Origin of the sequence: Actinosynnema sp. NPDC023587, from assembly GCF_040640215.1 — a bacterium.
Lineage (GTDB): Bacteria > Actinomycetota > Actinomycetes > Mycobacteriales > Pseudonocardiaceae > Actinosynnema.
Map to the genome: position 1 here is coordinate 56,496 of NZ_JBFABG010000005.1, position 55,477 is coordinate 111,972.

General features: G+C 73.5%; 61 protein-coding genes and 1 pseudogene (2 of these 62 only partly in view). 30 read left to right on the forward strand and 32 right to left on the reverse strand.

Translation table 11 applies throughout. The features are described from left to right. Window positions 1-487, reverse strand: the 5' portion of a protein-coding gene (locus tag AB0G01_RS15920; RefSeq protein WP_360945484.1) for a pentapeptide repeat-containing protein. It extends 386 nt beyond the left edge of the window; the window shows 487 of its 873 coding nt (coding positions 1-487); it begins with the start codon at window positions 485-487; its stop codon lies beyond the left edge, outside the window. A 141-nt stretch (window positions 488-628) separates the two neighbouring features. Between AB0G01_RS15920 and AB0G01_RS15925 the strand changes: the two genes are divergently transcribed. Then, a complete protein-coding gene (locus tag AB0G01_RS15925) occupies window positions 629-2,005 on the forward strand; it encodes an amidase family protein (RefSeq protein WP_360945487.1) in 1,377 nt (458 codons plus the stop codon). A gap of 45 nt (window positions 2,006-2,050) precedes the next feature. Here the strand turns inward: AB0G01_RS15925 and AB0G01_RS15930 are convergent, their stop codons facing one another. The 8 genes from AB0G01_RS15930 to AB0G01_RS15965 all read right to left on the reverse strand — a co-directional run bounded on the left by AB0G01_RS15930 (window position 2,051) and on the right by AB0G01_RS15965 (window position 8,388). After that, window positions 2,051-2,938, reverse strand: coding sequence for a hypothetical protein (locus tag AB0G01_RS15930; protein WP_360945490.1), 888 nt, complete (start codon window positions 2,936-2,938; stop codon window positions 2,051-2,053). Between the two features lie 178 nt (window positions 2,939-3,116). Then, entirely contained in the window at window positions 3,117-4,382 is a 1,266-nt protein-coding gene (locus AB0G01_RS15935; protein ID WP_360945493.1) for an SPFH domain-containing protein, read from the reverse strand. 22 nt (window positions 4,383-4,404) lie between these two features. Then, window positions 4,405-4,830 carry an NfeD family protein gene (locus AB0G01_RS15940; protein WP_360945496.1) on the reverse strand — a complete coding sequence of 142 codons (426 nt, stop codon included), beginning with the start codon at window positions 4,828-4,830 and terminating at the stop codon, window positions 4,405-4,407. A 34-nt stretch (window positions 4,831-4,864) separates the two neighbouring features. Then, window positions 4,865-5,683, reverse strand: coding sequence for a DUF3097 domain-containing protein (locus AB0G01_RS15945; protein WP_360945499.1), 819 nt, complete (start codon window positions 5,681-5,683; stop codon window positions 4,865-4,867). A gap of 19 nt (window positions 5,684-5,702) precedes the next feature. After that, window positions 5,703-6,485, reverse strand: coding sequence for an aminoglycoside phosphotransferase family protein (locus AB0G01_RS15950; RefSeq protein WP_360945502.1), 783 nt, complete (start codon window positions 6,483-6,485; stop codon window positions 5,703-5,705). A 10-nt stretch (window positions 6,486-6,495) separates the two neighbouring features. Further along, the gene (locus tag AB0G01_RS15955) at window positions 6,496-6,972 is read right to left on the reverse strand and encodes a GNAT family N-acetyltransferase (RefSeq protein ID WP_360945505.1); all 477 of its coding nucleotides are present in this window, start codon (window positions 6,970-6,972) and stop codon (window positions 6,496-6,498) included. Between the two features lie 46 nt (window positions 6,973-7,018). Then, a complete protein-coding gene (locus tag AB0G01_RS15960; protein WP_360946487.1) occupies window positions 7,019-7,765 on the reverse strand; it encodes an SCO1664 family protein in 747 nt (248 codons plus the stop codon). A 56-nt stretch (window positions 7,766-7,821) separates the two neighbouring features. After that, window positions 7,822-8,388: a DUF3090 domain-containing protein gene (locus AB0G01_RS15965; RefSeq protein ID WP_360945508.1), complete on the reverse strand. Its 567-nt coding sequence runs from the start codon at window positions 8,386-8,388 to the stop codon at window positions 7,822-7,824. Window positions 8,389-8,518: 130 nt separating this feature from the next. On the opposite strand from AB0G01_RS15965, the gene AB0G01_RS15970 reads away from it, so the two are divergent. Next, on the forward strand, window positions 8,519-10,435 hold the full coding sequence (locus AB0G01_RS15970) for a prolyl oligopeptidase family serine peptidase (RefSeq protein WP_360945511.1): 1,917 nt from the start codon (window positions 8,519-8,521) through the stop codon (window positions 10,433-10,435). Then, window positions 10,432-11,289: an LD-carboxypeptidase gene (locus tag AB0G01_RS15975; protein ID WP_360945514.1), complete on the forward strand. Its 858-nt coding sequence runs from the start codon at window positions 10,432-10,434 to the stop codon at window positions 11,287-11,289. Before AB0G01_RS15970 ends, AB0G01_RS15975 begins: the two co-directional genes overlap by 4 nt. Before the next feature lie 49 nt (window positions 11,290-11,338). On the opposite strand, the gene AB0G01_RS15980 is transcribed toward AB0G01_RS15975, so the two are convergent. After that, complete coding sequence (locus AB0G01_RS15980; RefSeq protein WP_360945517.1) at window positions 11,339-11,842, reverse strand: hypothetical protein; 504 nt, start codon at window positions 11,840-11,842, stop codon at window positions 11,339-11,341. Window positions 11,843-11,846: 4 nt separating this feature from the next. Continuing rightward, window positions 11,847-12,932: a hypothetical protein gene (locus AB0G01_RS15985; RefSeq protein ID WP_360945520.1), complete on the reverse strand. Its 1,086-nt coding sequence runs from the start codon at window positions 12,930-12,932 to the stop codon at window positions 11,847-11,849. Between the two features lie 85 nt (window positions 12,933-13,017). Between AB0G01_RS15985 and AB0G01_RS15990 the strand changes: the two genes are divergently transcribed. After that, on the forward strand, window positions 13,018-13,539 hold the full coding sequence (locus tag AB0G01_RS15990) for a DUF6886 family protein (protein ID WP_360945523.1): 522 nt from the start codon (window positions 13,018-13,020) through the stop codon (window positions 13,537-13,539). Here AB0G01_RS15990 and AB0G01_RS15995 read toward each other — a convergent pair. Next, window positions 13,536-14,366, reverse strand: coding sequence for an NmrA family NAD(P)-binding protein (locus tag AB0G01_RS15995; RefSeq protein ID WP_360945526.1), 831 nt, complete (start codon window positions 14,364-14,366; stop codon window positions 13,536-13,538). The genes AB0G01_RS15990 and AB0G01_RS15995 overlap by 4 nt on opposite strands. Window positions 14,367-14,501: 135 nt before the next feature. Here AB0G01_RS15995 and AB0G01_RS16000 point away from each other — a divergent pair, with 135 nt between their 5' ends. The 4 genes from AB0G01_RS16000 to AB0G01_RS16015 are packed head-to-tail and all read left to right on the forward strand — an operon-like array spanning window position 14,502 to window position 17,894. After that, on the forward strand, window positions 14,502-15,149 hold the full coding sequence (locus tag AB0G01_RS16000; protein WP_360945529.1) for an HAD family phosphatase: 648 nt from the start codon (window positions 14,502-14,504) through the stop codon (window positions 15,147-15,149). Next, entirely contained in the window at window positions 15,146-16,150 is a 1,005-nt protein-coding gene (locus AB0G01_RS16005; RefSeq protein ID WP_360945532.1) for a phosphotransferase family protein, read from the forward strand. The genes AB0G01_RS16000 and AB0G01_RS16005 overlap by 4 nt, the downstream gene beginning before the upstream one ends. After that, the gene (locus AB0G01_RS16010) at window positions 16,151-17,362 is read left to right on the forward strand and encodes an acyl-CoA dehydrogenase family protein (protein WP_360945535.1); all 1,212 of its coding nucleotides are present in this window, start codon (window positions 16,151-16,153) and stop codon (window positions 17,360-17,362) included. Window positions 17,363-17,366: 4 nt separating this feature from the next. After that, window positions 17,367-17,894 carry a GNAT family N-acetyltransferase gene (locus AB0G01_RS16015; RefSeq protein WP_360945538.1) on the forward strand — a complete coding sequence of 176 codons (528 nt, stop codon included), beginning with the start codon at window positions 17,367-17,369 and terminating at the stop codon, window positions 17,892-17,894. A 485-nt stretch (window positions 17,895-18,379) separates the two neighbouring features. Here the strand turns inward: AB0G01_RS16015 and AB0G01_RS16020 are convergent, their stop codons facing one another. Next, window positions 18,380-18,937 (reverse strand): phosphoribosyltransferase family protein, encoded by a 558-nt coding sequence (locus tag AB0G01_RS16020; RefSeq protein ID WP_360945541.1) that lies wholly within the window; start codon window positions 18,935-18,937, stop codon window positions 18,380-18,382. Between the two features lie 83 nt (window positions 18,938-19,020). Here AB0G01_RS16020 and AB0G01_RS16025 point away from each other — a divergent pair. Together AB0G01_RS16025 and AB0G01_RS16030 are read left to right on the forward strand one after the other, a co-directional pair. Then, a pseudogene (locus AB0G01_RS16025) lies at window positions 19,021-19,185 on the forward strand (peptide ABC transporter substrate-binding protein); the annotation flags it as partial. A 5-nt stretch (window positions 19,186-19,190) separates the two neighbouring features. Next, on the forward strand, window positions 19,191-20,477 hold the full coding sequence (locus AB0G01_RS16030; protein WP_360945544.1) for a M20/M25/M40 family metallo-hydrolase: 1,287 nt from the start codon (window positions 19,191-19,193) through the stop codon (window positions 20,475-20,477). 31 nt (window positions 20,478-20,508) lie between these two features. Here AB0G01_RS16030 and AB0G01_RS16035 read toward each other — a convergent pair whose 3' ends face one another. Both AB0G01_RS16035 and AB0G01_RS16040 read right to left on the reverse strand, forming a co-directional pair. Then, window positions 20,509-20,940 (reverse strand): MarR family transcriptional regulator, encoded by a 432-nt coding sequence (locus AB0G01_RS16035; RefSeq protein WP_360945547.1) that lies wholly within the window; start codon window positions 20,938-20,940, stop codon window positions 20,509-20,511. Between the two features lie 210 nt (window positions 20,941-21,150). After that, window positions 21,151-21,993, reverse strand: coding sequence for a helix-turn-helix domain-containing protein (locus AB0G01_RS16040; protein ID WP_360945550.1), 843 nt, complete (start codon window positions 21,991-21,993; stop codon window positions 21,151-21,153). A 74-nt stretch (window positions 21,994-22,067) separates the two neighbouring features. On the opposite strand from AB0G01_RS16040, the gene AB0G01_RS16045 reads away from it, so the two are divergent. From AB0G01_RS16045 to AB0G01_RS16065, 5 genes are all read left to right on the forward strand, one after another. After that, window positions 22,068-23,402: a DegT/DnrJ/EryC1/StrS family aminotransferase gene (locus AB0G01_RS16045; protein WP_360945553.1), complete on the forward strand. Its 1,335-nt coding sequence runs from the start codon at window positions 22,068-22,070 to the stop codon at window positions 23,400-23,402. 203 nt (window positions 23,403-23,605) lie between these two features. Next, window positions 23,606-24,676 carry a winged helix DNA-binding domain-containing protein gene (locus AB0G01_RS16050; RefSeq protein WP_360945556.1) on the forward strand — a complete coding sequence of 357 codons (1,071 nt, stop codon included), beginning with the start codon at window positions 23,606-23,608 and terminating at the stop codon, window positions 24,674-24,676. A 54-nt stretch (window positions 24,677-24,730) separates the two neighbouring features. Then, window positions 24,731-25,252: a TetR family transcriptional regulator gene (locus AB0G01_RS16055; protein ID WP_360945559.1), complete on the forward strand. Its 522-nt coding sequence runs from the start codon at window positions 24,731-24,733 to the stop codon at window positions 25,250-25,252. Continuing rightward, window positions 25,249-26,406 (forward strand): FAD-dependent monooxygenase, encoded by a 1,158-nt coding sequence (locus tag AB0G01_RS16060; RefSeq protein ID WP_360945562.1) that lies wholly within the window; start codon window positions 25,249-25,251, stop codon window positions 26,404-26,406. The genes AB0G01_RS16055 and AB0G01_RS16060 overlap by 4 nt, the downstream gene beginning before the upstream one ends. A gap of 60 nt (window positions 26,407-26,466) precedes the next feature. Continuing rightward, complete coding sequence (locus AB0G01_RS16065; RefSeq protein WP_360945565.1) at window positions 26,467-27,054, forward strand: hypothetical protein; 588 nt, start codon at window positions 26,467-26,469, stop codon at window positions 27,052-27,054. On the opposite strand, the gene AB0G01_RS16070 is transcribed toward AB0G01_RS16065, so the two are convergent. Further along, window positions 27,051-28,244 carry a hypothetical protein gene (locus tag AB0G01_RS16070; protein WP_360945568.1) on the reverse strand — a complete coding sequence of 398 codons (1,194 nt, stop codon included), beginning with the start codon at window positions 28,242-28,244 and terminating at the stop codon, window positions 27,051-27,053. The genes AB0G01_RS16065 and AB0G01_RS16070 overlap by 4 nt on opposite strands. A gap of 145 nt (window positions 28,245-28,389) precedes the next feature. Continuing rightward, the gene (locus AB0G01_RS16075) at window positions 28,390-29,427 is read right to left on the reverse strand and encodes an amidohydrolase family protein (RefSeq protein ID WP_360945571.1); all 1,038 of its coding nucleotides are present in this window, start codon (window positions 29,425-29,427) and stop codon (window positions 28,390-28,392) included. A gap of 126 nt (window positions 29,428-29,553) precedes the next feature. Between AB0G01_RS16075 and AB0G01_RS16080 the strand changes: the two genes are divergently transcribed. From AB0G01_RS16080 to rox (AB0G01_RS16090), 3 genes are all read left to right on the forward strand, one after another. Next, a complete protein-coding gene (locus AB0G01_RS16080; RefSeq protein WP_360945574.1) occupies window positions 29,554-30,291 on the forward strand; it encodes a TetR/AcrR family transcriptional regulator in 738 nt (245 codons plus the stop codon). Between the two features lie 169 nt (window positions 30,292-30,460). Next, a complete protein-coding gene (locus AB0G01_RS16085) occupies window positions 30,461-31,342 on the forward strand; it encodes a hypothetical protein (RefSeq protein WP_360945577.1) in 882 nt (293 codons plus the stop codon). A gap of 234 nt (window positions 31,343-31,576) precedes the next feature. Continuing rightward, the gene (gene rox / locus AB0G01_RS16090) at window positions 31,577-33,118 is read left to right on the forward strand and encodes a rifampin monooxygenase (RefSeq protein WP_360945580.1); all 1,542 of its coding nucleotides are present in this window, start codon (window positions 31,577-31,579) and stop codon (window positions 33,116-33,118) included. A 49-nt stretch (window positions 33,119-33,167) separates the two neighbouring features. Here rox (AB0G01_RS16090) and AB0G01_RS16095 read toward each other — a convergent pair whose 3' ends face one another. Continuing rightward, window positions 33,168-34,187, reverse strand: coding sequence for an aldo/keto reductase (locus AB0G01_RS16095; protein ID WP_360945583.1), 1,020 nt, complete (start codon window positions 34,185-34,187; stop codon window positions 33,168-33,170). 155 nt (window positions 34,188-34,342) lie between these two features. Here AB0G01_RS16095 and AB0G01_RS16100 point away from each other — a divergent pair, with 155 nt between their 5' ends. Then, a complete protein-coding gene (locus AB0G01_RS16100; protein WP_360945586.1) occupies window positions 34,343-34,933 on the forward strand; it encodes a TetR/AcrR family transcriptional regulator in 591 nt (196 codons plus the stop codon). A 35-nt stretch (window positions 34,934-34,968) separates the two neighbouring features. Here AB0G01_RS16100 and AB0G01_RS16105 read toward each other — a convergent pair whose 3' ends face one another. The 6 genes from AB0G01_RS16105 to AB0G01_RS16130 all read right to left on the reverse strand — a co-directional run bounded on the left by AB0G01_RS16105 (window position 34,969) and on the right by AB0G01_RS16130 (window position 39,783). Further along, window positions 34,969-35,580 carry a hypothetical protein gene (locus tag AB0G01_RS16105; protein ID WP_360945589.1) on the reverse strand — a complete coding sequence of 204 codons (612 nt, stop codon included), beginning with the start codon at window positions 35,578-35,580 and terminating at the stop codon, window positions 34,969-34,971. After that, on the reverse strand, window positions 35,577-35,930 hold the full coding sequence (locus AB0G01_RS16110; RefSeq protein WP_360945592.1) for a PadR family transcriptional regulator: 354 nt from the start codon (window positions 35,928-35,930) through the stop codon (window positions 35,577-35,579). Before AB0G01_RS16110 ends, AB0G01_RS16105 begins: the two co-directional genes overlap by 4 nt. Before the next feature lie 279 nt (window positions 35,931-36,209). After that, a complete protein-coding gene (locus AB0G01_RS16115) occupies window positions 36,210-36,836 on the reverse strand; it encodes a hypothetical protein (protein ID WP_360945595.1) in 627 nt (208 codons plus the stop codon). After that, window positions 36,776-37,906 (reverse strand): DUF4157 domain-containing protein, encoded by a 1,131-nt coding sequence (locus AB0G01_RS16120; RefSeq protein WP_360945598.1) that lies wholly within the window; start codon window positions 37,904-37,906, stop codon window positions 36,776-36,778. The genes AB0G01_RS16115 and AB0G01_RS16120 overlap by 61 nt, the downstream gene beginning before the upstream one ends. Window positions 37,907-38,386: 480 nt before the next feature. Next, a complete protein-coding gene (locus AB0G01_RS16125) occupies window positions 38,387-39,304 on the reverse strand; it encodes an NAD(P)H-binding protein (protein WP_360945601.1) in 918 nt (305 codons plus the stop codon). Then, the gene (locus tag AB0G01_RS16130) at window positions 39,301-39,783 is read right to left on the reverse strand and encodes a hypothetical protein (protein WP_360945604.1); all 483 of its coding nucleotides are present in this window, start codon (window positions 39,781-39,783) and stop codon (window positions 39,301-39,303) included. The genes AB0G01_RS16125 and AB0G01_RS16130 overlap by 4 nt, the downstream gene beginning before the upstream one ends. A 107-nt stretch (window positions 39,784-39,890) precedes the next feature. Here AB0G01_RS16130 and AB0G01_RS16135 point away from each other — a divergent pair, with 107 nt between their 5' ends. Next, complete coding sequence (locus AB0G01_RS16135) at window positions 39,891-40,796, forward strand: LysR family transcriptional regulator (protein ID WP_360945606.1); 906 nt, start codon at window positions 39,891-39,893, stop codon at window positions 40,794-40,796. 12 nt (window positions 40,797-40,808) lie between these two features. On the opposite strand, the gene AB0G01_RS16140 is transcribed toward AB0G01_RS16135, so the two are convergent. Then, the gene (locus AB0G01_RS16140; protein WP_360945609.1) at window positions 40,809-41,408 is read right to left on the reverse strand and encodes a class I SAM-dependent methyltransferase; all 600 of its coding nucleotides are present in this window, start codon (window positions 41,406-41,408) and stop codon (window positions 40,809-40,811) included. Between the two features lie 215 nt (window positions 41,409-41,623). On the opposite strand from AB0G01_RS16140, the gene AB0G01_RS16145 reads away from it, so the two are divergent. Then, complete coding sequence (locus AB0G01_RS16145) at window positions 41,624-42,208, forward strand: YbhB/YbcL family Raf kinase inhibitor-like protein (protein WP_360945612.1); 585 nt, start codon at window positions 41,624-41,626, stop codon at window positions 42,206-42,208. A gap of 53 nt (window positions 42,209-42,261) precedes the next feature. On the opposite strand, the gene rox (AB0G01_RS16150) is transcribed toward AB0G01_RS16145, so the two are convergent. The 5 genes from rox (AB0G01_RS16150) to AB0G01_RS16170 form a co-directional block, all read right to left on the reverse strand. Further along, window positions 42,262-43,689 carry a rifampin monooxygenase gene (rox, locus tag AB0G01_RS16150; protein WP_360945615.1) on the reverse strand — a complete coding sequence of 476 codons (1,428 nt, stop codon included), beginning with the start codon at window positions 43,687-43,689 and terminating at the stop codon, window positions 42,262-42,264. A 302-nt stretch (window positions 43,690-43,991) separates the two neighbouring features. Further along, window positions 43,992-45,098 carry a S1 family peptidase gene (locus tag AB0G01_RS16155; protein ID WP_360945618.1) on the reverse strand — a complete coding sequence of 369 codons (1,107 nt, stop codon included), beginning with the start codon at window positions 45,096-45,098 and terminating at the stop codon, window positions 43,992-43,994. A 561-nt stretch (window positions 45,099-45,659) separates the two neighbouring features. Continuing rightward, complete coding sequence (locus AB0G01_RS16160) at window positions 45,660-46,112, reverse strand: VOC family protein (protein ID WP_360945621.1); 453 nt, start codon at window positions 46,110-46,112, stop codon at window positions 45,660-45,662. A gap of 84 nt (window positions 46,113-46,196) precedes the next feature. Beyond that, window positions 46,197-46,844 carry a cation transporter gene (locus AB0G01_RS16165; RefSeq protein WP_360945624.1) on the reverse strand — a complete coding sequence of 216 codons (648 nt, stop codon included), beginning with the start codon at window positions 46,842-46,844 and terminating at the stop codon, window positions 46,197-46,199. After that, window positions 46,841-47,194, reverse strand: a complete 354-nt coding sequence (locus tag AB0G01_RS16170) for a metalloregulator ArsR/SmtB family transcription factor (protein ID WP_360945627.1) — start codon at window positions 47,192-47,194, stop codon at window positions 46,841-46,843. Before AB0G01_RS16170 ends, AB0G01_RS16165 begins: the two co-directional genes overlap by 4 nt. A 71-nt stretch (window positions 47,195-47,265) precedes the next feature. On the opposite strand from AB0G01_RS16170, the gene AB0G01_RS16175 reads away from it, so the two are divergent. The 4 genes from AB0G01_RS16175 to AB0G01_RS16190 all read left to right on the forward strand — a co-directional run bounded on the left by AB0G01_RS16175 (window position 47,266) and on the right by AB0G01_RS16190 (window position 50,044). Further along, on the forward strand, window positions 47,266-47,889 hold the full coding sequence (locus tag AB0G01_RS16175) for an isoprenylcysteine carboxylmethyltransferase family protein (RefSeq protein ID WP_360945630.1): 624 nt from the start codon (window positions 47,266-47,268) through the stop codon (window positions 47,887-47,889). 230 nt (window positions 47,890-48,119) lie between these two features. Next, complete coding sequence (locus AB0G01_RS16180; RefSeq protein ID WP_360945633.1) at window positions 48,120-48,941, forward strand: nitroreductase/quinone reductase family protein; 822 nt, start codon at window positions 48,120-48,122, stop codon at window positions 48,939-48,941. Window positions 48,942-48,980: 39 nt separating this feature from the next. Then, window positions 48,981-49,601: a DUF4328 domain-containing protein gene (locus AB0G01_RS16185; protein WP_360945636.1), complete on the forward strand. Its 621-nt coding sequence runs from the start codon at window positions 48,981-48,983 to the stop codon at window positions 49,599-49,601. Further along, a complete protein-coding gene (locus AB0G01_RS16190; protein ID WP_360945639.1) occupies window positions 49,598-50,044 on the forward strand; it encodes a GNAT family N-acetyltransferase in 447 nt (148 codons plus the stop codon). Before AB0G01_RS16185 ends, AB0G01_RS16190 begins: the two co-directional genes overlap by 4 nt. Here AB0G01_RS16190 and AB0G01_RS16195 read toward each other — a convergent pair. Further along, entirely contained in the window at window positions 50,022-50,897 is an 876-nt protein-coding gene (locus AB0G01_RS16195) for an alpha/beta hydrolase (RefSeq protein WP_360945642.1), read from the reverse strand. The genes AB0G01_RS16190 and AB0G01_RS16195 overlap by 23 nt on opposite strands. A gap of 121 nt (window positions 50,898-51,018) precedes the next feature. On the opposite strand from AB0G01_RS16195, the gene AB0G01_RS16200 reads away from it, so the two are divergent. From AB0G01_RS16200 to AB0G01_RS16220, 5 genes are read left to right on the forward strand one after another with little or no spacing between them, the layout of a single operon-like run. After that, window positions 51,019-52,104, forward strand: coding sequence for a winged helix DNA-binding domain-containing protein (locus AB0G01_RS16200; RefSeq protein ID WP_360945645.1), 1,086 nt, complete (start codon window positions 51,019-51,021; stop codon window positions 52,102-52,104). Window positions 52,105-52,132: 28 nt separating this feature from the next. Beyond that, window positions 52,133-52,663, forward strand: a complete 531-nt coding sequence (locus tag AB0G01_RS16205; RefSeq protein WP_360945648.1) for a PadR family transcriptional regulator — start codon at window positions 52,133-52,135, stop codon at window positions 52,661-52,663. Next, a complete protein-coding gene (locus tag AB0G01_RS16210) occupies window positions 52,663-53,280 on the forward strand; it encodes a GyrI-like domain-containing protein (protein ID WP_360945651.1) in 618 nt (205 codons plus the stop codon). Before AB0G01_RS16205 ends, AB0G01_RS16210 begins: the two co-directional genes overlap by 1 nt. 25 nt (window positions 53,281-53,305) lie before the next feature. After that, window positions 53,306-53,746, forward strand: coding sequence for a MarR family winged helix-turn-helix transcriptional regulator (locus AB0G01_RS16215; RefSeq protein ID WP_360945654.1), 441 nt, complete (start codon window positions 53,306-53,308; stop codon window positions 53,744-53,746). Next, a complete protein-coding gene (locus tag AB0G01_RS16220) occupies window positions 53,743-54,786 on the forward strand; it encodes a zinc-binding dehydrogenase (RefSeq protein ID WP_360945657.1) in 1,044 nt (347 codons plus the stop codon). Before AB0G01_RS16215 ends, AB0G01_RS16220 begins: the two co-directional genes overlap by 4 nt. Before the next feature lie 161 nt (window positions 54,787-54,947). On the opposite strand, the gene AB0G01_RS16225 is transcribed toward AB0G01_RS16220, so the two are convergent. Next, on the reverse strand, window positions 54,948-55,477 hold the 3' portion of the coding sequence (locus AB0G01_RS16225) for a beta-eliminating lyase-related protein (protein WP_360945660.1). The gene runs 514 nt beyond the window's last position; 530 of the gene's 1,044 nt are visible here — the last part of the coding sequence; the start codon falls outside the window, past its right edge — the gene reads right to left on this strand; its stop codon occupies window positions 54,948-54,950.

The following is a 55,477-nucleotide window of genomic DNA, read 5'->3' on the forward strand; positions in this document are numbered from 1 at the left end:
CCGTCATCGCCGCGAACCGGGCGTCGCCGACGAACACCGCCCCGGTGAAGTCGATCCCGCCCACCCGGCAGCCCGACAGGTCGAAGTCCACCAGGATCGCGCCCGCCGCGTGCACGTCCATCCCGGGCCAGTAGTCCTCGCCCGGCCGCAGGTGCGCCACCAGCTCCCGCTGCACCGCCGTGCGCCACGGCGTGTCCAGGCCCCGGCTCACCCCGCCGCGCAACGCCGCCAGCCACGTGTCCACCACGTCCTGGCGGCGGCGCGGCAGCGTGCGGCCGATGTCGGCGAGCAGCAGCAGACCTTCGCGCTCGCCCGCCCGGAACCGGCGGTTGGCCTCCCGCCACACCGACACCGGCGTCGGCCCGCCCCCGGTGCGGCGGCGCGCGTGCTCGTCGAGCAGCGTGTCGGCCTGGGACCGCCGGTGGTGCCGCACCACGACGGCGGCGACCACCAGCGCGACCACCAGCCACATGACCCACGTCGGCATGACACCGATCATGCCCTGACCGGGCACGTCGGCGGAGGTGGTCCACCTCACCGCTTCGGAACCGGCACGGCGGGCCCGGCACCGCGACCGGCTCCGCGCGTCCCCGGCCCACCCGGCCCGTCGCTGCCCTAGGGTGCCGCCATGGACCTGACCGACGCGTGCTTCGCCGGAGCGGCCCGGCAAGCCGATCTGCTGCGCGCGGGCGAGCTGGCCTCCCACGACCTGGTCGCCGAGTGCCTGCGCCGCATCGACCGGTACGACCGGGACCTCAACGCCTTCCGCGTCGTGTTCGCCGAGCAGGCCCTCGACGCCGCGCGCCGCGCCGACGCCCGGCGCGCCGCCGGCGAGGACGCCCCGCTGCTCGGCGTGCCCGTCGCGGTCAAGGAAGACCTCGCCGTCGCCGGCCTGCCCACCACCACCGGCACCTGCGCGGTCGACCGGCCCGCCGACGCCGACTCCCCCGCCGTCGCCCGGCTGCGCGCCGCCGGGGCCGTGCTGGTCGGCCGCACCCGGATGCCCGAGCTCGGCCTGTGGCCGTTCACCGAGAGCAGTTGGGCCGGCGCGACCCGCAACCCGTGGTCGGCCGCGCACTCGCCGGGCGGGTCCAGCGGCGGGTCCGCCGCCGCCGTGGCCGCCGGGCTGGTCGGGGCCGCGCTCGGCACCGACGGCGCGGGCTCGGTGCGCATCCCGGCCGCGTGCACGGGGCTGTTCGGGCTCAAACCCCACCGCGACCACGTGCCGCTGGACCGGCCGGTGTGGACCGGGCTCGTCGCCGCCGGCCCCCTCACCCGCCACGTCCGCGACGCCGCGCTGCTGCTCGACGTCCTGGCCCCCGGCCACGGCCACAGCGCCGCCGTCGCCGAGGACCCGCGCCCGCTGCGAATCGCGGTCTCGCTGCGCCCCTGGGGACCCGGCATCCCGATCACCGGCGAGGTCCGCGCCGCCGTCCTGGACACCGCCGGACTGCTGACCGACCTCGGCCACGAGGTCACCCGCCTGGACCCGCCGATGCACGACCTGGCCGGCTCCACCGGGTTCGCCGCCCGCTACCTGCACTGCGCCGCCACGACCGCCGCCGAACTCGACCACCCCGAACGGCTCGACCGGCGCACCCGGCAGGCCGCCGCCCTCGGCCGCGCCCTGCCCGCCCGCGCCGTGCGCGCCGCCCTGGACCAGGCCGCCGGGCTCACCGCCCACGCCAACCGGGTCTTCGCCGACCACGACCTGCTGCTCACCCCCGTGCTCACCCGGCCGCCGCTGCGCGTCGACGAGTGGCGGCGGCGCGGCACCGTGCCCGCGCTGCTCGCCGCCGCCCGGCTGACCACGTTCCTGCCGCTGTGGAACATCGCGGGCAACCCGGCCGCCGCCGTCCCCGCCGGGCACACCCGCGCCGGCCTGCCGCTGGCCGTGCAGCTCGTCGGCCCCGCCCACGGCGAGAACACCGTCCTGGCCGCCGCCGCCCAGCTCGAACGCGCCCGCCCCTGGACCGACCGCCGCCCCCCGGGCCACACCGGCTGACCCCGGCACACCCGGGGACCGGACACCGCGACGGACACCGCTCGGTCAGCCCTCGCGCGCCGCCACCCGCGCCAGCAGGTCCGCCACCACGTCCGGGTCACCCGCCGCGCGCACCTGCGCCAGCACGTCCTCGCGCACCGCCGGCCATCCGCCGATCCCGGCCGCCAGCGCCCGCAACCGCTCGTAGGTCTCCGGCGACGGCCACGCCAGGAACGCGCGACGCCGCCAGCCCAGGGCCCGCTCCCGCCACCCCAGCCGCAGGCACTCGTCCACCGCCAGGTCCACCAGCCGCGACGCCGCGCCGCGCCCGCCGGTCGCCCGCAGGCCCCGCCCGACCCACTCCAGCGCCTCCTCCACCCGGCCGGCGTCCCGCAGCACCGTCGCCACCTGGAGGTAGTGCCACCCCGAGGACAGGTCCCGCGCCAGCACCAGCACCTGGAGGTCCACGTCGCCGACGTGCTCGGCCAGCTCCTCCATCACCCGCAGCAGCGCCCACCGCTCCCGGTCGTAGCGCCCGGTCCGGCCGAACCCGATCACCGGCAGCTCCGAGAACCGCGCCACCGCCTCGTCCCGGTAGCGGGCCAGGCCCTGCGCGCCCAGCGCCGCCGCGTACGGGGCCAGCCGCACCTCGGGCGGCTCGGCGAAGCCGGTCTGCACGTGCAGCAGCCAGTCCGCCAGGGCCGTCGGCGAGGGCGGGTCCGACCCGCACGCCACCGCGTGCAGGTCCAGCACCCGGTCCACCAGCTCGGAGAGCGCCGCCCGGTGCGCCCGGTGCCGGCTCGCGCCCGCCACGAGCAGCTCCGCGACCTCCTCGACCACCCGCCGCGCACCCGGACCCGCGAGCACCACCCCCGACAGGTCCGCCACGGCCGCCGTCAGCCCGTCCCAGCGCTCGGCCCACGTCACGTTGGACCGGTCCAACCAGAAATTCACTCGATCGGGTAACGGGGGCACCGGCACATCCAACCGCACCGACCCCCGGGGCGGCGATGCTCCACCCCGGGGTCGGCCGTGACCGGTGCCCCGACGCGCGAAAGGGGCGATCGGCCGCGAACCGGCCGATCGCCCCCCACGCTCGGACAACGCGGAAAATCCGCGACGAACGCGAAAACTACTCCTGCGACGGGCGCGGCGACCCCGCCCCGCCCGACAGCGCGTCACCCGGTCGGACCTCGCCCGAGTGCGCACCGGCGATCCCCGCCACGCCCGGCCCGCCGGTCAACCCGGCCCGCTCGACACCCGGCTCCACCGGCGCGGGCCGGTGCCCGCCCAGCGGGCTGGGCACCTCCTGCCGCGCCACGGCCTCGGCCGCGCGCACCGCCTCGGCCACCGCCGGGTCCGGCGCGGTGTCGAACCAGTCCGCCACCGACGGGTCGTCCTCCTCCGGCGCGGAGCGCGGCGGCTCGTCGGCCGGCGGCTCGTAGCGGAAGACGCCGTCCTCGCCGGGCGCGCCCAGCATCCGCGCGAAACCCTCCAGCGCCTTGCCGTAGTCCGAGGGCACCAGCCACACCTTGTTCGCGTCGCCCTGCGCCATCTGCGGCAGCGTCTGGAGGTACTGGTAGGCCAGCACCTCCGGGGTCGGCTTGCCCGCCTTGATCGCCGCGAACACCTTCTCGATCGCCTTGGCCTGGCCCTGCGCCTGGAGGTAGCGGGCGGCCCGCTCACCCTGCGCCTTGAGGATGCGGGACTGCCGCTCGGCCTCGGCGGAGAGGATCGCCGCCTGCTTCGCGCCCTCCGCCGAGAGGATCGAGGCCTGCTTCTGGCCCTCGGCCGACTTGATCGCCGACTCCCGCTGGCCCTCGGCGGTCAGGATCATCGCGCGCTTCTCCCGGTCCGCGCGCATCTGCTTCTCCATCGAGTCCTGGATCGAGGGCGGCGGGTCGATCGCCTTGAGCTCCACCCGCGCCACCCGGATGCCCCAGCGCCCGGTCGCCTCGTCCAGCACCCCGCGCAACTGGTTGTTGATCTGGTCGCGGGAGGTCAGCGTCTCCTCCAGGCTCATCCCGCCGACCAGGTTGCGCAGCGTCGTGGTCGCCAACTGCTCCACGCCCACGATGTAGTTGGAGATCTCGTACACCGCCGCGCGCGGGTCGGTCACCTGGAAGTACACGACGGTGTCGATGGACACCGTCAGGTTGTCCTGGGTGATCACCGGCTGCGGCGGGAAGGACACCACCTGCTCGCGCAGGTCGATCCGGGCCCGCACCCGGTCGAAGAACGGGAACAGGATGTTCAGGCCGGGTGCGGCCGTCGTCCGGTAGCGGCCCAGCCGCTCGATCACCGCGGCCGTCGCCTGCGGGATCACCAGCACCGACTTGACGGTGACGACCAGCACGAACAACACCAGGACCGCGACGACGATCAACGTGGTGGTCAACTCAAATTCCGTCCCTTCCCACTCAGGACCCGGACATCACCACGGCGGTCGCGCCCGAGATCTCGACAACTGTGACTTCCGCGCCGGGTTCGAGGACCGTGTGGTCCAGCGACCGCGCCGACCACACCTCGCCACCGATGCGCACCCTACCGCCGTGCGCGTCCACAGTGGACACCACGATCGCGGTGCCGCCCACCAGCGCCTGCACGCCCGACTTGAGCTCGTGCCCGGCGGTGAGCCTGCGCTTCAGCGCCGGCCGCGCGCCCGCGATCAGGCCCAGCGCGGCCACGCCGAACGCCACCGCGGCGAGCACCTCGCCCGCGCCCAGCGCCGACACCCCCGCCGCGCCCAGCGCGGCGGCACCGAGCATGACCAGCACGAAATCGCCCGACAGGATCTCGGCGGCGATCAACAGCACCCCGAGCACCAACCAGATCAACGCGGCCACGCGACCATCCTCGCACTTCGGGAGCGCGGGCAGGTCACGAACGATCGAGGTCCGGCTCGGTGACGAAGTCGATCAGCCGCTCCACCGCGCCGATCAGCGGTGTCTCCAGGTCCCGGAAACCCGCCACGGCGGCCAGCACCCGCCGCCAGCCCTCCCAGGTCTCGCCCCAGCCCAGCGCCGCGCAGACACCCTCCTTCCACGGCGTGCCGCGCGGCACCACCGGCCACGCCGCGATCCCCACCGAGGCCGGTTTCACCGCCTGCCAGATGTCCACGTACGGGTGGCCGGTGACCAGCACGTGCGGGTCGCGGACCTCGGCGACCAGCCGCGACTCCTTCGACCCCGCCACCAGGTGGTCCACCAGCACGCCCAGCCGGCGGCGCGGCCCGGTGCCGAACTCCTCGACCCGCCCGGCCAGCACGTCCACACCGTCCAGCGGCTCCACCACCACGCCCTCGACCCGCAGGTCGTGGCCCCACACCCGCTCCACCAGCTCGGCGTCGTGCAGGCCCTCGACCCAGATCCGGCCGTCGCGGGCGGTCCGGGCGCGCAGCCCCTCGACCTTCACCGAACCCGACGCCGACACCGCGCGGCCCGGTGCGGGCGCGGCCACCGGCCGGACCAGCGTGACCGGCCGGCCGTCGAGCAGGAACCCGGCGGGCAGCAGCGGGAACAGCCGCTCGCGGCCGTGCCGGTCCTCCAGCACCACCCCGCCGTGCTCGAAGCGCACCACCTCGCCGCAGAACCCCGACGCGGGGTCCTCCACCACCACGCCCGGCTCGGCCGCGACCTCCGGCACCTTCCGCTTCTTCGGCCCCGCCAGCACGTCCCGCCCGTAGTCCTGTGATCGCACGAGCCGCGACGCTAGCCGCTCACCCGGTCGGATGACCCGCAGGCGCGCCGTCCGCGCCGAAGCCGGGCAGGAACACCTTGAGCACCTCGCACCACGCCGCCGCCCGCGCCACGTCGACCACGCCCTCCAGCGCCGCCAGCCCGGTGTCCCAGTCGGGGGCGGCGAACACGAAATCGGCCGCGTCGAACGCCGCGTCGCCCGCACACGGTCGAGGGTCGATCGCCACCAGACCCCGCTCGCCGGCGTCGAGCACGTTGCCGAAGTGCAGGTCGCCGTGCAGCAGCACGGCGGGCACCGGGTCGCGCGCCAACTCCGTCGCCGCCGCGTGCGCCGCGGAGTAGTCGCCCGGCTTGGTCCGCGCCGCCAGCGCGTACATGTAGTCCACCCGGCCGGCCAGCGGCAGGATCCCCCCGGGGGCGGGGATGTGCAGCGCGGTCAGCACCTCCAGGTACTCCGGCCCGTAGGCGGCGGGCGTGCCCGGCTCCAGGCCCTCCAGCAGCAACGCGCCGGCCGCCACGTCCTGCGCCAGCAGCGCCACCACCCGGGGCACGGCCTCCCACGCGTGCAGCGCGGCGGCCTCCTCGGCGGCGATCTCCGGGTCGGGGGTCAGCTTCAACACCACGGCGGCGCTGCCGCGCCGGCACAGCAGGGTGTGGGAGCTCCGGCCGCCGGACAGCTCCCGCTCCGGCTCCAGCCCCCACCGCGCGCACAGCGCGGCCACCAGGTCCGGCAGGTCCGCCAGCCACGGCCGCACCCCCGGCCCGAACCGCTTCACCAGGCGGGTCTCCACCGTCGAGGTCACCGCCGCGACCCTAGGCGTCGAGGCGGAGGATGAACTCCTCGACGTCCTCGCCGCGCCCCTCGGCGAATCCGACGTCCTCGCCCACGGCGAGGAACCCGCACTTGGCCAGCACCCGCAGCGACCCCAGGTTGTCCACCGCGGCCCGCGCGTAGAGCGGGCGCACCGGGTCCAGCGCCAGGTACCCGCTCAGCGCCGCCGTGGCCAGGCCCAGCCCCCAGTGGGCGCGGTCGACCCAGAACGACACCTCGGGCTCGCCGAAGCGGCTGGACCGCGCCACGTGGCCCACCACCCGGCCGTCGAACTCGATCGTGCGGGCCACCACCGCGTTGTCGGCCAGGATGCGCGCCCAGCGCGCCAGGAACGCCTGCCGGTCGGCGGGGTCGGCCGCGCCGAACGCCGCCATGCGGTTGGCCTCGGGATCGAGCTGGTGCTCGAAGAACACCGGCACGTCGGCCTCGGTCACCTCGCGGAGTCGCACGCTGCTCACCCGGTCGATTAGACCACCGCCGCGCCCCCGGCGGCGGCATCGGCGGTCAGAACGCCGGCCACGGTATCGACGGCCACTCCTGGGACGGTTCGGGGTACACGCCCGCCGCCAGCAGCTTGTCCACCCGCTCGGCCAGCGCGCGGACCTCCGCGCGGGTCAGGTGCTCGTGCAGGCTCTCGCCCACCGCGCCGGCCAGCCCCGACCGCAGCCGGCGCAGCGCCTCCACCGCGTCCCCCGGCAGCGCCTCGCCCAGCCACCCCCACAGCACCGTGCGCAGCTTGTCGTCGGAGTGCAGGCAGATGCCGTGGTCCACGCCGTAGACCGCGCCGTCGTCGGAGTGCAGGACGTGGCCGCCCTTGCGGTCGGCGTTGTTCACCACCGCGTCGAACGCCGCCATCAGCCGCACCCTCGGGTGGTCGGCGTGCACCAGCACCGCCGGGTCGCCGAACCGGTCGTGCGCGCGCAGCACCGGCAGCCACCCCGGGCGCACCTCGTCCACCGGGACGATGTCGACCAGGTCGTCGTTCTCCCGGGTCTCCACCCACAACTGCACCATGCCCGACCCGAACGGGCCGGCCCGCAGCACCGTGGGCGGCACCAGCCCGAACCCGGCCGCCTCCGACACCAGGTAGGCGGCCACCTCGCGGCCCGCCAGCGTGCCGTCGGGGAAGTCCCACAGCGGGCGCTCGCCGCGCACCGGCTTGTACACGCACCGGGCGCTCATCCCGTCCAGGCCGATCGTGCACAGCAGCGTCGCGTTGGAGGCGTCGACCAGCCTGCCCCGGACCTCCATCCGGCCCCGGCCGAGCAGGTCCAGGACGCCCTCGTCACCGGGCCGCACGCCGCGGCTCAGCTCTCGTCCGCGCGCCGGTAGCCGTTCTGCCTGGGGCAGACGTGGCCCTCGGGGTCCAGCGGCTCCGAGCACAGCGGGCACGGCTTGCGGCCCGCCCGCACCACCCGGTCGGCGCGGTCGGCGAACGCCCGCGCCTCCCCCGGCGAGAGGAACACCCGGACCGCGTCCGGGCCCTCCTCGGTGTCGTCGAGGACCACGGCCTCGTCGACCTCCTCCTCGGTGATCGCGAGCAGCTCGATGACCACCGCGCGGGACTCGGCGTCCCAGCCCAGCCCCATCGTGCCGACCTTGAACTCCTCCTCGACCGGCGGCGTGAGGGGTTCGGTGTCCCGGAGGTCGTCGGGGACCTCCTCGGGGACCTCCGCGCCGAACCGCCGGTGCACCTCCTCCAGCAGCGAGCCGATGCGCTCGGCGAGGACGGCGACCTGTTGCTTCTCCAGCGCCACGCTGACCAGCCGGGCCTCCTCGGAGGCCTGGAGGTAGAACGTGCGCTCGCCAGGTTGCCCGACGGTGCCGGCGACGAACCGGTCGGGCTGGCGGAATACGTGGATGACCCGTGCCATGACACCGACGACCCTAGGCCACGCCGACAAGATCGGCAGCCCTCCCCCCGGCATTCGGTCATCTGTGGAGAAACGCCCGGAGCCGATCGGTGCTGACCGGGGCGGCGGGGCGGGCGCTAGGGTCGCCTCCGTGGTGAAGATCGCACCGTACGGAACATGGACATCGCCCATCGGCGCGGCCGACGCCGCCGCCGCCGGTGGCGGCCTGCACTGGGTCGACCTGCACCGGGGTCGGGTCTGGTGGGCCGAGGGACGCCCCGCGCAGGGCGGCCGGGTCGCGCTGGTGCGCGACGGACAGGACCTGCTGCCCCCGCCGTGGAACGTGCGCAACCGGGTGCACGAGTACGGCGGGCGGCCGTGGGTGGTGTTGGACACCCCCGACGGCGAGCGCGTCGCGTTCACCGACTGGGAGGACCAGCGCGTCCACCTGTTCGACCCCGAGGACCCCGACCCGGTGCCGATCAGCCCCGAGCCCGAGCGCCGGCACGGCGTCCGCTACGCCGACCTGACCGCCGGGCCCGCCGGCGAGGTGTGGTGCGTGCGCGAGACCGTCACCGGCGAGGCCCGCACCGACGTGCGCCGCGAGCTGGTCGCGCTGCCCGTGGACGGGTCCGCGCCGCGCGTGCTCGCCGCCAGCCACCACTTCATGACCGGCCCCCGGCTGTCCCCGGACGGCACCCACTTCGCGTGGATCGGCTGGAACCACCCGGACATGCCGTGGGACGGCACCGAGCTGTGCGTGGCCGAGGTCGGCTCCGACACCCACCGGGTGCTCGCGGGCGGGCCGCGCGAAGCGGTCTGCCAGGTCGAGTGGGAAGGGCGCGACCTGCTCGCGCTGACCGACCCCGACGGCTGGTGGAACCTGTTCCGGATCTCCCCGGACGGCACGAAGAAGAACCTCGCCCCGTGCCAGGAGGAGCTCGGCGGCCCCATGTGGCGGCTGGGCAACCGCTGGTTCGCCGCCCTGGACCGGGGCCGCTACCTGGTGCTGCGCTCGGGCGCGCTGGCCGTGCTCGACGAGCGCAGCGGCACCGTGACCGACGTCGACGTGGAGCTGCCGGTGTGGCAGGCCCACCTGGCGGTGCACGACGGGGTCGTGGTCTCCGGCGCGGCCGGGCCGCGCGACGAGGCCGCCGCGGTCGCGCTGGACCTGTCCACCGGCGAGCTGACCCGGCTCGCCGGGCACGCCGCGTCGCTGCCGCCGGCGGACTACCTGCCGGTGCCCGCCGAACGCGTGTTCACCGGCCCGGACGGGCAGGACGTCCCGGCCTACGTCTACCCGCCGACCAACCCGGAGTTCGCCGGCCCCGACGACGAGCGCCCGCCCTACGTGGTGCACGTCCACGGCGGGCCCACCGGCCGGTCCGCGCCGGTGCTCGACGTGGACATCGCCTACTTCACCAGTCGCGGCATCGGTGTCGTGTCGGTGAACTACGGCGGCTCCACCGGCTACGGCCGGGCCTTCCGCGAGCGGCTGCGCGAGCAGTGGGGCGTGGTCGACGTCAACGACTGCGCCGCCGTCGCCCAGGCGCTGGCCGACGAGGGCACCGCCGACGGCGCGCGGCTGGGCATCCGGGGCGGCAGCGCCGGCGGGTGGACCTCGGCGGCGTCGATGACCAGCGTGAAGACCTACCGGTGCGGGATGGTGGCGTTCCCGATCCTGGACCTCAGGGGCTGGACCGGCGACGGCGGCGAGACCCACGACTTCGAGTCCCGCTACGTCGAGGGCCTGGTCGGGGCGTGGCCGGCGACCGCCGAGCGCTACGCCGAGCGGTCCCCGTCCAACCGGGTGGACCGGCTCAGCGGGCCGGTGCTGCTGTTGCAGGGGCTGGAGGACGAGATCTGCCCGCCCGAGCAGGCCGACCGGTTCGTCGCGGCGCTGGACGGCACCGGCATCCCGCACGCGTACCTGACCTTCGAGGGCGAGCAGCACGGCTTCCGCAAGGCCGAGACGATCGTGGCGGCGCTGGAGGCCGAGCTGTCCTTCTACGGGCAGGTGTTCGGGTTCGTGCCCGCCGGCGTGCCCGTGCTGGAGCTGCGCACGTGACACCGCGCCCGCTGCGGGCGGGCGACCGCGTGGTCGTGGTCAGCCCGGCCGGTCCCGTGCCGGCCGGGCTGCTGCACGCCGGGGTCGCGTGGCTGAGCACCTGGGGCCTGGACGTGCGGGTCGCGCCGCACGCGCTGGACGTCCACCCCGAGCTGCCCCACCTGGCCGGCACCGACGCCGACCGGGCCGCCGACCTGCGCGCCGCCTGGCACGACCCCGCCGTGGCCGCCGTGGTGTGCGCGCGCGGCGGGTACGGCAGCCGGCGCATCGCGGACCTGCTCGACTGGGACGCCGCCGGCCGCGCGCCGAAGGTGTTCGTCGGCTCCAGCGACACCACCGTCCTGCACGAGCGGCTGGGGCGGGCCGGGGTGCCGACGTGGTTCGGGCCGATGGTGGGCACCGCGGCGTTCGTGCACGACCCGACCGCGCGCGACCGGTTGCGCCGCGCGCTGTTCGGCGAGGTGCCCGCGTTCCGCGGCACGCCCGTGGTCGGCGGGAGGGCGCGGGGCATCGCGGTGGGCGGCACCCTGAGCCTGCTGGGCGCGCCGCCGCCGGACGGGGCGATCGCGTGGCTGGAGGACGTCGGCGAGGAGCCCTACCGGCTGGACCGGCTGCTCACCGACCTGCTGCACGGCGGCTGGTTCGACCGGGTCGCCGGGATCGTGCTCGGCTCGTGGACCGGGTGCGGCCGGGCCGAGGTCGTCGACGCGGTGCTGCGCGACCGGCTGGGCGGGCTGGGCGTGCCGGTGCTCGGATCGGTCCGGTTCGGGCACTGCGCCGGCGCGCACACCGTGCCGCTGGGCGTGACCATGGAGCTGGACGCCGACGCCGGCGTGGTGTCCGTGGTGGCGTGACCGCCGAACCGCCGGCCGATCAGCGCCGCCGGTTCAGGACCGGTTCGGTTCAGCGCCGGCGGGCCTGTTCCGCCGCCGCCGTGACCGCGCGGATCTCCTCGGCCAGCTCCGGGTCGGCGACCCGGTCCGCCGCGCCCGCCAGCGGGGCCAGCAGCGCCGCGGTGTCGTCGGCCGCCAGCGCCTCGCGCACCAGCACGTCCACCACCGCCACCCGGCCGCCCAGGTCCCGCAGCGACCCGGCGTGCTCCCGCGCCCACGCCGCCACCGCGCGCTCACCGGCCCGGCGGTCGCGCTCGGCCCGCACCCGGCCCTCGGCGGTGTCGCCCAGGTCCTGCCGCAGCCGCAGGTAGCGCCGCTCGGCCGCCTGCCGGCTCGCGACACCCAGCGCCGGGGCCAGCCGCGCCCAGCTCGTGCCCCGCGCGCGGGCCGCCTCGATCAGCCGGGGCTCCCACCCGGTCAGCTCCGCCCTGAGCCGCCGCAGCAGCTCCAGCGCCGCGAGCACGTCGCCCTCGCCGTCGACCGCCTCGCGCACGGTCTCGTAGTCCCCGGTCACCGGCCTACTGTGGCAGGTGCCGGCGGTGCACGTCGTCCACCGACCACATCCCCGCGCCCAACCCCGCCCCGACCACCCGCCGCACGTGGTCGGCCAGCGCGGTGTCGAAGTCCCACCGCCGCTCCACCAGCCGCGCGGCCCCCTCGACGATCTCCGGCAGGTCCGCCGCGATCCGGTCGTAGGACATGCTCGGCGACCTCGGCCCGTCGTCCTCGACCGGCCGCGGGTCCTCGGCGAACCGGCCGAACGCGGGGAACCGGGTCACATCCGGCAGCACGCTGTAGAACGGGGTGCCCGGGAAGTAGTACTCCGGCCACCGGTTGCCCGAGATCGCCAGCCACGGCGTGCCCACCGCTAACGCCGCCATGGCGAACCCGGAGTGCGGCGACACCAGCACGTCCGCCGAGGCCACCCGCGCGAGCTGGTACACCAGCGGCAAATCCACCGCGTCCACCGCGCGCACCGCGCCGGCCAGCGCGTCGTACTCGGCCCGGCCGAACGAGGTGCTGGTGCGGTCGTCCTCGCGCAGCTTGCCCACGAATACGAATTCCGCGCCGGGGAACCGGCGGGCCAGCGCGTCGAGGACCAGCCGCCACGACCGCACCGACGGGTACAGCCGGCGCGGACCGCTGCCACCCGGCAGCACCGCGATCCGCACCCCGTCGACCCGGGACCGGTAGGCGGGGACGGGCAGCCGGAACGCCTCGCCCGGCGAGTACGGGAACACCGCGCCCCGGGACCGGAAGTGCGACCGGGCCTGCCGGTGGTACGCGGCCAGGCCCGGGAACACCTCGCGCTGCTCCGGCTGGTCGGCCCGCCGGTCCTGCACCACGCCGTCCCAGTCGCGGGCGATCCCGGCGAGCTGCCCGGAGAAGTCCGCCGACGCGTCGACCACGTCCACGTCGATCGCGTGCACCTCGGCCACGAACGGGCAGAGCCCGGCCGGCTCGACCGGGGTCGCGGCGTTGAGCACCAGCCCGATCCGCAGGGCGGGATCGGCGCGGTGGTACCCGTGGCACAGGTGCAGGGCCTCGATCGCGTGGCCCACGGGATGGCAGTAGACGAAGTCGACCAGCAGTGATCCGGGCACGCGCCCGATCCCACCGCGCGGGGCGGGCCGCCCGCCACCGGATTTCGGTCGACCGCGCGCCACCGGGTCGGTGACACTGCCGACCATGCGTCCCGCGCCCGGCGAAGTGCTGCACTTCTCCGAAGACCCCGCGATCACCCGGTTCGAACCCCACGTCGCGGCCACCGCGCGACACCCCGGGGCCTACGTGTGGGCGGTCGACCACGACCTGGCCCCGGCCTACTGGTTCCCGCGCGACTGCCCGCGTGCCATGGCCTGGGCGGACCCCGACACCACGCCGGAGGACCGGCTGTGGCTGGGCGCGCAGCGGGTGCACGCCGTCGAGTACGGCTGGCTGGCCCGGATGCGCACCACCGCCCTCTACGCCTACCGGTTCGACGCCGCCGCGTTCCGGCCCTTCGGCGACAGCGCCGTGGTGGCCACCGGGCCGGTCCTCCCGCTGGGCCCGCCCGAGCGCGTCGGCGACCTGTTCGACCTGCACGAGCAGGCCGGCATCGAGCTGCGCGTGCGGACCGACCTGTGGTCGTTCTGGGACGAGGCGACCGGCCGCACCCTGCGGTTCAGCGGAATCCGGCTGCGCAACGCGCGCCCGCCCGGTGACCGTTAGGCGAACTCGGCGGCGTGGTCGAGGGCCCACTGCCGGAAGGTCAGCCCCGGCCGGCCCAGCACCGCCTCGACGTCCGGCGACACCCAGTCCATCCCACCTGCCCGCGCGCCGATCTCCAGGAACCACTCGGCGACCTCGGGCGGGTACAGGTCGCGCCACTGCTCCCGCGCCTGCTCCGGGGTGAGCTCCTCGAACCGCACCGGACGGCCCACCGCCTCGCCGATCAGCCGCACCGCGTCCCGCCGCACCACCGGCTCCGGCCCGGTCGGCTGGTAGGCGCGGCCCGCGTGCCCGTCCTCCAGCAGCGCCCGCACCGCCATCGCCGCGATGTCGTCCTCGTGCACCAGCGCGGTCGACCAACCGCCGAACGGGGCCCGCACGACGCTCTCCGCCCGCACCGACGCGGCCCATTCCCGGGTGTTGGCCATGAACTCGCCGGGGAACAGGTGCGTCCACGCCATCCCGGAGTCCTCGATCGCCTTGCGGAACACCCGGTGCCACGCCTCGAACGGGTCGTCGTCCGCCCGCGACGGGTCGTCGTGCCCCAGGTGCGTCAACCGCTCCACCCCCGCGCGCACCAGCACGTCCACGATCTCCGGGCCATCGCCGCCCATCGACACCAGGTGCACCCGCGTCACCCCGCGCAACGCCGGGAGCAGCGACGACGGCTCCGCGAACGTGCCGCCCACCACCTCGACCCCGACCGGCAGCCGGGCCCCGGCCGGGTCACGGGTCAACGCCCGCACCTCGACCCCCGCCGCCAGCAACTGCCGCACCACACTGCCGCCCACGGTGCCCGTCGCACCCGTGACAAGAATAGGACCCATGAATCCAACAAAACCATACCAGTCAAATGCGAACGCGGTGTTCACGTTTTCCGGAACGACCGCGCCATTCACCTTTCCGGCGTATTCCCGCGCTTTCCGGTTGCCCGCATACCGACCGGTCGGTACCCTCGTTGCGTGGCGGAACCCGGACGACGGATCGACGCGGTGGTGCTGGACTGGGGCGGCGTGCTCACGGTGCCCGTGCCCACCTTCATCGAAGACTGGCTGCACCGCGAGAACGTCGACCGCGAGCGCTACGGCGCGACCATCCGCGCCTGGATGGGCCACGACGCCGCGCCCGACAACCCGGTGCACCGGCTGGAGACCGGCGCACTCCCGGTCGCCGAGTTCGAACGCCTGCTGGCCGCCGAGCTGCGCACCCCGACCGGTGCCGCCATCCCCCCGGACGACCTGCTGCGCCGCATGTTCGGCGCGGCCGAGACCGACCCGGCGATGGTCGCGCTCGTCCGCGACCTGCGCGACCGGGGCCTGCGCACGGTGCTGCTGTCGAACAGCTGGGGCGAGGGCTACCCCGAGGAACTGCTGCTGGAGCTGTTCGACACCGTGGTCGTCAGCGGACGGGTCGGGCTGCGCAAACCCGACCCGCGCATCTTCGCCCACACCCTCGACGTCCTGGACCTGCCCGCGCACCGCTGCGCGTTCGTCGACGACGCACCCGTCAACGTCGAAGCAGCGCGCGCCGCCGGCCTGCACGCCCACCGGCACACCGACGCCGAGTCCACCCGTACCGTCCTCGCCGCACTGCTGGGAGCCGCCGCATGAGCGCACCGCCCGGCCTGGACCTCGACCGCCTGGCCGCCCACCTGGGCACGCCGCCGCTGACCGCCGAGCTCATCCCCGGCGGCCGGTCCAACCTGACCTACCGGCTCACCGACGGCACCGCCCGCTGGGTGCTGCGCCGCCCGCCGCTGGGCCACGTGCAGGCCACCGCGCACGACATGGCCCGCGAGCACCGCGTCATCACCGCCCTGGCCGGCACCGCCGTGCCCGTGCCGCGCACCGGGCACCTGTGCACCGACCCCGACGTGCTCGGCGCGCCGTTCTACCTGATGCAGGAGGTGCCCGGGGTCGCCCTGCGGCACCGCGACCAGGCCCCGTGGCTCACCCCCGCCAAGGCCGCCGCGCTGTCCGGACGGCTCGTGGACGTGCTGGCCGACCTGCACGCCGTGGACCCGGACGCGGTCGGCCTGGGCGACTTCGGCCGCCCGGACGGGTTCCTGCGCCGCCAGGTCGCCCGCTGGAGCACCCAGCTCGACTCCTCCCGCAGCCGCGAGCTGCCCGGCGTCGACGAACTGCGCGACCGGCTCGCCGCCACCGTGCCCGACTCCCGGCGCGCCACGATCGTGCACGGCGACTACCGGCTGGACAACGTCCTGGTCACCGACGACCCGCCGGCGATCCGCGCGGTACTGGACTGGGAGATGGCCACCCTCGGCGACCCGCTGGCCGACCTCGGCCTGCTCTGCCTCTACTGGACCGGACCCGGCCCGGCCGACGACCCGATCACCGGCACCGCGGCCGCGCTGCCCGGCTTCGCCACCACCGACGAGCTGGTCGAGCGCTACGCCCGGCGCAGCGGCGCGGACGTCTCCGGCCTGGGCTGGTACACCGCGTTCGCCTGCTTCAAGCTCGCCGTGATCGTCGAAGGCATCCACTTCCGCCACACCACCGGCAAGACGGTCGGCGCGGGCTTCGACCGGATCGGCCGGCTCACCGCGCCGCTGCTCCGGCGGGGACTCGCCGCCACCGAGGGGGAGAACTAGGTGGACTTCGCCCACGACGCCACCACCGGGCACCTGCGCGGCACGCTGCTGCGGTTCATGGACGAGTTCGTGCACCCCGCCGAACCCGTCGCCGCCGCCCAGCTCGCCGCCGCCGCCGACCCGTGGGCCCGGCCCGCCGTCCTGGCCGACCTCAAGGCCGAAGCCCGCCGCCAGGGCCTGTGGAACCTGTTCCTGCCCGACACCGAGCACGGCGGCGGCCTGACCAACCTCCAGTACGCGCCGCTGGCCGAGATCACCGGCCACAGCCCGCACCTGGCACCCGAGGCGCTCAACTGCGCCGCGCCGGACACCGGCAACATGGAGGTGCTGGCCATGTTCGGCACCGAGCGGCAGAAGCGGCGGTGGCTGCGGCCCCTGCTCGACGGCGAGATCCGCTCCGCGTTCTGCATGACCGAACCCGACACCGCCTCCTCCGACGCCACCAACATCGCCACCCGCGTCGAACGCGACGGCGACCACTACGTGATCAACGGCCGCAAGTGGTGGTCCTCCGGCGCGATGAACCCCGACTGCGGGGTCTTCATCGTCATGGGCCAGACCGACCCCGCCGCCGAGCGCCACCGCCGCCAGTCGATGGTGCTGGTGCCCCGCGACACCCCGGGCGTGCGCGTCGAACGCGCGTTGCACGTGTTCGGCTACACCGACGCCGCGCACGGCGGCCACGCCGAGATCGTGTTCGACGACGTCCGGGTGCCCGCCGACCACCTCATCGCCGGCGAGGGCGAGGGCTTCGCGATCGCCCAGGCCCGCCTCGGGCCCGGCCGCGTCCACCACTGCATGCGGCTGGTCGGCATCGCCGAGCGCGCCCTGGAACTGCTCTGCCGCCGAGTCGCCGGACGCGTCGCGTTCGGCAAGCCGCTGGCCCGCCAGGGCGTGGTCCGGGAGTGGATCGCCGAATCCCGCGTGCGCATCGAACAGGCCCGGCTGCTGGTGCTCAAGACCGCGTGGCTGATGGACACCGTGGGCAACAAGGGCGCGCACACCGAGATCCAGGCCATCAAGATCGGCACGCCGCTGATGGCCGAGTGGGTGCTGGACAAGGCGATCCAGGCGCACGGCGCGGCCGGTGTCGGCCAGGACTACCCGCTGGCCGCCCTGTGGGCGCAGGCCCGGACGCTGCGCCTGGCCGACGGCCCCGACGAGGTGCACCGGATGTCGCTGGCCAAGCGCGAGCTCAGGAAGTACACGTAGGGGCGTGCGAGCCGAACCCCTGGACAGCAGCCGCCTCCGGCTCGAACCGCTGCGCGTCGAGCACGCCGAGGAGATGGCGGTCGTGCTGGCCGCACCGGAGCTCTACGCCTTCACCGGCGGCGAGCCGCCCGACGTGGCCGAACTGCGCCGGCGCTACGCCCGCCAGGTGCTCGGGCGGTCGCGCGAGGGCGACCAGTGGTGGCTCAACTGGGTGGTGCGCCGCCACGACACCGGCCAGGCCGCCGGGTACGTCCAAGCCACCGTCGAGAACGGGCCGCCATGGGTCGGGAACCGGCCGCCGGCCGCCGAGATCGCCTGGGTCGTCGGCGTCGGGCACCAGGGCCGGGGCTTCGCGCAGGAGGCGGCGGGCCTCGTCGTCGGATGGCTGCGCGCCGCCGGGATCACCCGGTTCACCGCCCACGCGCACCCCGACCACGCCGCGTCCAACGCGGTCGCGCGGTGGATCGGCCTGGTCGCCACCGATGTCGTCGAGGACGGCGAACTGCTGTGGGAAACCCTGCCGACACCGTGACAGGCCCGGCCGGTGTCGACCGTCCGGTGTCGACCGTCCGGGGTGAACGGCTGAGGATCGCGGGCCTCCCCCACCCCAGCGCTCCTCAGGAACACCCCCGACCCCTCAGCGGTCTCTCAGCGTCTCAGTCCATTCACAGCTTGTGACCGGGATGCTCGGTGTCGATCACCCCCGACCCGAGGAGAAACCCGTGGAACTCCCACCCACCCGCCGCCACGTACACACCGCCGCGACCGCCCTGCTATCCGCCCCTGCCTCCGCGACCGCCCTGCCGCCCGGCGCGGTCGACCGCAACCCGCTGTGGGACCGGCAGTGGGCGGGCCCGCGCGGGTGGCGGCGCGCACTGGGGGTGCGCGTCGCCGGTCACGCCTGGCCGACCGACCTGCCAACCGTGCTGCCCCCGGTCACCAGCGGCCCCGGCCTGCTCGACGAACCGCCCCCCACGCCACCGCGTGGTCCGGTTCGTCCGGTGACCGCGATGGACGTCATCCGCCCCCGGCCGACCGCCGAGGTCGGACACCGGAGAGCTCGTCGTGGCCCACCAGGGCGTGCACACCGCCCAACGCCTCCCTGGACGCCGCGCTCGTCTGGTCCACGACGACGGCGCACCCGACCCACCGGCCACCCGCGTCCTCCACCAACCCCCGCACTCCCCGCGCCTGGCTGCCGGTCTCGACCCAGTCGTCCACGAACAGCACCCGGTCGGCCGGCCCCAGCGACGCCCGCTGGATTCTCAAGACGTGCCGGAACCCCCGGTAGTCCGGTTCCGTCTCCCGGACCAGCTTCTCGCCGGGGAACAACCCGGCGGCCTTGCGCACCGCGACAAAACCCACCCCGAGTTCCCACGCCGCCGCCCCGCCGAGGAGGAAACCCCGCGACTCGACCCCGCACACCGCCGTGACCCCCGCCTCGCGGAAGGGCTCCACCAGCGCCCGGACGACCGCCTTGAAGGCATCGGCGTCCCGGAACACCGGCCACATGTCCGAGTGGCCGTCGACCCATCGGAACCGCTCCAGCAGGAGGTCGCGCGCCACGATCGTCACGACAGTCGATCCTCCACCCGCCCGACGGCACGGCGCGACCGGTTTTCCGCCTCCCGGACGCCGATCGCGACGCCTGGGTCTGCGTGGCAGTCGAGTGCGACGCCACCCACCTCGCGGCAGCCGCAGCGGTGGTGCCTACGGTGGAGCTCGTCGGTCCGCGGCGGGTCGAGTTCGACGCCGCGTCCATGACCCCGGCGACGCGGGCGTGCGAGATCGTCACCGCGATCGCCGAGGCAGCGGTGGAGGGGGATGCATGGCCGAGGACGTCGTCGACCTGTGCGCGGCGCTGCTGCGGTTCGACACCACCAACTACGGCGGCGGCGAGTCCGCCGGCGAACGCGAGGCCGCCGAGTTCGTCGCCACCCACCTGAACGACCTGGGCGTGCCCGCGTGCGTCCTGGAACCCGCGCCGCGCCGCTCCAACGTGCTCGCCCGGGTCCCCGGCACCGAACCGGAACTGCCCGCGCTGCTGGTCCAGGCCCACCTCGACGTGGTGCCCGCCGATCCCGCCGAGTGGAGCGTGCCGCCGTTCGCGGGCGTGGAACGCGACGGCTACCTGTGGGGGCGCGGCGCGGTCGACATGAAGGACATGGTCGCGATGGTGCTCTCCGTGGTCGGCGACTGGTCCCGCCAGGGCCGGCGGCCCCGCCGCGACGTCGTGCTGGCCTTCGTCGCCGACGAGGAGGACCAGGGGGAGTACGGCGCGACCTGGCTCGTGGAGCACCAGCGCGATTACTTCGCCGGCGTCACGGCCGCGATCAGCGAATCCGGCGGTTTCTCCCACCGGGTCGGCGACCACCGCCTCTACCCCATCGGCACCGCCGAGCGCGGCAGCTCCCACCTGCGGCTCACCGCACGCGGCCGGGCCGGTCACGGTTCGCGCCGCAACACCGACAACGCCGTGGTGCACCTGATCGAGGCCCTCGCCCGGATCACCGCCCTGCACCACCCGGTGCGGCTGACCCCGACCGTGCGGGCGTTCCTGGAACGCACCGGGCACGCGCTGGGCGTCGAGGTCGACCTGTCCGACGTGGACGGCACGCTGGCCCGGTTCGGCACGGCGGCGGCGCTGGCCGAGTCGACCGTCCGCAACAGCACCACCCCCACCCTGCTCACCGCCGGGTACAAGGTCAACGTCATCCCCGGCACCGCGACCGCCGAGATCGACGTGCGGACCCTGCCGGGCACCGTGGACGAGCTGATGGCCTCCCTCGACGCCGTGCTCGGCCCGCACGTCACCCGCGAGCTCATCGAGGACCTGCCGCCGGTGCAGGCCCCGATCGACTCGCCGTGGTTCGAGGCCATGGCCGACGCGCTGCGCGCCGAGGACCCGGAGGCGGTCGTCGTGCCGTACTGCATGGGCGGGGGCACCGACGCCAAGGCGTTCAGCCGGCTGGGCATCGACTGCTACGGCTTCGCCCCGCTCTCGCTGCCCGAGGGCTACGACTACCGCGCCATGGCGCACGGCGTGGACGAGCGCGTCCCCGTCGACGGTCTGCGGTTCGGCACCCGCGTGCTGGACCGGTTCCTGTCGTCCTGACCGCGCGCCCGCCGCCGGCCGCGACCCCCGGCTACAGGTACGGGTCGGTGATCTCCCGCAGCCGGGCCAGCGCGTCGCGCAGCCCCGCCATCCGGCGCTGCCCCAGGTGGGCGGTCCACTCGGCCTCGACGTCGGCGATCACCGCGGCGGTGATCGGCATGGCGGTCAGCCCGCGCCGGGCGACGCGCACCAGGCGGGCGCGCGCGTCGGTCGGGTCCGGGGTGCGCTCCACGTACCCGCCGCGCGCCAACTGGTCGACCAGGAACCCCGCGGTCTGCTTGGTGACCTGCGCCGCCTCGGCCAGCTCGGTCAGCCGCGACCCGTTGGGGCCGATCCGCTGGAAGATCCGCGCCTGGGCGGTGGTGATGTCGTCGAACCCGGCCTCGGCCAGCGCCGCGAACACCCGGTTCTCCAGTTCCCGGTACGGGATGTAGAGCAGCAGGCCGATGTTGAGGTCCGCCAACGTCACTCCTTCGCGATGGTCAGAGAAGCTGATAAAAGTAGTCAGCGTATCGGCCCATCCCGACGTGGCCGGCGAGGCACCGACAGCCCCTGCGACACGCACCGGACCAACGGCCCGCCCGCCATCGCGCGCCCCGGGGGCCGGCCCCGCTCGAACGCCCTCTGCCGCCGGCCTGCCACCTCCGGCCGTCCTCGGCCTCCGGCCGGGTGCTCACGGGCGGCGGGCGAGGCGTACCAGCTTGAGCGCCAGGTGCAGCTCCAACCTCGCCGTCCCGTCCGACAACGCCCGCCCGGTCACCGCCTCGATCCGGCCAAGCCGGTAGTACAGGCTCGTGCGGTGCAGGTGCAGCGCCTCGGCCGTGGCCCGCGCGTCGCACCCGGAATCCAGGTAGCCCTCCAACGTCGCCAGCAGCACCTCCGACAACCCCGTGAGCACCCCGTCCGGCGACGCGCCCAACAGCAACCGGTACGCACCCAGGTCCGCCCAGCGCGCCACCCGGGGCAGCGCCGGATCCAGCCGGGCCAGCTCGGCCGCCGCCAACGCCTGCTGGTAGGCGTCCCCGGCGCGGTCGGGCGGGTGCGGGTCGCTCACCCCGGCGGGGCCGGGCAGGTCCGGCACCGGGTCGGCGGCCGGCACCGTGCGCACCGACCGGGGCTCCAGCGCCACCACCACCCTGATCGGCGCGCGCTCACCCACCCTGATCCCGGCCGCCAGCGCGGGCAGGTGCCCCACCACCTCCGCCGGGTCCACCTCGCCCAGCACCCACAGGTAGCCCACCAGCACGCCGTTGTGCCGCAACGGGAACCCGACCCGCGCCTGGAAACCCAGCTCCTCGTTCGCGGGCACCCGCACCGGACCGGCCGACGAGGCCGCGCCGTGCCGCTCCTGCCACGCCGCGACCTCCGGCGACACCCGACGGGTCAGGATCGCGCGCACCCGCGCCGCGTCGACCTCGTCGGTCTGCGCGCTGTGCGCCACCAGCCGGCCGGACACGTCGTCCACCGAGACACCGCGCCCCAGCACCCGGGACAACTCGTCCAGCAACTCCTGCATTTCGACAATTGTAGGAAACACTCGCGACCTCGCGCGGTCGCCGGCCACCGCGCCCGGCCCCTAGCGTCGATCACGTGACCAACAGCAGGATCGCCCCGTGGGCCTCGCCTCGCGCGCAACGCCGCCTGGCCGAGGTCGAAGCCGCCGTGTCCGCCGACCTGAGCGCCGCCGGGGTGACCGACACCGTCCGCGAGGCGCTGCGAGCGCACGGCACGCAGGTCGACGACGACGGCATCGTGCTCTACGCGGGCACCAACGTGCTCAGCCCGGCCGCCGCCGCCGCGAACCTGGCCACCGTGTCCAGCCGGCCCAGCATGGGCTGGCCGGGCGAGAAGTACCAGGTCGGCCTGGACCACCTGGACACCCTCGAAGTCCTGGCCCCGCTGCTGGTCGCCGACCTGATGGAAGGAGCGCACGCCGAGGTCCGGCTGCAAAGCGCCACCCTGGCCAACCTCGCCGTGTACACCGCGTGCGCCCGGCCCGGCGACAAGATCGCCGTGCTGCCCGAAGCCGCCGGCGGTCACGCCAGCCACCACCCGCAGGGCGTCCCGGCGGTGCGCGGCCTGACCGTCGTGGACCTGCCCTACGACCCGCACCGGCTCGACCTCGACTACGCCGCCCTGCCCGGCTTCCTGCGCGTGCACCGGCCCCGGATCGTGGTCATCGGCGCGAGCATGATGCTGTTCCCGCACGACGTCGCCGCCGTGCGCGCGGCGTGCGACGAGGTCGGCGCGACCCTGCTCTACGACGCCTCCCACATGGCCGGCCTGGTCGCGGGCAAGGTCTTCCAGCGCCCGCTGCACGAGGGCGCGCACGTGCTCACCTTCTCCACCTACAAGTCCTTCGGCGGGCCGTCCGGTGGCTGCGTGGTCACCCGCGACCCCGACCTGGCCGAGCGGATCTCCACCGTCGCCTACCCCGGGATGGTCGCCAACTACGACGCCGGCCGGCTGGGCGCGCTCGCCGTCACCGCCGCCGAACTGGCCGAACGCGGCGGCGCGTACGCCTCGGCGTGCCTGGCCAACGCCCAGGTGCTGGCCCGCTCCCTGCACGGCAACGGGTTCACCGTCGCCCGGCGCGACGGCGAGTTCACCCGCTCCCACCACGTCGCGGTCGACGCCGCGGACCTCGGCGGCGGCGAGCGGGCCGGGCTGCGGCTCGGCGAGGCGGGCGTCTACCTCAGCGGCATCGGCCTGCCCTGGCAGCGCCCCGACGAGGGGCTGCGCGGCCTGCGCATCGGCACCCAGGAGATCACCCGACGCGGCTTCACCCCCGCCGACCAGCCCGCGATCGCCTCCCTGGTGCGCCGCGCCCTGCTCGACCACGAGGCACCCGAACGCGTCCGCGCCGACGCCATCGCCCTGCGCCGCGAGGTCAACGCCAGGCAGGTCGCCCACCGGACGCCGTGACCGCCCCGCCGGTCCCCGCCGCCGTACCGGGATGCGGCACCGCGTGCACCGGGACCGGCGCGGACGGGGTAGGAAAAGCGGGACTCGGCCGGAATCCGACCACGGCCGCGACAGCACGGTGCCGCGCAGGTCCGGGAACGACCGCAGCGGCCACCGTCCCGCGCGAGGGAGGCACCAGACTTGCACGCCCACAACGTCCGCACGTGGCCCGGGGCCGCGCGGTGATCACGCTGCGCGGCCTCAACCGCGCCCTGCTGCACCGGCAACTCCTGCTGGAGCGCGCCCCGCTGCCCGTGCCCGACGCGATCGAGCACCTCGTCGGGATGCAGGCCCAGGAACCGCTCTCGCCGTACTACGGCCTGTGGTCCCGCCTGCGCGATTTCACCCCCGACGCCCTCGGCGACCTGCTGACCGGCGGCGGGGTCGCGCGCGCGCCGCTGCACCGGGCCACCATCCACCTGGTCACCGCGGCCGACCACGCCCGCGTCGAACCGGTGCTGCGGGCCATGGTGCGCCGCCGGTTCGCCTCCTCGCCGTTCCGCGCGGTGCTCGCCGGACTGGACCAGGACGACCTCGTGCGCGCGGGTGCGGAACTGCTCGCCGAGCGGCCCCGCACCCGTCCCGAGCTGGGCCGGGCGCTCGCCGAGCGGTGGCCCGGACTGGACCCGGACTCGCTCGGCTTCGCGGTCACCTACCTGCTGCCCGTGGTGCAACTGCCGCCGCGCGGCGTGTGGGGGCGGTCGGGCCGGGCGGTGTGGGCGGATGCCGCGCGATGGCTGGGCGCGGTCGGCGAGGACGGGGACCCGGCCGGGTTCGTCCGCCGCTACCTGGCCGCGTTCGGCCCGGCGACGGTGAAGGACGTGCAGCTGTGGTCGGGCCTGACCCGGCTCAAGGACGTGCTGCGCGGCCTGGACCTGCGGGTGCTGACCGACGAGTCGGGCCGCGAGCTCTACGACGTGCCGGACGGCCCGCTGCCCGACCCGGACACCCCGGCCCCGGTGCGGTTCCTGCCCGAGTTCGACAACCTGCTGCTCGGCCACGACGACCGGACCCGGGTCATCTCCGTCGAGGACTACCGGCGCGGGATCGTGATCGGCGGCAAGCCGACCCTGCTGGTGGACGGGTTCGTGCACGGCATCTGGAAGCTCTCGCAGGGCCTGGACGTGCAGGTCTTCCGCCCGCTCACCGCCGCCCAGCACGCCGACGTGCTCGCCGAGGGAACCCGGCTGCTGGCGTTCGCCGGGGTCGAGGGGGAGGTCCGGATCACCGCCTGACCCCGTTTTGGACGATCGTCCAGTACGATCGTCCAAAACAGGTGGAGGTAGGAGATGACCGTTCGGGAACGGCTGCTCGCGGCAGCCGCGGAACTCATCGTGGAGAAGGGCTGGGGCGCGGTCAGCACCAGGATGCTCGCCGAACGGGCGGGAGTCGGGTCCGGCGTGGTGCACTACCACTTCGACTCGACCCCGGCCGTCCTGGTGGAGGCGGCGACCGGCGCGCTGCGCGCCTCGCTCGCCGGACTGCCCGACCTGCTCGCGACCGCGCACCGCCCCGACGACGCGCTCGACGTGATCCTCACGGCGTTGGACGAGGCCGGCGGGCAGGAGCTGTTCACCGAGACCTTCCTCGCCGCGACCCGGAACGAGGACCTGCGCCGCGCGGTCGGCGACGTGCTCGCCGAGTTCCGGCGCACCATCGCCACCTGGCTCGCCGAGCACGACGTGCCCACCCCGGAGGCCACCGCCGCCGTGCTCGCCGCCGCCCTCGACGGCGTCATGCTGCACCGCGCGCTCGACCCCGCCCTGTCCCGCGCGCTCGTCGCGCCCGTGCTGGGCCGGGTGCTGCGATGAAGGTCCTGATCAGCGGCGCGGGCATCGCCGGCCTGACCCTCGCCGGCCGACTGGGCGCACTCGGCCACACCGTGCAGGTCGTGGAGAGGTCCGCCGGCCCGCGCCCCGAGGGCTACATGATCGACTTCTTCGGTCCGGGCTACGACACCGCCGAGCGGATGGGCCTGCTGCCCCGCTTCCACGAACTCGGCTACCACTTCGACGAGGCCGGCTACTACGACGAACACGGCCGGCGGCGCGCCGGGCTGAGCTTCGAGCGGTTCGCCCGGAGCCTGGACGGCCGGATGACCAGCATCATGCGACCCGACGTCGAACACCTCCTGCGCACCGCCCTGCCGCCCGGCGTGCGGGTCCGCTTCGGCGCGGCCGTCACCGACGTCGACAACCGCCCGGACGGGGTGTCGGTGCGGCTGTCCGACGGCACCGCGCTGGACGCCGACCTGCTGGTCGGCGCGGACGGCATCCACTCGACCGTGCGCGGCCTGGTGTTCGGCCCGGAGGCCGCGTACTTCCGGTACCTCGGCTTCCACACCGCCGCGTTCGTGTTCGAGGACCCGCAGATCCACCGCCTCGTCGACGGCCGGTTCTGCCTCACCGACACCGTCGGCCGGCAGGTCGGCTGCTACGGCCTGCGCGACGGGCGGGTCGCGGCGTTCACCGTGCACCGCACCCCGGACCCGACCCGTCCGGCCGACCCGCGAGCCGCCGTGCGCGCCGCGTACGCCACGCTGGGTTGGATCGTGCCGAGGGTGCTGGAGCACTGCCCGCCGGAGATCTACTACGACCAGGTCGCCCAGATCGAGCTGCCCCGGTGGAGCAGCGGGCGGGTGGTGCTGGTCGGGGACGCGTGCGGCGCGGTGTCGCTGCTCGCCGGCCAGGGCGCGTCGCTGGGGATGGGCGGCGCGTTCGTGCTGGCGGAGAACCTGACCGACCCGGCCGCCTACGAGCGGCGGTGGCGTCCCGTCGTGCGGGAGAAGCAGCGGGTCGCCCGGAACGGCGCGCGGTGGTTCCTGCCCGCCACGGAGCTGAGGTTGCGGGCACGACGGGTCGCCATGCGGTTGGCGAAGCTGCCCTGGGTGGACCGGCGGATCGCGGTGAGCCTGATCGGCAAGCCCACCGCGCTCGTCGACGACCAGCGCGTGTGTCAGATGTGACTGTTCGCTTGAGCAAATAGCTCCGTGTCGTTTCGGCGGGTTCGGGCTTAGGTTCGGGCGGTGGCGAACGAACTGACCATTCCGCTCCTGCCCTGCCCCTCCATCGACGAAATCGCGTCCTTCTACGAGATGCTCGGCTTCGAGACCACCTATCGGCAGACGCGGCCGAACCCGCACATCGCGGTGCGACGGGAAGACATCAACCTGCACTTCTTCGGGATGGACGACTACGACCCGGCGCAGTCGTACAGCACGTGCCTGGTCATCGTGGCGGACACCGGGCCGTTGTTCGAGGCCTTCGCGGCGGGGATGCGGTCCGTGCACGGAAAACTGCTCCTCTCCGGCATCCCGCGCATGACCAGGCCGAGGCTGCGCAACGACCGGTACACCGGGTTCACCGTCGTCGACCCGGGCGGCAACTGGATCCGGATCCACCAGGCCGCCCAGGAACCCGAGGCGCGCACCAAACTCGCGAAAGCCATGGAGAACGCGGCACGACTGGCGGACGCGAAGGGCGACGAACAGCAGGCGTTGAAGATCCTCGAAGGCGCGCTCCAACGGACCGACGGCTCCGAACCGGAACTACAGGACGCCCAGACCTTCCACGACGAGTTGGTCGAGAGGATCACCGGGACCGGCCTTCGCTAGCCGCGCGGTCCCTCCAGGGCGCGGTCGAGCTGCGCCTCGGCCCGTTCGGCGCGGGCCAACGTCTGGAGCCGCGCCTGTTCCAGCGCCGCGACCCGCTCCCGGGTGACGCGCTCGGCCTCGTTCAACCGGTGCTGGTGCTCGCGTCGCGCGGCGTCGAGCTCGGCGCGCGCCCGGTCCAGTTCGGCGCGCGCATCGGCGGCGGCCTGACCGGCCTGGTCGGCGGCGGCTCGGGCGGTCGCCGCCGCCTCGGCGTCCCGCCGGGCGATCTCGCCGATCCGCTCGACCTGCGCGGCGGCCTCCTCGCGGGCCCGGACCACGTGGGCTTCGGCCTCCTCGCGGGCCCGTGCGACCTGGGTGCCCGCTTCGGCTCGGGCCCGCTCGACCTGCGCGGTGGCGTCCGCCGTCACCCGGTCCACCTTCACCTCGGCGTCGGCGCGCGCCCGGTCGACGTCGACGCGGGCGGCGGCCTGGGCGTGCTCGACCTCCTTGGCCGCCTGGCGGCGGGCGCGCTCGGCGTGGGCCACGGCGTCGGCGTGGGCCTGCTCGACCTGGGCCGCGCACTCGCGGCGGACCTCGTCGACGAGGGTCGCGGTCTCGGTCCGCAGGGCCGCGATCTCGCTCTCGGCCCGTTCGACGGCCGCCGTCGCCTCGGCCCGTGCCTCATCACGCAGGCCGTAGGCCGTGGCGGCGTCCTGCTCGGCCTGCTCGGCGGCCCGGATCGCGTCCTCGGTCGTGGCCTCGGCCGCCACCCGCGCCTGTTCGGCGTCCCGCCGCCGCCGTTCGGCCTTCGCCACTGCGGCGTCCGCTTCGGCGACCCGGCGCGCCGCCTCGGCCTCGGCCGCCTGCACCTGGCTCTCGGCGACGCTCGGATCGGCGATGGCCGCCAACTCGCCGACGGCCCCGGTCAACGTCGTCGACATCTGCTCGGCCAGCACCCGGAACCGCTCCAGCAACTCTTCAGCCCTGATCTTGCCCGCGGTGATCCCCTGCGGGCCTTTCGTCACGGTGACGACCTCCGAGTCGCCGTCCACCTGCTGCGCCAACCGCTGGCGCTCCCGCCACGCCCGCCACCGGGTGTGTTCCGGCAGGTCGCAGTACTCGGCAGGTCGACCCGGACCGCCGCCCCGCAGCACGGGACGCGTACAGCCGGGGTAGTTGCAGGTCGAGCTGGTGGTCTCGGACGTCGTCACCCCGATATCGTAGCAGATTAACGTCATATCAAACGTTATAGGGCACAACGCAACGTTATGAACCCGCAAGGATGTGACTTCCGATAAGTGAACCTTATCGGAAGTCAGGATTTGGGAGGCATAGCGACGAGTTCGTCTGGGGGATTCAGGCGGTCGGGCGCTTGGCACGGGCGGTGAGGCGTTCCCAGTTGCGGTGGCCGATGTCGGCCTTCTGCTCGTCGGTGAAGGGCGAGTTCTCCAGGAAGGAGCGAGCTTCGCCGTTGCTGGTGTCGACGTAGGGGAAACCGCCGGGGCGGAAGCCGTAGGTGAAGGGGTAGTCGGTGGAGTACAGCATTCGGTCGGTGCCCATCACCTCGGCGGTCCAGCGCAGGTAGCGGGGGCTGTTGGTGCCGCTGCCGGCGACCCAGAAGTTCTGGGTGAAGTAGTCGGCCAAGGGCCGGCGCAGGCGGCCTGCTTCGCCGAAGAAGCCGGTGTGGTCGAGGTAGAACAGCGCGACCTCGCCCCAGTGCCCGGCGATCACCTGTAGGTCGGGGAACCGGTCGAAGACCCCCGAGAAGATCATGCGCAGGTACTGGACACCGAGGTCGTAGTACCAGCCGAGCCCGGCACCGGCCAGAACGGGGCCCATGGGCTCGGGGAGGTCGGAGTAGTAGGCGTCGATGACGGGCTGGACCGGTGTCTGCGGGTGGAAGTGCAGCGGCACGGCCAGCCGCTCGGCCATGGCGTACAGCTCGTCGTTGTCCGGGTGGTCGGCCAGTTTGTCCCCGGTACGCCCGTACAGCATGGCACCGGGGAAGTTCAGCTCGCACACGGCGCGCTCCAGTTCGGCCGCGGCCGCCGCCGGTGCCTGGGTGGGAATCGCGGCGAACGCCTGGAAGCGGTCGGGCCGGGAGGCGACGATCTCGGCAAGCTGGTCGTTGGCCTCGCGGGCCACCGCGACCGCGTCGGCCTCGGACAAGTCCTGCACACCCGGGGACGACAGGGAGAGCACGGCGATGTCGATGCCCTGGTCGTCCATGTGGGCCAGCCGCCGCTCGCCGACCTCGTGCAGGTTCTTGGCGATGGGGTTGTCGCCGAAGCCGCGCGCGGGGATCTGCGGCGATCCGGCCCGCTGGTACGCCTCGTAGACGGCCGGTACCACGACGGTCTCTTCCACCCCGATGATCCGTAGACGGTCGGACATGGCGACTCTCCTCGTACTGCTGTTTCCAGTGGAACTACTCGAACGATACCACTGAAACTTTCGCTGGAAACACAACAGTGATACCAGCGATAGCACCCAGGTTTCGGCGACGATATCGTTGCGTCCATGCCTGTCGAGCCGACCCGACCGATCCCCACCCGGCGCGCTGCGGAGCCCGCCACCGCCGCACGAGAACAGACGCGCCGCCGGATCATCGAGGCCGCGACCCGCCTGCTGGAGCAGAGGGGCCGCGACTCGGTCACCACCCGGGCGGTCGCTGACGCCGCCGGACTGCAACCACCCGCCCTCTACCGGCTGTTCGGCGACAAGGAGGGGCTGCTGGACGCGGTGGCCGAGCACGGTTTCACCCGGTTTCTGGCAGCCAAGCAGCAGATCGGACCCCCGCCTGCCGACCCGGTCGAGGAACTGCGCGTCGGCTGGAACACCGTGGTCGAGTTCGGACTGGCCAACCCCGCGCTGTGGACGCTCATGTACGGCGACCCCGCCCGGTCCACGACCGGTTTCCGGATCGGCCTCGAACACCTCATGGACAAAATCCGCCGCATCGCCGCAGCGGGACTCCTGCGCACGGAAGAGGGACTCGCGGCCCAGATCGTCCACGCCACCGCCGGCGGTGCCATCCTGACCTGGCAGTCGGTCTCCGAGCCCGAGCGGGACACCGCACTCCTCGTCGCCCTGCGCGAATCGATGCTCACCACCATCACCACCCGGGAACCGGCTGTGGAGGAACCGGGTCCGGGCGGCGCTGCCCGTGCCCTGCGCGCAGCACTGCCCGGCCAGAACGTCCTCAGCCAGGCCGAACAGCGACTTCTGACGGAATGGCTCCAGCGACTGTCCGGATAGCCGCTCACCACGACCGGCCTCAAGTCCATGATCGTCGGCTTGCCGTCAACCGCCGTACCGCATGACCGTGACACCTTCCGCGCGTCCCAGGCGGCGGGCCGCTGCCTCGGACGCACCCGAAAACGCCCAACCGGGAACGTTCCGCCCACCCGACGGGATAGCGTGAGCCGTGCCCGAGGACTTGGACTACTCCCCGCTCACCGCCCCGGTCGACCCTGCCGAGGCACTGGCGTACGCGAAAGCGAACGGCGACCGCCCAACCCGCGACCTGGCTTGCTGCGCGTTCCTGTTCGCCCTGATCATGGCCGTCCTGGTCGCCTTCTTGAGCATCCCGCTCAACATGTACCTCACCGGCACCCATCCGGACGGCGGCGTGGGCGTGCGGCTGCTCGGGCTGCTGCCGGTGGCGGTCGGTCTCGGGCTGGTCGTCCTGGTCATCGTCGCGAGCCGCAGGAGCGGCCGGCAGGAACGGATCAACCACTACCGCATCATGCGGTTCGCCGCCCGCAACGGCCTGGGCTACCGGATGAAGGTCAAGGACCCGGAGCACCCCGCCGGGATCTTCAACACCGGCGACGCCCGCTGCGCCGTCGACGTCGTCAGCATCGAAGGCCCGCGTCCGATGGAGATCGGCCTGCACGGCTACCTGGCCGGCTATCGCGGCGGGGAACCGTTCCGCTGGGGCTACGCGACCGCCGCTCTCGACGCCGACCTCCCCCACCTGCTGCTCAACTCGCGGGCGAAGGGCATGGGCAACGCGCTGAAGTCCGGCGACGACCCGCTCGGCAACCCCGACCTGCACGGCCCCGGCACCGAAGCCTTCAACGTCCACGGGCCCTTCGGCAGGGCCCAGGAAATCCAGGCCCTGCTGGACCGCACCCTCTTCGCCCCCGACCTCCTGGCCCGCTACGCCGAGCGCCCGGTCCACATCGAACTCGTCGAGAACCGCCTGTACTTCTTCTCCCGCGAATCGCTTTCCACCACCGACCCGGACACCTGGCGCTGGCTCCTCGCCCTGCTCACCGACACCGCGGAGCGCCTGGAGTCCTGAGCGCGCCCCGCCGGAAACGACCAGCGCCTCAGGGTCGCTCCCCTGGCCTGAAAAGGGTTGGACGGCCTGGCATCCGGGCTTGTAACTTGCAGCGGACCGTGACGCCGCCCGAGGAGGTGAGACCCATGAACGCCGTAGCGATGTGGGTGCTCCCCCTGGCCGTCACGGTCGGGCGATCGACGTAGGTGTCGCCGGGAGCGCCTCGACCACAAGGCATCCCGAAAGGCACCACTGATGGACTCTCCGCAGTCCCCCGCCGAGCCGTCGTCGAACGAGGCGGTCGAGCGCGACTCCACCACGGACACCGCCCCCGGGCTCCCGTCACCGGTCTCCGGCGCTGATCGCGCGCCCCTCTTCGACGTGATCGTCGTCGGGTGCGGGCCGACCGGCGCGATGCTGGCCGCCGAACTGCGACTGCACGACGTGCGGGTACTCGTCCTGGAGAAGGAAACCGAGCCCGCGTCGTTCGTCCGCATCGTCGGGCTGCACATCCGCAGCATCGAGCTGATGGCCATGCGCGGCCTGCTGGACCGCATCCTCGAACGCGGCAGGAAGCGCCCGGCCGGCGGGTTCTTCGCCGCCATCGACAAGCCCGTGCCCCGAGGTCTGGATTCCGCGCACGCCTACCTGCTGGGCATCCCGCAGCCGGTCGTCGTCGGCCTCCTCGAAGACCACGCGGTCCGACTGGGCGCGCGGGTCCGGCACGGCGGTGCGGTGACCGGCGTCGAGCAGGACGACGAGGGCGTGACCGTCGAACTGGCCGGCGGCGAACTGCTGCGTTCCCGCTATCTCGTCGGCTGCGACGGCGCGCGCAGCACGGTGCGCAAGCTGCTCGGCGTCGGCTTCCCCGGCGAACCCTCGCGGAACGAGACGCTGATGGGCGAGGTGGAAGTGGGCGTGCCGCAGGAGGAGGTCGCCGCCAAGGCCGCCGAGATCCACGCGACCGACAAGTCCTTCAGCCTCCACCCCTTCGGTGACAAGGTCTACCGCGTCGTGGTCTCCGTCCCGGGCGTCGGCGATCGCGCGGAACCGCCCACCCTCGACGATTTCAGACGACGACTGCGCACCATCGCCGGCACCGATTTCGGCGTGCACTCCCCGCGCTGGCTGTCCCGCTTCGGGGATGCCACCCGGCTGGCCGAGCGTTATCGGGTCGGTCGGGTGCTGCTGGCCGGCGACGCCGCGCACATCCACCCGCCCATCGGCGGGCAGGGCCTCAACCTGGGTGTGCAGGACGCGGTCAACCTGGGTTGGAAGCTGGCCGCACACGTCCGGGGCTGGGCACCGGAGAAGCTGCTCGACACCTACGAGGCCGAACGCCACCCGGTCGCTGCGGACGTGCTGGACAACACCCGCGCCCAGACCGAACTGCTGTCCGCCGGACCGGGCCCGCAGGCCGTGCGCGGGCTGCTCACCGAACTGATGGACTTCGACGAGGTGAACCGGTACCTGATCGAGAAGATCACCGCGACCGGTATCCGCTACGACTTCGGGGAGGCTCCGGACCTGGTCGGCCGCCGCCTGCCCGACATAGCCGTGGAGCACGGCCGCCTCTACGACCTGCTGCACGGCGGCCGGGGCCTGCTGCTGGACCGCACCGGACGCCTGGCCGTCGGCGGTTGGTCGGACCGGGTCGACCACCTCGCCGATCCCACCGCGGATCTGGACGTTCCGTGCGTCCTGCTGCGCCCCGACGGCCACGTCGCCTGGGTCGGCGACGATCAGCGGGACCTCGACCACCACCTCTCCCGCTGGTTCGGGGAGCCGGCCACCTGATCCACCCGCTCAGTGCGTCTCGCCGTGGTCGGCGCGGTGGGCCTGGCGGTCAGCGGCGTCGCAGTGCCGGGGTGAGCAGTGCGGGCGGGGTGTCGTGCTTCTCGTGTGCGGCGAGGTCGGTGCCGGGGGCGACGATCTTGTCGATCGCGTCGAGCACGTCGGCGGTGAGCACGGTGTCAGCAGCGGCGAGTTGCGAGTGCAGGTGGTCCAGCGTGCGGGGGCCGATGAGCGCGCTGGTCACGGCGGGGTGGGCGGTCACGAATCCCAGCGCGAGCTGGATCATGCTCAGGCCGGCCTCGTCGGCGAGCGTGGCCAGTCGCTCGACGGCGTCGAGCTTGGCCCGGTTCGCGGGGATGGCGGTGTCGAAGCGGTCCGGCAGGAACGTGGAGCGGCTGGTGGTGATGTCCCTGCCCGCGCGGATCGCGCCCGACAGCCAGCCCGAGGCCAACGGGCTCCACACCAGCACACCGAGCCCGTACTGCTCGGTCACGGGCAGGACGTGGGTTTCGATTCCGCGTTGCAGGATCGAGTAACCGGGCTGTTCGGTGACGTAACGGCTCAGGTGGTGCTCGCGGGCGGTCCACTGGGCCTGCACGATGCGGTAGGCGGGAAACGTCGAGGAGCCGAAGTAGCGGATCTTCCCCGCGCGCTGCATGTCGGTCAACACCGACAGGGTCTCCTCGTCGCCGGTGCTCGGGTCCCACCGGTGGATCTGGTAGAGGTCGACGTGGTCGACGTCGAGGCGGCGCAGGCTGTTGTCCAGCTCGGTGACCAGCCAGCGGCGCGAACTGCCCTGGTGGCCGCGCCCGTCGCCCATCGGCAGGCCCGCCTTCGTGGCCAGCACGACGTCCTCGCGGCGGCCGGCGATGGCCTTGCCGACCATCTCTTCCGACTCGCCGCCGCTGTACGCGTCGGCGGTGTCGATCATGTTGATCCCGCCCTCCAGAGCGGCATCGACGAGGGCGGTCGCCTCGGCCTGGGTGGTGCGCCCGATCTTGCCGAAGTTCATCGCGCCGAGCGCGAGGGAGCTGACCTGCACGCCGGTGCGGCCCAAGGTGCGGTACTGCATGACCGTGTTCCTCCATTGGAGATGAGGGGTGGTGGCAACGCATGGCTTGGTCATCGCCCCCTGCTCTGCCATCATGAGGAAGCGGAACGATGTCCCGTTTGACGATATGGAACGTTGTCCCGGTTAGCAAACCCGGCAACGGAGGGACGAGCGCGGTGAACGACAGCGACCGGGGCACGGGGCAGGCGACCCGGCCCAAACGAGCGGATGCCCGACGCAACGAGGAGACCCTGCTCGACGCGGCAGCCGCGATCTTCGTCGCGTCAGGCGTGGAAGCGCCGGTGCGCGACATCGCGGCGAAGGCAGGTGTCGGAACGGCCACGATCTACCGCCACTTCCCCACCCGGGCGGATCTGATCATCGCCGTCTACCGCCACCAGGTCGACGCCTGCGCCGAGGCGGGCCCGGCCCTGCTGGCGACCAGCCCGACACCGCACGTCGCCCTCGGGCGGTGGGCCCACCTCTTCGTCGACTTCCTGGTCACCAAACACGGCCTCGCCGCCGCGCTGCACACCGACAACGCCGGCTTCGAAACGCTGCACGCCTACTTCCTGGACCGCCTCCTGCCGGTGTGCGCGCAACTCCTCGACGCTGCTGCCGCGTCCGGCGAGATCCGCCCCGACCTCGACGCCTACCAACTCATGCGCGGCGTCGGCAACCTCTGCGTGGGTGCCGACAGCGACCCCCGCTACGACGCGCGCCGACTGGTCGAACTCCTCGTCGCAGGACTACGCCAACCGCGCTGACCGTGGCACCGGGCACCTGTTCGGGGGCACCAGGTTCACCGGCGGTGTCCGCGTCGTCCGGTCAGCGGCCTGATCGCCACCAGCGCCACCACCTGCACAACCGTGCAGGGCAGCGCGAGCAGGCCGAGGTCGACGAAGTCCCCGACCGCGCCCCGCGGGTCGGCCACCAGGTCGACCGGCGAATACCACTGCCCGTCCCGCACCATCCCGGCCACCACGAGCAGCGCCGCCAAGCACGGCAACCCCACCAACAACACCCGCGCCGTCGACGACCACCGACGGGACGCACCGACGATCACCGACCCGGCCACGTACCCCACCGGCGGCACTACCGCACCGCCCAACAACAACAGCGCCAGACCCGCCAGATCCCACCGGCGCAACGGCCCGACACCCACGCCAGGGGCCCTGTCCTCGCCCGTGGCGGCGTCCAGTTCGGCCTCGACGATCTCCTCCGGAGTGCCCAACCGGTCCAGCAGATTGCGGATGTCGACCTCCGAGGACCCCGGCAGGAGGGACGTCTCGATATGCGAACCGATCTCCTCCACCAGCTCCCCCCGCCGCGACGGCGGCAACGACGCCGCATACCGCCGCAGCGTCCCCAGATACGAGGCGACGAGCGGATGCCCCACAACCGACCTGCTCATGCCTGATCGCCCCCTCCCGCGATGATCCCCTCGACCGACTCGCTCAACACCGCCCACTCCCGCCTGAACCGCTCGACGGCGGTGACGCCGTCACCGCTGAGCCGGTAGTACCGCCGGGGCGGCCCCGACCCGCCCTCACGCCACGTCGTCTCCACCAGCCCGCGACCGCGCAACCTGGACAACAACGGATAGACCGTGCCCTCGCTGGTGATCAGCCCACGCCGACCCAACTCGCGCACGAGCTCCACCGCGTACCGCTCCTCTCGGCCCAGCAACGCGAGCACACAGTGCTCGACCACCCCGCGACGCAACTCCGTCAACGAGTTCCGCTCACGCCCCTCGGCTTGCATGCGACACACAGTACCTTGCCGCGCAAGGCACCCACTCCCGTCAGGTCGAACGCTTCAGATGCATGTCTTCGGCCATCACCGACCGGGGGGCGACGCGATGCGGAATGTGGCCGGACCGGCGACCACGGTCCGGCCACACCGACCACAACCGCCACGCAGCCCCTCGGCCGTCATCGACCGGGCAAGGTGGTGCCACTCGGACCCGACGACGCCGCGTCCGTCGTCTAACGCCACCTTCAGGAATGTTGTCCCGCAGTTCGGCGAGCACCGGGCCGGTCGTCAACCCTTCATGAGGATGCTGAGCACGAACCGCTCCGGGAAGCGGTCCTCCCATCCCCACTGCTGGTGCCAGGTCTGGGTGTTCTGTTCCGTCCCGTACATCTGGAAGTACCATTGCGGGTCGCCCGCGCTCAGCGTCTCCGCGCTCTCGTGCCGGGCGAAGTTCTCCATTGTGATGTAGTCATTTCCGCTGCGGGCGACCACCGAGGCGAAGTGGAAGTCCAGCGGACCGGACGAGGCGTCATTCTTCAGCGCCTTGATCATCAAGACGTCGCCGACCGCCGGCGGCGGGGTGAACTCGTTGAGTGTGAACTTGCGAGCCGCCGCCAGGAACCCGGCCGGCACGGTCTCGCGCAGCCGGATCGCCTCCTGGAGCAGGTTGGCCAGGTGGCCGATGTACGCCTGTTCCTCGACGGGCTTGGGGACTTTGCCGATGGCCGCCTCCCGTGTCCGGTCCAGGTCCTTCTGCCGCTGCGTGGCGTTGGTGCCCGTCAGCTCGCCGAGGATCTTGTTGACAGCCGCGAAATACCGCTCCTCGCCGACGGTGGGCAGGTTCCGCTGGTGCGTCACCTCGGAGGCGATCTCGTTGCAGCGCTGGGCGAGACGGACGTCGTTGCCGCGTTGCACGGTCGGCTCGGTCTCCGTGCTGTAGCTGGGGGCTGCCGTACCACCACCGGCTCGACCTGCCAGAGGACCAGTTCCTCCGACTTGTTCTTGATCTTGAGGATCTTCCGTGTTCGACGAAGGACGAGGTAGTCGCCACTTTCGGCTTGCCGGATCTGAACTATGCCTTTGAGGTGCTTGTCGGCTTCCGCGATGCGTTTCTCGGTGGCGAAGAACGCCTTGGCCTGGCCTTCGACGTCTTCGATGGCCAGGTCGCGCTTTGCCGAGATGCGCAGCGGCACGGTGCCTTCGTACCGGATGTTCGGCTCACCGGACCCGCTGACGTAGCTGTTGTCGACTGGGTGCTGCGACGGGAAGAAGTCCTCGCCGGGGGGCCGCTCCTGGCCTTGCTCGTCGCGCGAGCCCCGGGTGGGGTAGTCGGTCTCGCCCGGCTGCATGACCACGTAGCGCTGCACCGATTCCTCGTCCGCCCGGCCGCTCGGCTCACGCTGGTCGATCGCGGTGGTTCCCGGGATCGACGGCTGCACGCCGGAGGTGACTTGGCGTGCGTTGGCCTCGGCGGCCCGCTCGAAGCGGTCGTTCGGATCGGAGACCGTGAGACCGTCGCCGTGGTCGGTCCCGGCGACGGGGCCGGAGCGTTGCTGGATCACGTGGGTCAGCTCGTGGGCCAGCGTGTGCTTGTCGGCTCCGCCGTCGCCGATGACCACGTGGTCGCCCGAGGTGTAGGCCCGTGCCCCGATCTCGGCGGCGGAAGCCCTGGCGGTGCTGTCGGCGTGGATGCGGACGTCCGAGAAGTCCGCGCCGAGCCGGGCTTCCATCTCGGTACGTGTGTCGTTGTCCAGGGGGCGACCGCCGGCGCGCAGGACGTCGTGGACGGCGGAGCGCTGTACGGGATGCCCGGCCTGCTGATGGTTGCCGTCGGTGTCGTGCTGGTGTCGCTCCTGGGCCCCCGGGTGTCCGGCGCGGCAGAGCATCTGGACGACTGCCGCGTTGCCGATGGTGCTCTGCAACGCGAGCAGTGGCGTCCGGGGCGCGGCCTGAGGTTGACGGGCCGGTGCGTCGACCTTTCGCACCCCGGCCGTCCTGGCCTGATTTTCAGCGTGCATACGACTCTCCCTCGGTGGACAGACGACTCCCCCTGGGTACCTGGGACGTGGGCGGTCGAGCCAGGTACCCGAGGGCAGAGTGAGGGCAACGTCGGGGCTGAGCAGCGGCACGGCGGTCGGCGTTGGCACCGGAGTCCCGGCGAACGGCCACAACGCCGGCAATGACGGCCCGTCGCAGCTTCCTCGCCAACACCCCGACTGGTACCGGCCCGCCGAGCTGGGCCACCGCCAGGCCGTAGTACTTGGTAGTGCAGGTGACCACCGAGTTGGTGACCAGGGTCAGGAACCACCGGTGCGTGCAGCGACTCGCTCGCCGTTCGGGCCGGCACGACCTGGAGCAGGTACGCACCAGGCGACCGCTCACCGCGATATTCGCCGAGAACTCATGACAGTCGACTACGCGACCTCACCACTCCCTGGAGAAGGGTCACCAGCCGCTCGGTCCGGTCAACGGGCATCGGCTGCTTCCGGATTGGCCAGGACCGCAGGTTTGAGGACCTGCGCGCGGCGGTCGGCCGGCGCGGCCAGTTCCCGCGCCGTGAAGGCGGGTAGGTGTTCACCGAGGAAGTCGACCAGCCGGCGCGGCTCGTGGCCGGTTACGGCCCGGACGGTGGGGGTCGGCGTTTCCCGGTGCGTCCGGGTGAGGGCCTGGATCTCCAGCAGGTGCTCGACCAGCCACCCCGGCTGCCCGGTTCGGGCGAGGTCGTGGCGCATCCGGTCCGGGGGCAGGTCCAGGTAGCGGGTGGGCCGGCCGAGCGCGGTGAGCAGGTCGGCCACCTCCGGGTAGCTGACGGCCTCCGGTCCGGTCAGCACCAGCGCCTGTCCCCGGGTGCTCCGGCCGGTGAGCGCGACGGCGGCCACGTCGGCGACGTCGCGGGCGTCGACCATGTTGAGCGGGTGGTCGCCGGTCGTGCCGGTGAACGTCCCGGTGCGCCCGATCATCGGCGCGAGGCGCAGCAGGTTCTGCTGGAACGCGTAGGGGCGCAGGAACGTGTGCTCAAGCCCGGCCGCGACGACGGCGTGCTCGACCTCCTGGTGGATGCGGGCCACGGCCACCGCGTCGGACGCCGGGGCCGAGAGCTTCACGAGGTGCTCGACGCCCGCCCGCGCGGCGGCGGCCACGACGTCCAGTTCCAGTTCGCGTTGCCGGGGGCCGTTGCCCATCGCGAGGAACACCTGGCCCGCGCCGGTGAGGGCGGCGCGGAGGGCAACGGGGTCGCCCGCGTCGCCGACGACGTACCGCACGCCGGGGACCGGCTCGGCCGGCTCGGTGCGGACCAGCGCCGTCACGGGTGCGTGGCGGGCGGCGAGGCGGGGCAGCAGTGCGGAACCGACGGTTCCGGTGCCTCCGATGACGAGGATCACGACGACGTCCTTTCGGCGCGGACGGTGTCCGCAGGGGTGGGTGGGGTGCGCCGACCTCGGCGCGGGGAGCGGGACCGTGCCCACGCCCGGCCGGACAGACCGCCGCCGATCGCGGCGGAACCGAGCGTGAACTGAAGGACCGAGAGGTCGGCCAGGCCGTTGCCGATCAGCAGGGCGCTCGCCGCACCGGCCAACACCGTGCACACCAGAGCGGCCACGGCGACGGTGCGGGCGACGACGCCCCGGCCCGCCGCCTCGGGTGGGGTGCGGCCGTGCAGCCACAGCGTGACGAGCGTGGCCGCTGCGGCGGACGGGATGGCGATGGTGGTGCAGGAGGCTTGTTCGAGCCGGTCCGCGAACGCCGGATCGGGCACGAGCTGGGCGTTGAGGTAGGCGGTCACGGCCGGGAAGGCGTAGGCGGGCACCGCGCTGCGGATCACCGCCGACAGCCGGCCGGGGCGGGATCGGGCGTGGTTCACGGGTTCCTCCGATGTCGGGTGGACACGGGGAACGCTACGAATGTTGCTGCTGGCGCACTAGACGACAGTTGACGAACAGATTGTTCGCCTGTGTGCAACGATGAATCATGCCCGTACCGGATCTGGCTCTCGATGACGTCGCCGTGTTCGTCCGGGTCGTCGACACCGGTGGGTTCACGGCGGCGGCCGACGCGCTGCACGTGCCGAAGTCGACGGTGAGCCGGCGGGTCGCCCGCCTGGAACGGCGGCTCGGCACGCGACTGCTGAACCGGACCACCCGCGCGGTGACGCCGACCGAGGCCGGCCGGTCGTTCTACGCCCGCGCCTCGGCGGCGCTGGCCGAGCTGCACGACGCGGCGAGCGCGGCGTTCGACGAGCGCGAGGTGCCCCGGGGGGCTGTGCGGCTCGGGGCACCGCCGGACGTGGGTGCCGAGCTGCTCCCCGCCCTGCTCGCCGGGTTCGTCGCGGAGCACCCGGGGGTGCGGGTCGAGGTGACGATCGTCGTGGACCCGCCGGACCTGGTGGGGCAGGGCCTCGACGTCACCCTCCAGGTCGGCCGGCCGCACCACCCGGCGCTGTCGGCGGTGCAGTTGCAGGACATGGGTTTCGGGCTGTTCGCGGCACCGTCCTACGTGGAACGGGAGGGTGCGCCGGGGTCGGTCGCGGAGTTGGCCGGGCGGGCGTGCGTGGTGTTCCGCCCGGAGCGGGGTCTGGGCCGGTGGCGGCTGTACCGGGCCGAGGACCCGGCCGGTGCCGTGGACGTGGTGGTGCGCGGCCCGCTCGCGGCCGACGACATCACGTTCGTGCGCCGCGCCGCGATCGCCGGTGCCGGCGTGGCCCTGCTCCCCCGCCTGGTCGGCGAGATCGCCGTGCGCGAGGGGCAGTTGTGCCCGGTGCTGCCGGAGTACCGCACCGACGGCCTGCCGCTCTACCTGGTCTCCCCCGCGTCACCCCACGTGCCGCTGAAGGTCCGGGCTCTGCGCGATTTCCTCCTGGCGCACTTCCCGCGCTGAGGCGGATCGGCTTCACCCGCGCCGCGCGAGGATGGCGGCGTGGGGCCGTCTGCCCGGTACGACGAGGCTTTCCGTTGCCTCCACGAGGAAACCCGCGTCGTCGAGGCGCTGCGACATCTCCTGGACCGGCCAGAAGTACGCGGTCGTCACGGCGTGCGGGAACGGCTCGACCCGCGCGCCCTCGAACATGCCGAGCAGCAGGCTGCCGCCCTCGCGCAGGCACCGGGCGAACTCGCCGAGGACGCGGGGCACGTCCCGGGGGTCGGTGTGGATGATCGAGTACCACGACAGGACGCCGGCCAGCGAGCGGTCGGGGACGCCGAGCGCGTCCAGCTCGGCAACGCGGTAGGAGCCGGCGGGGAAGCGCGATCGGGCGATCTCGACGAAGCGCGGCACCAGGTCCACGCCCTCGACGTCGCAGCCCCGCGCGCGCAGGAAGTCGGTCCACTGCCCCGGCCCGCACCCCGCGTCGACGATGGGCCCGGACACCCCGTCGGCCCACCCGGACACCGACTTCCGGTCCAGCTCGGGCATGCCCTCCGGCGGGCAGAACAGGGCGGTGTACTCCTCCGCCCGCCGGCCGTACGCGTCGCGCACGTCGTCCACCGACACCGAGCACCTCCTGGGGATCGCGGCGTCCGATCTCGCCGCCGCACGCTCGCCGCCGACATCGAACCACCCCCGGGCCCGGTCGGGTGATGTGCTCGACCACGGTTGTCGTGGTGTTGGCCGAGCGGATCAGGATGCCTACGCTGGTCCACGGCACGTGCACCGCACGTGTCCCACGGAAGGACCACAGGAACCACGAGTATCCTCGGGAGCCTCCAGTGAGAAGCTCGAAGACCGTGCTGTTCGCCCTGCTCGTCACCTGCGCGGCCGGCCTCCCCGCCGCCGCATCGGCCGCGCCGGCGTCGGCGGACCGGCACGCGTTCGCCCTGTCCAGCACCGCTTTCGCCAACGGCGGCAGCATCCCCAAGATCCACGAGTGCACCAGCGGCGGCGGCAACGACCCCGCCAAGAAGAACGAGTCCCCTCCCCTGGCGTGGTCGGGCGCTCCGGCCGCCGCCAAGAGCTACGCGGTCGTCATGCGCGACCTGGACAACGCGAGTCTCGTCCACTGGGTCGTCTACGACATCCCGGTGGGCGCGACCTCGCTCCCCCAGAACGTGCAGCACGTCTACCAGCCCCCGGTCCCGGCCGGAGCCCGGCAGGTCTACTACCGGGGGAGCGCGAGCCTGTTCGGCTACCAAGGACCGTGTTCGCCCTCGACGGTGAACACCTACGAGTTCGTCGTGCACGCGCTCGACCGGGCGTCGTTGACCACCCTGAACGCCAACTCGTCGACCCAGGCCGCCGTCAGGGCGATCACGGCGGCCTCGATCGGCTCGGCCAGGATCAGCGGCGAGTCGTAGGGCCACCGCGCGCCGCCCGTAGACCGCCGTGGGGCGGCGCGCACCGGGCGTCCTCAGCCGGCGGCAGCGCCGAACCACGTGGGCAGCCGGTCGACCAGGTCGTCCTGGTCGTCGCCGACCCACGCCACGTGGCCGTCCGGCCGCAGCAGCACGGCGGGCACGTCCAGCTCCTCGCTGACGTCCACGACGTGGTCGACCCGGTCGGCCCAGCCCGCCACCGACAGCCGCCCGGTCTGGTCGAGCAGCAGTCCCCGGCCGCCGTGCAGCAGGCCGTAGAGGCGTCCCCGCCGCAGGCGCACGTCCCGCAGCCGGCGGCCGAGCAGCTCGTGCCCCGGACCGAAGTCGTAGCGGATCGCGGTCGCGATGATCTTCTCGATCAGGTACCGGCCGACCTCGGGGAACTGCATCAACTCCGCCATCAGCGCGCGCACCGCGCCCGGACCCGGTTCGAGGGTCGTGAGCTCGGCCTGCGCGCGGGTGTTGTCCAGCACGGCGGCGGCGACCGGACGCCGTTCGGTCTGGTAGCTGTCGAGCAGCTTCTCCGGTGCCCAGCCCCGGACCTGTGCGGCCAGCTTCCAGCCGAGGTTGACCGCGTCCTGAAGGCCGAGGTTGAGGCCCTGCCCGCCGTAGGGCGGGTGGATGTGCGCGGCGTCGCCGGCCAGCAGCACCCGGCCGAGGCGGTAGTGCTCGGCCAGCCGGGTGGCATCCCCGAAGCGGGAGAGCCAGCGCGGGGAGCGCATGCCGAAGTCGGTGCCGGCGAGCTTGCGCACCTGCTGCTTCAGCTCGTCCAGGGTCGGCGGCACGGTGCGGTCCTCGGCCACCCCCTCGGCGGGCGCGCCGATGCGGTAGACCCCGTCGCCGAGCGGGATGGCACCGAACCGCTTGTGGGTCTGGTGGACTTCGGCCACGACGGCGGCCACGGTCTCCGGCGGGGCGGTCAGCTCCACTTCGCCCAGCAGTGTCTCGACCCTGCTGGGTTCGCCCGGGAAGTCGACGCCGAGCAGGGTGCGGACCGTGCTGCGACCGCCGTCGCAGCCGACGAGGTAGCGCGCACGCAGGCGCGTGCCGTCGGCGAGTTCGGCGGTCACCCCGTGGTCGTCCTGGTCGAGCCCGACCAGTGCGCGCGAGTACCCGATCTCGACGCCGAGCCCGGCGGCGCGCTCGATCAGCAGGCGTTCGGTGGTGGTCTGGGGAATGGCGAGGACGTACGGGTGCGTGGTGTCCAGTCCTTCCGGCGGCGGTGTGCGGATACCGGCGAAGAATCCACCGAGCGGGTGTTTCGTGCCGAGTTCGAGGAATCGCTCCACCACTCCGCGCTGGTCCAACACCTCCAGGCTGCGCGCGTGCAGGCCGAGCCCCCGGACGACCTTGGTCGGCTCCGCGTCCTTCTCCAGCACGACCACGTGCACGTCGTGCAACCGCAGCTCACCGGCCAGCATCACGCCGGTCGGCCCGCCGCCGACCACGATCACGTCGATCATCCAACTCCCCCGTCGTACCGGTGTGATTCCGGCTGATCCCGTTCGCGGTGCACTCGATTCCCGCGCGGGTGCCGGCTCCGGCCGGTGATTCTGCGCCACGACCCGGGTCTTGCCGCAAGTCCCCCTGTGCGCTATAAATTAGACATGGCAAGGAGTGTTCATCGCTCCTTGCCATCGTCATTTTCCGCCCGCCGTGGTCGGTCGGTTCGAGCGGCGGCCCGGGTGCGGACGTGGTGAAGGGGAGAGGTCGCTCTCGCGGCCTCTCCCCTTCACCCCCACCACCCGGTGGAGCCGGGAAGTCCTTACGGGTTCAGCGTCACCCCGTACGCGCTGAGCGCTTCCGCGACCGGCTGGTAGTACGACGTGCCGGTGCCCTTGCCCGAGGTGATGCCCAGGCCGACGCTGCCGGCGAACAGGCAGCCGCCGGAGTCACCGGGGTTGGCCAGCGCGCTGGTCTGGATGAGCTGGTGCACCGCGCCCTCGGAGTAGTTCACCGTGACGTTGAGGCGCTGCACCGAACCCGAGGTCAGCCGCGTGGTGCTGCCGCTCTTCTGGATCCGCTGCCCGACCGTGGCCGGGGCGTGCGAGCTGATCTTCTGGCTGGAGCCGTTGTACAGGCTGACCGCGCCCGGCGCGCTGCCCGTGGTGTTGCGGATCAGGCCGTAGTCGTTGGTCGGGAAGCTGGCTCCCTGCGACGGCCCGACGTTCCACTGGGACACCGCGCGGGTGCAGTGCCCGGCGTCGACGATGTAGTTCTGGCCGCCCTTGTTGGTGTTGAAGCCGACCGAGCAGCGGGTGCCGCCGCCGGTGATCGCCTCGCCGTTGAGGATGGCCAGGCTCATCTCACCGGTGACCCGCTCGACCCGCACGCGGTCGCCGAGCCGGTCGGCGGTGCGCAGGAGCGTGGCGAGGTCGCCGCCGGTGGCCGAGGAGGACACGCTCAGCACGACCTGGTTGGTCTTGGGGTCCAGGCCGACCGAGGTGTGGGTGACGGCGGGCACCGCTTCCAGCGCGCCCTGGGCGGATGCGAGCACCGAGAGGGAGTGCTTGACCAGCTTGGGCTCGGCCCCGGACGCGCGGACCTGGTCGGCGGCGGCCGGGTCGAGCACGTTCACCACCGGCTTGCCCTTGGCGTCCAGGTAACCGCCGGCGACGCGGCTGCCCAGCGCGTCGCCGATCCGGTCGAGGGTCCGCGCGCTGGAGTCCTGGATCCGGAGGATCTCGGCCGCCGCCGCAGGGGAGATCCCCTCCCGGGTGCCCATGTCCGCGATCGCGGACTCGGCCACGTCGGAGGCGTACCCCTCGATGCCGGCCGCCGGGGCGGCCGTGACGCCGGCGGCGAGGGCACCGGCGACCAGGGCGATGGCGGACCGGGCGGCGAAACGCCGCCCATTGACGATCTTGCGCATACCGGCAACTCACTTTCACAGGGAAGCGCGGGGTGACCGCGCCGATCAGTGGGTTGTGCCGGGCGCGTTGTGCCCACCCGGCACCGGACAATTCCGGCGCATCCCAGCCTGTTCCCGCACGCCGCACCCCGGTACCGCCTTTAGACGGAAAGCAGAGGACTTCGAAACGTCACGGAGACGCTCGGGTGAGCCGGGGGAAGTCCCTGGGGAGCCGGCCTTCGACAAGCGTCGGATGGCGGGCCAAATGGGTGCACGGGTCGATATAACCGCTGTTCAGGGCGGTGCGGACAAGTGGGCCGGGAGCACTCCCGGTCGCCGGGGCGGGACGGGAAAGCCCTCTGCCGGGTCCGGATTCGGAGAAAACCGACCGAATGTTCGGAACTGTTAAAATGTAAAGTTTCGGCGTGGTCCCGAAGGGGTATGACGCGCTCACCGCGAATTAAAAGGTGAATACCGGTCGGTATCGACGGGAATACGCCGGAGTGGCGGAGGAGTCGAACGCGGTCTTGTGGCCGGTGTGGACGGTCGTCCGTCCACACCGGCCACGAAGTACGCGTGATCTCAGGAGACGCAGAACTCGTTGCCCTCGGGGTCGAGCATGACCCACCAGTGCCCGGCCGGACCCCGGTCGACCTCCTGGACGCGGGTCGCGCCCAGCCCCTCCAGCCGGGCCACCAGCTCGTCGAGGCCGCCGGGCTCGCTGTGGACGTCCACGTGCAACCGGTTCTTGACCGTCTTCCCCTCGGGGACGTCCTGGAACAGCACGCGCCGACCGCGACCGATCCCGCTGGTCCCGTCGAACGGGTCGTCGGGGTGGCGGATCGCCGAGTAGCCCCGGAAGAGCTTGTGCCCGTTGTGCTCGACGACCGCGTCCTCGCCGAGGTGCCCGGCCGCCAGCAGGTTCTCGATCAGCGCGCCGGGGTCCTCGACCTCGTAACCCAGTGCCGCTGCCCAGAAGTCCGCGAGGTTCGGTGCGTTCGTGGTGTCGATGACGAGCTTCCAACCCAATGCCATGTGGACAGTTATAACCGCACGTCGGCCGGCGGCGGGAGGGGAGAACCCGCGTCGTGGATTCGGTGGCGTGGATTCGGCGGCGTGTCAGCAGGCGCAGTGCCCGCCACGCCACGCTTCGCGGCCTTCCTTCACCGCGACGCCGGCGATGACCAGGGCCACGGCCGGGTCGGCCCAGGACCAGCCGAACGCCGAGTTGAGCACCAGGCCGACCAGCAGCACGCCGGAGAGGTAGGTGCACAGCAGGGTCTGCCTGGAGTCCGCGACCGCACTGGCCGACCCCAGCTCACGTCCGGCGCGGCGCTGCGCGGCGGACAGGAACGGCATCACCAGCAGCGACGCGGCGGCCAGCACGATGCCGGCGGTGGAGTGCTCCGCTTCGGCGGCTCCGAGCAGCGAGCGCGCGGACTCGACGGTGACGTAGGCGGCCAAGGCGAAGAACGACACCGCGATGACCTTCAACGCCGCCCGCTCGCGCTTCTCCGGGTCGGCACCGGAGAACTGCCAGGCCACCGCAGCGGCCGAGGCGACCTCGACGACCGAGTCCAGCCCGAACCCGATCAGCGCGGTGGACGACGCGATCTTCCCGGCGGTGATCGCCACGACCGCTTCGACCACGTTGTAGGTGATGGTCGCGGCGACCAGCAGGCGCACCCGCCGGGTGAGCACCGCGCGTCGCTGCGGGTCGGCGGTGCCGCGCGGGTCGGCGGCCGGGTCGGCGCGGCCGGTGCTCACCCGCCCGCCTCTGCGGAAGCCACCGGCCGCTCGTCGTCGTTGAGGCAGGGCTCGGCGGTGTCCACCGCGAGGACCACCTTGACCAGTTCGCCCAGCGCCCGCGCCAGGTGGGCGTCGGCCAGCGCGTAGCGGACCTGGCGGCCCTCGTAGGTGGCCTCGACGAGCCCGCAGCCGCGCAGGCACGACAGGTGGTTGGACACGTTCGACCGCGTCAGCCCCAGGTGGTCGGCGAGCTGGGCGGGGTAGCTGATCCCGTCGAGCAGACCCACCAGGATGCGGCAGCGGGTCGGGTCGGCGAGCGCCTTGCCCAGCCGGGCCAGCGCATCCTCCCGCGTCTCACACTTCAGCATGTCGGCAACCATACAGTGAACGCTGTACTACAGTCACGGCTGAATCGTTGACCGCCGGGAAGGACCATTCCGTGGCCGCCGTCGCGCTGCTGCTGTACCTGCTCTACGTGCTGCTCGCGTTCGGCGTGCGCACCGCGCTGCACCACCGGCGCACCGGCTCGACCGGCTTCCGGGGCCTGAGCGGACGCCCCGGCTCGGCTCCCTGGTGGGGCGGGGTGCTGTTCGCCGCCGCCTTGGCCGCCGGCCTGCTCGGACCGCTGTCGCAGGTGGCGGGCGTCCTCCACCCCCTGGCCGCGCTCGACCACCGCGCCCTGGACGTCGTCGGCGTGGTGATCACCGTCGCCGGGATCGCCGCGACCCTGGCCGCCCAGCACGCGATGGGCACCGCCTGGCGCGTGGGCGTGGACCCCGACGAGCCCACCGCCCTGGTCACCGACGGCGTGTTCGCCCACGTCCGCAACCCCGTCTTCACCGCCATGATCGCCACCGGTGCCGGCCTGGCCCTCACCGCCGCCGACCCGGTGTCCCTGTCGGCCCTGCCCGCCCTCGTGGTCGCGGTGCACCTCCAGGTCCGCGCGGTCGAGGAACCCCACCTGCTCGCCCGGCACGGCGGGACCTACCGCGACTACACCGCCCGCACCGGCCGCTTCCTGCCCAGGTGGGCAGGTCTCGGCGCACCGTCGTCCGAGACGTAGCCGCGACCGCCCGAAGCGCGGGTCGAGCACCACCGCGTCGGTGCTGCCGAAGCCGGCGGACGGCCTGATACAGTCGCCGCCGTGACTGCCGGGTCGGCCTTGCGCCATTACCGAGACGGGCACCCGGCTCAGGCTTGAGCACGGGGTGGGCCCGAGGCCCACCGCTCTCCTCCGGACACCGCGCCGAACACGCGGACGACGTTCTTTCCGTCGATCCGGAGGAAACCCTTATGCCACTTGATTTCAACCAGCAGGTCGTCGACGAGTTCCGGGCGAACCGGGGCAAGGTCGGCGGCTACTTCGAGAACGCCCGGCTGATCCTGCTGACCACCACCGGTGCCCGCAGCGGCCGGCCGCACACGAGCCCGCTGGGCTACCTCCCCGACGGCGACCGGATTCTGGTGCTCGGGTCGGCCGGCGGGTCGGACAAGCACCCGGACTGGTACCACAACCTCGTCGCCGACCCGGTCGTGACCGTCGAAGACGGGGTGTTCACCTACCAGGCCAAGGCGATCGCGCTCACCGGCGAGGAACGCGACCGGCTGTTCGCGCGGGCGGTGGAGTCCGACCCCGGCTGGGGCGAGTACCAGGCCAAGACCCGGCGGGTGATCCCCGTGGTGGCGCTGGAGCAGACGGTGCCCGGCCCGCCGGACGTGAAGTCCGTGGGCGAGGGGCTGCGCGTGGTGCACGACGCGTTCCGCCGCGAGCTGGCCACCATCCGCGCCGAGGTCGCGGCGTCCGGTCCCCGGCTGGGCGCGCAGCTCCGGGTGAACTGCCTGACCTTCTGCCAGGGCCTGGAGTTCCACCACCGCGTCGAGGACGGCGGGATGTTCCCCGCGCTCGGCCACCGGTACCCGGAGATCGCGGACGTGCTCGCACGACTCGGCGAGCAGCACGAGCGGATGTCGGTCCTGCTCGCCGAGTTGCAGGAGGTGGTCGGCGGTGACGGGAGCGGCGAGGGCCTGCTGGAACGGGTCGACGGGCTCATCGCCGAGCTGGAGGAGCACCTGACCTACGAGGAGGAACAACTGATTCCCCTGCTGGACTCCTGAGCGTCCCGATAGGGTGCGGCCCTGCGCAGTGGGGGGCCGGTGTTCCAGAACCCGCGCGGCCTGGGGGTCGCGGTGATCGTGTCGGTGTGGGTGGTCGTGGCGGCGGACTTCGCGCTGGCCGCCTGGGAGTGGGCGTACCTGGCGTCCGCCGAGGACCCGGGCCCGCTGGTCGCGGTCCTCGTGGACGGTGTGAACGCGGTGTCGCTGGTGGCGCGTCCGGTCGCGGTGGTGCTCGTGGTGGCGTGGCTGTGGCAGGCCCGGTCCGCCGCCGGGCACGCGCCGCACCGGTACGCGCCGAAGTGGGTGGTCTGGGGGTGGCTGCCCGTCGTGGGCCTGTGGGTCCCGCGACGGGTGGTGGCCGACGTCTGGGCGGTGAGCGCGCCCGCACCGGACCGGGCGCGCCGGGCGGTGGTGACCTGGTGGTGGGTGCTGTGGCTGCTCTACGACCTGGGCACGGACGCGCACTTCGTGCTCACCCTGGTCGTCGTGGACGACCTGGACGCGCTGCGCGCGATGGTGCGGTCCGGCGCGGTGTTCCCGGTGATCGCGGCGGGTGCGGCGGGGTGCCTCACGGTCGTCGTGCGGCGGATCTCGGCGTGGCAGGCCGCGTCCACCGGGGCCACGGTGTCCACAGCGTCCACTGTGGAGCGTGTCGCGTGATCGGGCTGGACCTGTCCGACGACGACGTCGCGCGCGCGGTGCACCGGATCGGGTTGCGGGCCTACGCGGTGGAGGCCGCGCTGATCGGGTCGACCGCGATCCCGGCGCTGTCGGAGACGTGGGAGGAGATGCGCGCCCGGCCGCTGCGGTGGCTGGGCGCGCACGCGGACGGCGTGCTGGCCGGGTTCGCCGCGTGGTCGCGGGTGGGCGGTGTGCTCGACATCGCCCGGCTGTGCGTGGACCCGGACTTCGCCCGGCGCGGGCTGGGCCGGGCGCTGGTGTCGGCGGTGCTGGCCGAGGGCGGACCGGCGGTGGTGGCCACGGGGGCGGCGAACGCGCCCGCGATCGCCCTGTACGAGGCGGTGGGCTTCCGGCCGGCGGGCACGGTCGAGGTGGTGCCGGGACTGGTGATCGCCGAGTTCACCCGGCCAGGAACGCCCTGAGCATCGGCAGGAACCCCGGTGGCAGGCGGTCCACGTCCGGCACGCCGGGGGCGGGGTCGCGGGTGAACAGGGCGTGGTCCGCGCCCGGGAACACCGCGAGGCCGGTGGTGTGCGGCGCGAACACCGCGACGCTCTCCGGCACCGGGATGATGTCGTCCGCGCCGCCGAACACCGCCAACAGCGGCACGTCCAGGCGCGGCAGCAGGTCGCCGGGGTCGACGTCCATGCTGCGGGCGACGAACGCCAGCCGCTCGGGCAGGTCGTAGACCAGCGACACCCGCGAGTACCAGGGCCGGTCGCGGAACCGCTCCTGGTCGGCGAGGATCCGCTCGGGCGCGTCCCCGGCGCGCAGCCGGCGGGTGCGCTCGTCCACCCACGCCATCGCCTCGTCCGCGACCACGCCGTCCGGCTCCAGGGAACGGGCGATGCGCCACCGCTCCTGGGCGGCCATCGACGTGCCGGGCCCGGACACCGTGACCACGTGACCCACCGCGCCGGTGGTCGCGGCGAGCAGCGACACCCAGCCGCCCTGGCTCCACCCGACCAGCCCGACCCGCGCGGGGTCCACGCCGGGGAACCCGCGCAGCACCCGCGCGGCGGCGAGCGCCTCGGCGGCGCGGTCGGCCAGCGACTGGTCGCGCCAGTTGCCCGGTGACGGCCCGCAGCCGGGTTTGTCGTGCCACAGCACGGCCGCGCCGCACGAGGTCAGCCACGCCGGCCAGTCGCCGTGGTCCTCCAGCGCCGAGTTGCCGGAGCCGTCGACCAGCACGAGGCCGGGCAGGTCCGGACCGGCGGCGGGGCGGCGCACGCGCGCCCGCAGCGGCCCCACGGAGGTCTCCTCCTCGATCCACACCGGATCGACGGTAGTCGAAGTCCGATCCAGGACCGGACCTGTCCTGATCATTGCCTAGCGTGGTGTCCGTGACCGAGATCCGACAGTTCCGCGTCGACGGCCCGTTTGCGCGGGCCGGCCGGTGAACGTCGTCGCGCGCAGGATGGCCCGGCACGCGCTGACCGTCCCGGGGACCACGCCGGCCGAGGTGGTGCGCGCGATGTGCGGCGCGCACGCCCAGGTGCTGTCCGCCGCCGAGCTGTCGATCGGGTTGCGCATCCCGGGGATCACCCGCGACGAGGTGCGCGACGCGCTGTGGGTGGACCGGGCGCTGGTGAAGACCCGGGGGCCGCGCGGCACCGTGCACCTGTTGCCCACCGAGGACCTGCCGATGTGGCTGGGCGCGCTGGAGCCGCTGCTCGACCGCACGCCGCTGCTGACCGACGCGCAGGTGGACGAGGTGGTCGCGGCGATCGCGGACGCGGTGCGGCACGCCGAGCTGACCGCCGACGAGCTGACCGCCGAGGTGGTGGCGCGGACCGGGCCGTGGGCGGGCGAACGCGTGATGGAGGCGTTCCAGGACAGGTGGCCGAGGTGGATGGCGGCGATGGTCCCGGCGACCTTCCGGGGCGCGATGTGCTTCGCGCCGAACAAGGGGCGCAAGACCGCGTACACGAGCCCTCAGCGGTGGTTGCCGGGCGTCGCGCCCGACCCGGCGGGCCCGGTGCGGCTGCTGCGCTCCTACCTGCACTCCTACGGCCCGGCGACGCCGGCGCACTACGCGCGCTGGCTGAACGCGCCGCAGCGGTGGGTGAACGAGGTGTTCGCGCGCGCCGACGTCGAGGACGTGCCCGGCGGGTTCGTGGTGCGCGGGGACGTGCGGTGGCCGGACGAGCCGCCGCGCGGGGTGCTGCTGCTCCCCTACTTCGACGCGTTCGTCGTGGGCAGCCACCCCCGTGAGGACCTGTTCCCGGGGCGCGCGTGGCAGCGGGCGCTGGCCCGTGGCCAGGCGGGGAACCACCCGGTGCTGGTGGTCGACGGCGTGGTGGCCGGGGTGTGGCACCAGAAGCGGTCGGGCCGGCGGATCGCGGTGACCGTGGAGGCGTGGGGCGAGTTCACCGCCGGGCAGCGGCGCGGGCTGGACGCGGCGGTGGACCGGGTCGGCGAGTTCCTGGGCGGGGTGCCGGAGCTGGTGCTCGGCCCGGTGACGGCGGGCCCGCACGCGTAACCGTTGTTCTAGTACTAGAGTAGTCGGCATGGTCGCGTTGACACCCGCCGAGCTGACCTTGCTCGGCCTGCTCGTGGAGCAGCCCCGGCACGGCTACGAGTTGGACGAGGTGATCGCCGGGCGCGGGATGCGGGAGTGGACCGAGATCGGGTTCAGCTCGATCTACTACCTGCTGGGGCGGCTGCGGGACCGAGGGCTGGTCGCGGAGGTCGGTGCCGCACCCGGCACGGGCCGGCGCAAGGTGTTCGCCGCCACCGACGAGGGTCGTCGGGCCTGCGCGGAGGCCGCCGAGGAGGCGATCGCCGTGCCGCGCCCGGTGTTCCCGCCGGTGCTGGTCGGCCTGGCGAACCTGCCGGCGGTCCCCCGGGACCGGCTGGGGCCCGCGCTGGAGCGGCGGGCCGCCGCGCTGGCCGAGCGGGAACGCGAGGTGCGGGCCGCCGCCGGGCGGCCGGCACCGGACTTCGTCCGCGCGATCTTCGACTACTCGCTGGCCCAGCTCGCCGCCGAGCGGGCGTGGCTGGCGGACTACCGGGCCGCACTGGGAACTGGAGAACGCTGATGCCGCCGTACGACCTCAAGCGCGAGCTCAAGGAGTTCTACGCGCCGAAGAACACCACGTGGGCGTTGGTCGACGTGCCCGAACAGCGGTTCATCGCGGTGGACGGGAGCGGCAACCCCAACACCGCGCCCGCCTACGTCGCGGCCGTCGAAGCGCTCTACGCCGTGGCGTACACGCTGAAGTTCGCGGCCAAGCACGACGGCCGGGATTTCGTCGTGGGGCCGCTGGAAGGGTTGTGGTGGGCCGACGACCCGGCGGCGTTCACGGTGGGGGCGAAGGACTCGTGGCACTGGACCCTGCTCCTCGCCCAGCCCGACTGGATCACGCCGGAGGCGGTCGAGGAGGCCGCCCGGACGGCGGCGGCGAAGAAGAAGCTGCCCGCGATCGGCGACGTGCGCCGGTTGACGTTGCACGAGGGTCTCAGCGCCCAGACCCTGCACGTGGGGCCTTACGACGACGAGGCACCGCTGCTGGCCGAGCTGCACGACCGGTTCCTCGCCGCGCACGGCCTGGACTTCGGCGGCGTGCACCACGAGGTGTACCTCGGCGATCCGCGTCGGACCGAGCCGGCCAAGCTCAAGACCGTGCTGCGCCAACCCGTGCGATCGTTGGCCTGACCAACGAGTAGCTAGACTGCGGGGCATGGACTCCAAGGGGGCACCCGCGCGGTTGCGCGGCACGCCGAGCTGGTTGCTGGGCCAGACGGCGCTGCTGGCGCAGCGGCTGGTGGCGGACCGGCTCGGCGCGGAGGGCGCGCGCCGCCACCACTACGCGCTGCTGGCCGCGCTGGAGGAGTTCGGGCCGGCCAGCCAGGCCGAGCTGGGCCGGCGCGGCGGCGTGGACCGCAGCGACGTGGTGGCCACGGTCAACGCGCTGTCCGATCGCGGGTTCGTGGAGCGCTCGCCCGACCCGGGCGACCGGCGGCGCAACGTCGTCACGCTGACCCGGGCGGGCGGCGAGCACCTGCGGCACCTGACCGGCGTGCTGGCCGGTGCGCAGGAGACCCTGCTGGCCCCGCTGTCGGACGCGGAACGTCAGGACCTCGTGCGGATGCTGACCTCGGTGCTGGAGCACCACTCGTGACCCGGCCGGGCGTGATGCGCGCGGTCGTGCTCAGCGGGCCGGGCCCGGTGGAGAACCTGTCCGTGGTCGAGCTCCCGGTGCCCGAGCCGCCGGCCGGGTGGGTGCGGATCGAGGTCGGCGCGTTCGGCCTCAACCGGTCCGAGCTGCACACCCGGCTCGGCCTCGCCGGGGGCGTGGTGTTCCCCCGGGTGCCCGGCATCGAGGCCGTCGGCGTGGTGGACAGCGACTGCGACCTGCCGCGCGGACAGCGGGTGGCGGCGATGATGGGCGGCATGGGCCGGGTGTTCGACGGCGGGTACGCCGAGTACGCGGTGGTGCCGCGCGAGGTGCTGATCCCGTTCCGGTCGGACCTGCCCTGGGACGTGCTGGGCGCGGTGCCGGAGACCGTGCAGACCGCGTACGGCTCGCTGACCACGGGCCTGGACCTCCAGGCCGGGCAGCGGCTGCTGATCCGGGGCGGCACGTCGGCGCTCGGGTTCGCCGCCACGACGCTGGCCCGGGACATCGGCGCGACGGTGCTGGCCACGACCCGCAGCGGGCTCCGGCTCGACGTGCTGCGCGCGCACGGCGTCGAGCACCCGCTGGTGGACGACGGCGAGGTCGCGCGGCAGGTGCGGCAGCTCTACCCGGGCGGGGTGGACGCGGCGCTGGAACTGGTCGGCACGCCGACCCTGCCCGACACGCTGGCCGCCACGCGCGTGCACGGCACGGTGTGCTTCACCGGCACGCTGTCCGACGAGTGGACCGTGCCCGGGTTCTCCCCCATCGGGTACCTGCCCAAGGGCGTGCGGCTGACCGCGTACCGCGGGGAGAGCGCGGACCTGCCGGCCGAGGTGTTGCAGCGCTACCTGGACCGGCTGGCCTCCGGCGAGATCTCGCCCGGCCCGATCACCGCCTACCCGATGGCGGACATCCGGCGCGCGCACGACGACCTGGAGCACAACCGCCGGGTCGGCAAGCTCGTCGGGCTCCCCCGGGCGCATCCCGCCGGCGGCGGTCCGGCCGGCGGCGATCCGGGGGACCGTCCCCGGCGGGGGTGAGGCGACCCCACCCGGCGGGGCTCACACCAGCCGTCCCCGCCGTGGTGCCGGGCCGGGTGGTCGCGGTGGTCGTGGTCGACGGGCCGGTGGCCGGGCCGGGCCCTGCGGGCGCGCCGTCGCCGGGCTCACGCCACCGCTCCCCCGGCACGGCCGTCGCGCGCTCAGCGCAGCCGGCGGATCAGCTCCGCCACTTCCGCCGGGGTGAACTCCACCGCCGTCACCCCGACGCTGAACTCCAGCGCGCACCAGCCGGGCACGCCGGTGTCCCGGGGGTGGGTCGGCAGCTCGATCCCGGTGTCCGCCAACAGCGTGCGCGCCGCCGCCGAGGCGACCTGCGCGGAGACCGGGAGCAGGACGTGGAACAGCGACGACTGCGGCACCTCGGGGCGGGTGCGGGCGTAGCCGTCGGCGTTGATCGCGGCGGCGATGGCGCGGGCGTGGTCGAGGAACTCGGCCATCCTCGGCAGGAGCTCGTCGAGGCCGACCAGCGCGGCCAGCGCTTCGGGCCAGGCGTCGGACAGGCTGCCGCCGAGCCGGGTGCGCCACAGCCGGGCTTCGGCGATGACCTCCGCCTCCCCGGCGAGGACGGCTCCGCGCACGCCTTCGAGTCCCTTGTAGAGGGAGACGTAGACGGTGTCGAAGAGACCGGCGATCTCGGCGAGCGGGCGGCCGTAGAACGGTTGCGACTCCC

Bases quoted from the DNA above. Each gene is read 5' to 3' on its own strand.
- AB0G01_RS15925 (WP_360945487.1), top strand. From the start codon at position 629: ATGGACCTGACCGACGCGTGCTTCGCCGGAGCGGCCCGGCAAGCCGAT.
- AB0G01_RS15960 (WP_360946487.1), bottom strand. From the start codon at position 7,765: ATGGAGGTCCGGGGCAGGCTGGTCGACGCCTCCAACGCGACGCTGCTG.
- AB0G01_RS15965 (WP_360945508.1), bottom strand. From the start codon at position 8,388: ATGGCACGGGTCATCCACGTATTCCGCCAGCCCGACCGGTTCGTCGCC.
- AB0G01_RS15990 (WP_360945523.1), top strand. From the start codon at position 13,018: ATGCGTCCCGCGCCCGGCGAAGTGCTGCACTTCTCCGAAGACCCCGCG.
- AB0G01_RS15995 (WP_360945526.1), bottom strand. From the start codon at position 14,366: ATGGGTCCTATTCTTGTCACGGGTGCGACGGGCACCGTGGGCGGCAGT.
- AB0G01_RS16005 (WP_360945532.1), top strand. From the start codon at position 15,146: ATGAGCGCACCGCCCGGCCTGGACCTCGACCGCCTGGCCGCCCACCTG.
- AB0G01_RS16030 (WP_360945544.1), top strand. From the start codon at position 19,191: ATGGCCGAGGACGTCGTCGACCTGTGCGCGGCGCTGCTGCGGTTCGAC.
- AB0G01_RS16040 (WP_360945550.1), bottom strand. From the start codon at position 21,993: ATGCAGGAGTTGCTGGACGAGTTGTCCCGGGTGCTGGGGCGCGGTGTC.
- AB0G01_RS16055 (WP_360945559.1), top strand. From the start codon at position 24,731: ATGACCGTTCGGGAACGGCTGCTCGCGGCAGCCGCGGAACTCATCGTG.
- AB0G01_RS16060 (WP_360945562.1), top strand. From the start codon at position 25,249: ATGAAGGTCCTGATCAGCGGCGCGGGCATCGCCGGCCTGACCCTCGCC.
- AB0G01_RS16075 (WP_360945571.1), bottom strand. From the start codon at position 29,427: ATGTCCGACCGTCTACGGATCATCGGGGTGGAAGAGACCGTCGTGGTA.
- AB0G01_RS16080 (WP_360945574.1), top strand. From the start codon at position 29,554: ATGCCTGTCGAGCCGACCCGACCGATCCCCACCCGGCGCGCTGCGGAG.
- rox (WP_360945580.1), top strand. From the start codon at position 31,577: ATGGACTCTCCGCAGTCCCCCGCCGAGCCGTCGTCGAACGAGGCGGTC.
- AB0G01_RS16095 (WP_360945583.1), bottom strand. From the start codon at position 34,187: ATGCAGTACCGCACCTTGGGCCGCACCGGCGTGCAGGTCAGCTCCCTC.
- AB0G01_RS16105 (WP_360945589.1), bottom strand. From the start codon at position 35,580: ATGAGCAGGTCGGTTGTGGGGCATCCGCTCGTCGCCTCGTATCTGGGG.
- AB0G01_RS16110 (WP_360945592.1), bottom strand. From the start codon at position 35,930: ATGCAAGCCGAGGGGCGTGAGCGGAACTCGTTGACGGAGTTGCGTCGC.
- AB0G01_RS16135 (WP_360945606.1), top strand. From the start codon at position 39,891: ATGCCCGTACCGGATCTGGCTCTCGATGACGTCGCCGTGTTCGTCCGG.
- rox (WP_360945615.1), bottom strand. From the start codon at position 43,689: ATGATCGACGTGATCGTGGTCGGCGGCGGGCCGACCGGCGTGATGCTG.
- AB0G01_RS16155 (WP_360945618.1), bottom strand. From the start codon at position 45,098: ATGCGCAAGATCGTCAATGGGCGGCGTTTCGCCGCCCGGTCCGCCATC.
- AB0G01_RS16160 (WP_360945621.1), bottom strand. From the start codon at position 46,112: ATGGCATTGGGTTGGAAGCTCGTCATCGACACCACGAACGCACCGAAC.
- AB0G01_RS16170 (WP_360945627.1), bottom strand. From the start codon at position 47,194: ATGCTGAAGTGTGAGACGCGGGAGGATGCGCTGGCCCGGCTGGGCAAG.
- AB0G01_RS16180 (WP_360945633.1), top strand. From the start codon at position 48,120: ATGCCACTTGATTTCAACCAGCAGGTCGTCGACGAGTTCCGGGCGAAC.
- AB0G01_RS16205 (WP_360945648.1), top strand. From the start codon at position 52,133: ATGGTCGCGTTGACACCCGCCGAGCTGACCTTGCTCGGCCTGCTCGTG.
- AB0G01_RS16210 (WP_360945651.1), top strand. From the start codon at position 52,663: ATGCCGCCGTACGACCTCAAGCGCGAGCTCAAGGAGTTCTACGCGCCG.
- AB0G01_RS16215 (WP_360945654.1), top strand. From the start codon at position 53,306: ATGGACTCCAAGGGGGCACCCGCGCGGTTGCGCGGCACGCCGAGCTGG.